The organism is Rhodanobacter sp. A1T4 (assembly GCF_014207185.1).
Lineage (GTDB): Bacteria > Pseudomonadota > Gammaproteobacteria > Xanthomonadales > Rhodanobacteraceae > Rhodanobacter.
In genome coordinates this window covers 57672-115045 of sequence record NZ_JACHCP010000010.1, presented here as the reverse complement: position 1 = coordinate 115045, position 57374 = coordinate 57672, and the positions used below count along the sequence as shown (strand labels likewise).

Genomic DNA, 57374 nt, shown 5'->3' with positions numbered 1-57374 from the left:
CTGCCTCGTCATTGGGAATGGCTGGCTCTTCAGTCACGCAGTGCAAGCGGGACACTGCGCCTGTTGATCGACGACGCGCGTCGCGACCGAGACGGTGCGCACCGTGTGCGGGAATCGAAAGAGAAGTGCTATCAGTTCATGCGCGACATGGCCGGTAATCGACCTCATTTCGAAGAAGCGATTCGAGCCCTGTTTGCAGCCAATGCTGCCCTGTTCCACGAGAAAATTGCCCTATGGCCTGCAGCTATCCGGGAGGAAATCAGCATCCTGTCAGCGCCGGTATGGGCAAGCGTTACTGAAGCGGAGAGTGGGTCGTGACGGACAAGGCCCGAAGAAAAGATCTCAAATTGGCCTACAAACTGGCCTTGCCGCGAATGGGCATCTTCTCCATCAGTAACGCGATCACTGGCAGGATGCTGCTGGATCAAAGCACCAACCTGACAGGTTCGTTGAATCGCCATCGGATGGAGCTTCAATTGGGCGTCCACCGAAATTCGTTATTGATGGCGGATTGGCGTGAATACGGGGAAGCACGATTCGCGTTCGAGGTGGTCGAACAAATCCAGGAACGCCCCGAACCTGATTTCGACTACGGGGCGGAACTCGTGCGACGGATAGCATTCTGGCGAGCGAGGATACCTCTCGGCTCGTCAGGTTCTTACCTTTGAAGCAGCTGGTATCGGTAGTTCCGCTTTTCTGTTGGTACCCATGGTCTGAAAACGGTGCAGAAAGTTATCTAGACGTAGCGATCCGCCAGCCGCTCCGTGGCCTGTACCAACTGATCGACGATCGCCGGCTCCGACGCGGCGTGTCCGGCCAGCACGATATGCAGTTCGGCTTCGGGCCACACTGCCGCAAGATCGCAGGCGTTTTTCACCGGGCAGATGATGTCGTAGCGGCCGTGGATGATGGTGGTGGGGATGTGGCGAATCTTGTCGACGTCGCGCAGCAGCTGATCGGGTTCAAGCCAGCAGTGGTTGCGGAAGTAATGCGCTTCGATGCGCGCCAAACTCACGGCAACTTCGGGCGCGGAAAAACTGGCTTCGGTTTCGGGGCTTTCGGCCAGCGTGATCGCGCCACCTTCCCACGCGCCCCATGCTTTTGCGGCGGCGAGGCGAACGGATTCATCGTCCGAGGTGAGTCGGCGCCAGTAGGCTTCCATCATCTGGCCGCGTTCGTCGGCAGGAATGGCGTCGGCGTAGCGCTGCCATTTTTCCGGCAGGATCCATGACGCGCCGCCTTCCTCGTAGAACCAGCGAATCTCCGCGGGCCGGCACAGGAAGATGCCGCGTAGCACGAGTCCGAGCACGCGCTCGGGATGTGTCTGCGCATACGCCAGCGCCAGTGTGGAACCCCACGAGCCGCCGAACACCCCCCAGCGTTCGATGCCTAGTTGTTCGCGGATGGTTTCGATATCGGCGACCAGATGCCAGGTGGTGTTGTCGGTGAGATCGGCGAACGGCGTCGATTGCCCGGCACCGCGCTGATCGAACAATACGATGCGGTAGCGTGCCGGATCGAAGAAGCGCCGGTGATAGGTGGCCAGACCTGCACCTGGTCCGCCGTGCAGAAACACCACGGGCAGTCCATCGGGATTGCCGCACTCTTCCACGCGCAGCGTATGCAGGGCATCGACGGCGATATGTTGCGTGCGGTACGGCTCGATCTCGGGATACATCTCGCGCATGGTCAACGTTCGGCTTCCGTCAATGGTTGTCAGGTGGTCGGGAAATGCAGCGCGGCTATGAGATCGCCCGGCGCCGGGCCACCGGCCGCAACCATCGCGTCCTCGCGCATTTTCAGTCCTGGCAGTTTCTCAAGTCCGAAGCGTCGCGTGATGAAGCGTGCGATCGAGCCGGTGTCGTAGATGGTGTGATCCACGTGGCCGCGTTTGGCAAACGGTGACACGACGATGGCTGGGATGCGCGTGCCGGGCCCCCAGCGATCGCCCTTGGGCGGTGCGACATGATCCCACCAGCCACCATTCTCGTCGACCGTGATCACCACCAGCATGTTCGGCCACTGCGGACTTTTCTGCAGCGCATCGACCATCCGCGCGAGGTGACGATCGCCGGCTTCGATGTCGGACGAACCGGCGTGCATATTGAGATTGCCTTGCGGTTTGTAGAACGTCACCGGTGGCAATTTGCCGGCGGCGACGTCGACCAGAAAACGATTTCCCGGCGCGGTTTCGCCCAGCCCACCATCGCGCAGGTGCTGGCGTCGCGCCTCGCTGCCCGGTGCAAGGTTGACGTAATAATTGAACGGCTGGTGATGCGGTTGAAAGTTGGGTTCGTCCGGATAGTTGTCGAGCGGGCCATCACCGTGTCCATCGAGCGCTGCCTGCCACGCGCCGCCGTACCAGGCCCAATCCACCGATTTGGCCGACAGCATGTCGCCGAGATGCTTGTGCGTCTGCGGCGGGCAGGTGGCGGGATTGCTGGTATCGGCGAACGCCGGATTATGCGGATCGATCTTGAAACTGGGTGAGTACGGCGGCCCCATGGTGTTCACGGCCCAGAAATCCGGCGTGAGCATATTGGCGGTGACAAACTTGGCTTTGCCATCCATCGCGCTGGCGGGTGAATCATCGGTCAGTTTGAGTCGATGGTCGGTGGCTTCACCACTCTCGGTCACCGCGATCCTCGCCTTGGCCACGCTCTGTTTCGCGTTCGGATAGAACGGCGGCTGCGCGGCGATCAGGTATTGATGATTGAGGAACGAGCCGCCAAACGCACCCATGAAGAAGTTGTCGCACAGGGTGTACTGCTCGGCCAGCCGCCACAGTCGCAGGTTGACCGAGCTGTCACCGTAATGGCCCATCAGCATGGCGCCGCTGTCGCCCCAGGCGACGAAGCAATCGTTTTTTCCACCGTTGATCTGTAGCTGATTCTGATAGAACGCGTGAATCAGATCACGGGTTACCAGGCCGTGTGGCAATGGTTCGCCATCCGGCGTGTGCAACGCGAACGGTGCGTTGGGCAGGCCGGTGATATCGGCTTCGCCAATCTGGTAAGCACGATGATTCACCACCTGCTTGTGCGGCACCAGACCTTGCCAGATCGGCGGCAACGTCTGTAGTAGATCGCCGTTGCGATCGCGCTGCAGATAGTCGTCAGGCTTCAGCGCGCTGAGCGGTTTCTCCAGCCCGGGGAAATCGGCGAACAGGTTATTGAAGCTGCGATTTTCCGCGTAGAGCACCACCACGGTATGGATGTGCTCACGCAGCAGCGCATCCAGCGCGCCATCGGGCAATGGATGCGTTGAGTCAGATGCAGAGACGCTGGCCACATGACCGCCAGCGATTGCCGCACCCGTACCACCGAGCGCTACGCCGACTCCCGCGATGGCCATTCCGCCAAGCAGGCGGCGGCGCTGTGGGTTGGGCAGATGCTCGTCGTTGGCGACGGGTGGTATGTCGGAAGGTTTGTCAGTCATTTGATCAATTACCGCGCTGGTGTGGCGTTTCAGGACTTCGGTACGGTCTCGTCATAGAAGCGCGACAGATCGGCCCTCACCTGCTTCAGTGCATCCACGTCGAAATAAATCATGTGGCCGGAGGGATAAAAACCGAATTCGATGTTCTTGCTGATCGACGGATCCAGGCCGAGGTGGCCGAGATCGAATTGCGTTGCGTAAAAGGGCGTCGCCAGATCGTAATAGCCGTTCGCCGAGAACACTTTCAAATGCGGGTTGCGTCGCATCGCTGCAGCCAGGTCGGAGCCGACATACGGCGCCTGGGTGAAGCCGTGGCCTGCGCTGCGCTTCCAGTCCCAGCCGACGTTGATTACGCCATAGTTATTGGGAAGGTACGGACGCTCTTCGCTGAACTTCAGCTGGTCGCTGGCGTACTGGTTGAACGCGGCGAGGTAGGCGCCGGTGGCCGCATCGCTGGCGGCGTCGCCCTCGGGTGTCTCACCTGCCGCATCGGGATCGATGCCTTCGAAACGGCCGTCCAGACGGCCAACCGTGCGGCGCTTATCGCGTAGCAGCTCCTTGCGGAATCTGCTGGGATCGATGCGCAGATTGGCGTCCTTGATGTAGGTCGGCGACAGGCCAATGTACTGGCTCAGTTGATTGGCGACGCGATCGGTCTCGGCCGGCGTGATGGCGTCGCCCTTGGTCAGGGCCAGGGTGTAGTCGGTATTGGCGAACTGGCGCACGCCGGCGAGGAAGCTCGCGATGTCCGCAGGCTTGTTGGGAACCTTGTCGTGATACCAGGCAATCGCCGCCTCGGTTGGCAGGTTGACGATAAAGGCGTGGTCGTCGCCGGTGTTGGCCCAGACGTTGAAGTCGAGGATCGACGACATCAGCACCACACCATTGAACTCCATGCCCTGTTCCTGCAGTACCTTCACCAGCACGGCCGAGCGCGTGGTGCCGTAGCTTTCGCCGAACAGGAACTTCGGCGAGTTCCAGCGATGGTTGGTGCTGACGTAGCGCGTGATGAATTTCGCGAATGCGTCGGCATCCTGATCGATGCCGTAGAAATTCTTGCCTTCGGCGCCGCCGACCAGTTGCGAGTAGCCGGTGCCCGGCGCGTCGATGAAGACCAGGTCGGTCTTGTCGAGCAGGCTGTCGTCGTTGGCTACGGTCTGGTATGGCGGTGGCGGAATCGGTTGGTCACCCTTGTTGGCCACGCGCACCGGGCCGAACGAACCCATGTGCAACCACATGCTCGAGGAGCCCGGGCCGCCGTTGTACATGAAGGTCACCGGCCGCTTGCCCGGCTTGCCGTCGTCGACCGTGTAAGCAACATAGAAAAAGCTGACGGTCGGTTTGTCCTTGTCGTCCTTGATCAGCAACGTGCCAGCGGTGGCCTTGTAGTTGATGGTGCGGCCGCCGATGCGCACGCTGTGCTTGGTCACCACGCTGCGTTCGGGCGGAATCGGCTGGACATCTTTTTTGCTGTCCTTGTCGCTCTGCGCTTTGGCGTCGGCTGGCTTGTCGTCGTCGGCGTGCACGGCACTGCCGAGCGTCAACAGCAGGGCAAGGGCGAAGGGGGCGAGAATCTGTTTACGCATGGCGATCATTCCGTTTCGATAGGGTGCGGATCAACGCGCGGGTGCGGCGTGATCGTAGAAGCCCGACAAGTCGGTCTTCAGCTGCTTCAGGGCATCGGTGTTGAGATAGATCATGTGACCCGACGGGTAATACAGAAACTGCAGGTTGCCGCGCAGCGTCGGGTCGAGGTTCATGTGCGCCAGATCGTATTCAGTGATGAAGAACGGTGTGGCGAAATCGTAATAACCGTTGACCGACAATACTTTCAGGCCGGGGTTGGTACGCATCGCATGCGCCAGATCACCGGCCACATACGCCGTTGGCAGGGGGCGGTGCTGGTCGGCGACCTTGTGCTTCCAGTCCCAGTCCTTGCTGATGTCGCCAAAGGTGGGGCGGTAATCCAGGTCGCTGTGGTATTTCAGCTGGCCGTCCAGATAATCGTGGAACGCGCTGACGAAGGCGCCGCTGATGCCACTGTCGGAGGCGTCGTAGTCGGGGGTCTCGCCAGCGGCGTCAGGATCGATGCCGGTGAAGCGGCTGTCGTAGCGGCCCAGCGTCAGGCGCTGGTCGCGCAGCAGCTCCTTGCGGAAGCGGCCGAGGTCGATGCGCAGGTTGGCCTCTTCGATGAATTGCACCGATAGCCCAGTATAGGCGGCGAGCTGACGCGCCACGGCGTCGCGCTGGTTGTCCGGCAGGTTCTGTCCCTGCGCCAGCGCGGCGGCGTATGGGCCGCGTGCGAACGTGCGTACCTGCTCGAGGAATGCCTTGAGATCCGCCGGCTTGTTCGAAATCTTGTTGTGGAACCAGGCCGCGGCGGCGTAGCTCGGCAGGTAGCCGATGTAGATCTCGTCATAGCCGGGCAGGCGGATACCGTAGTTGAGGATCGACGACATGATGATCACGCCGTTGAAACTCATGCCCTGGTCCTGCAGCGCATCGACCAGTGCCGCCGATCGCGTGGTGCCGTAGCTTTCGCCATACAGGAATTTTGGCGAGTTCCAGCGCTTGTTGATGCTGACGTAGCGCTGGATTGCGCGGCTGAACGCGGAAATGTCCTGATCGACGCCCCAGAAATCCTTGCCGGTGGCCTTGCCCAGTGGGCGCGAATAGCCGGTGCCGATGGCGTCAATAAACACCAGGTCGGTTTTGTCGAGCAGGCTGTCGCTATTGGGTACCAGATGGTACGGCGCCGCTCCGGTTGCTTCGGGGCTGGCGGTTTCGATACGCACCGGAGCGAACGAGCCCATGTGCAACCACACGCTCGAGGAGCCCGGGCCACCGTTGTAGAGGAACGTTACCGGCCGTTTTTCGGCCTTGGCGCCATCGATCCCGCCGCCATCGACGGTGTAAGCCACGTAGAACACGCTGGCCTGTGGCTGGCCCTTGTCGTCGCGGATGATCAGTGTGCCGGCGGTGGCTGTGTACTTGATCGTGTGGCCGCCGATGCTGACGCTGTGCTGTGTGCGGGTAGCGTTTTCGGTGCTCGGTGCCGTGGCGTCGTCTGTCGCGTGTTTTTTGCTGGCGTCGTTCTTGTCCGGTGCCGGCGTGTCATCGGCGTGGCTGGGGATGATCGGTGCCAGCGCAAGAGCGCCGGCCAGCAGCAAGGAAGTCAGGTAACGCATGGAAGCCCCGTTTCAACAAATCGTCTTCGAAGTATGCGTGGCGTGCCGCGATCGCGACCGTGACAAAAGTACTGGGTGCAAGTGTGTTGCGGCCCCTACCGCGACAACTCGTGCGCCACGTTCCACATCGCGCGGGTCAAGGGGCGATGTTCGTGGGGGGTCTGCAGCACGATCATGGTGATGGTGCTGATGCCCAGCTTCAGCAGCCGGTCGATCACCGCTTCCAGATGGGTCACCGACATCGCCACGACATGTAGCAGGGCGGAATCCTCGCCGGCCAGTCGTCGGCAGTCGAGCACTTCCGGGATGTCTTCCACCATGCTGCCGATGCGGGCGCAGGCGGCGCCATCGCAACGGCCACGCACCATCGCGCTGATCGCAAAGCCCAGCTGGCGTGGATCGATGGTGGCGCGATAGCCGCTGATGACGCCGGCTTCCTCCAGCCGCTTGACGCGTTCGGCGACTGCGGGTGCCGATAGCCGCACTATGCGTCCCAGCTCGGCATAGCCGCTGCGCGCATCACGTTGCAAGGCCTCGATCAGCTGCCAGTCCTTGGTATCCAGGGTGATTTTGGATTCCATCGAAGTACCTCCAAATTTTCGTTAGATAAAAGGTCAAGTCGACCAGCGGCCTTCGATTGATTATTCAGAATGGCTCGTTGCATGGCTAGCATGTTCGACTCGATTCTTGCTGGAAGTCTCGGTCATGGATACCCACGAACGTCTGGATGGCCCCGCGCTGGGGGCGATTGCGGTGACCTTGCTGACCTGGTCGTCCGCCTATGCAGCAATCGCCTATGCGTTGCCGGCGTTCACCCCTGGCCAGGTTGCGTTTGGACGCTTGTTGATTGGCTCGATCTGTTTCGGGCTGTTGCTGGCGGTGAAGCGGGTGCCCATGCCGGCGCGACGCGACTGGCCGCTGGTCGCGTTGCTGGGGGTGATTGGCATGACCGTGTACCACCTCTGCCTGTGTCTCGCCGAGACCCGTATAGCCAGCGGCACCGCCGCCATCCTGATCTCGCTGGTACCGGCCGCCACCACCGCGCTGTCGGCGATCTGGCTGGGCGAGCGCTTCAGCCCGCGCGCCTTGGTCGGCCTGCTGATCGCACTGGCGGGTGTGGTGCTGGTGGTGTTGGCCAGTGGCAAGCAGGTGACGTTCCAGCCGATGGCGGCCCTGGTCTTGGTCTGTGTGGTCTGCTCGGCGATATTTTTCGTGCGGCAGAAGCCGTTGTTCGCCCGCAGCAGCATGCTGGGGGTAACAGCGGCAACCTTTTTTGCGGCGACCCTGGCCGCACTGCCCTTCAGTCTGCCGGGGCTACAGCAGCATGTCATGGCGGCGAGCGCGGAGCGCTGGATGGCGCTGTTGTGGCTGGGCATCGCACCGACCTTTGTCGGCTACATCGCATGGAATACCGCTTTGAAGCGCGCGCCAGCGTCGCAGGTCAGCAGTTTCATCTATCTATCGCCGCCGATCGCCGTGCTGATCGGCTGGTTGTGGCTGGATGAGCGCCCCACGGCGCTGACCCTGCTGGGCGGTGCGATCACCCTGGCCGGCGTCGTGCTGACCAACTGGAAGCGCAAGGTGGTCGCAGTGGCTGTGCCACCGACGCTGGTCAACGGTGCGGTTGAATCGTAGTTGCGGCATCCCGCTGCAAGGTAGTTTCTGCAAGCCCCTATCCATGCGATGACTGCAACGGAGAGAGATGATGAGCGTACTGAGAATCGCCGCGTTTTCGGATGGGGACAATGGCGGCAATCCGGCCGGCGTTCTGATTGACGATGATTTTCCGCATGAATCCGAGATGCAAAGGATTGCTGCCGAGGTCGGATACTCCGAGACCGTTTTTGCAGTTCCGACAGGAACAGGCTGGCGTGTGCGTTATTTCTCGCCGGAATCCGAAGTGCCATTCTGTGGCCATGCGACCATTGCGCTGGGCGTCGCGCTTGCCCGCAAACACGGCGATGGTGTGTTCGCCCTGAGCCTCAATCAAGCCGAGATCACTGTCGAGGGACGGCAGGTCGGTGAAGGCATGACTGCTGCTCTACAGTCTCCGCCCACGCGCAGTGAGTCGGCGCCGGCTCACCTGGTGTCGGAAGCACTCCACTTGTTCGGCTATACACCGGATGAGCTTGATCCCCGCATTCCGCCTGCGCTGGTTCATGGCGGGGCGAATCATCTGGTCCTGGCCTTGAACAATCGTCAGGCGCTCGCTGCCATGAAATACGACCTCGATGTCGGTCGCCGGTTGATGCAGCGCGCTGGCTTGGTGACCATTCTGCTGGCCTACGCCGAGACGCCACAGCGTTTCCACACCCGCAATCCGTTCGCTTCCGGCGGCGTCTACGAGGACCCTGCCACCGGTGCGGCGACCGCCGCGCTGGCCGGTTACCTGCGCGATCTCGGATGGCCTCACGACGGCGCCATCGATATCGTGCAGGGCGAGGACATGGGCATGCGTTCGCGCCTGCGCGCTGAGATCGGTGCCACGCCAGGCAGTTCGATCCGGGTGTCCGGCAGCGCAAGGATCATTCCCATCTGATCATTCCCATCGGATCAGCCCCGATCTGATCAACCTTCATGCCGCTTGGCGGCGATCCACCCTCGGAGCAAGTCGTTGGTCACCTGTTACCTGCGCTACGTCATCGATCCCGTTAGGCTCGCCGAGTTCGAGCACTATGCATCGCTGTGGATTCCATTGGTCGCTCGCTTTGGCGGTACGCATCATGGTTATTTCATGCCATCGGAAGGCGCCAACAACATCGCGCTGGCGCTTTTCAGCTTTCCTTCGCTGGCAGATTACGAGGACTACCGCACTCGTTCCCTCGCGGACCCAGCTTGTCAGGCTGCTTTCCAGTACGCGCGGGACACCGCATGCATCGTGAGTTACGAGCGGAGTTTCTTCCGGCCAATGTTTGGGTAGCGGTATGGCATCGCAGTGCGTGCATCGGTCTGCGATGCATGGTGAGATGATGGCCCGAACCAACAGGACCATTGCATGCGCCGCCAATCTGCCTTCACGAGCCGCCTTCGGCGCCGTGTCTGCCTGAATCTGTTCGGATGCCTGTTCGCTCTATCTGCGTTGTCCGCAGTGTCATCCGTAGCCGCCGCCAGCATCGCAGTAAGCGGCGAACTCGGCCATCCGCTGACACTCGATGCCGCCGTGTTGGCGACGCTGCCGCGGGTAAGCGTGCAGGCCAGCGAGCATGGTGTCAGCGGCACATGGTCGGGCGTGTCGCTCAGTACGATTCTGACCGCCGCTGGCGTGCCGTTAGGTGAGGCGCTGCGTGGCAAGAACATGACGTTGTATGTGCGCATCATCGCCGCCGACGGTTATCGCGTGGTCTATGCGCTGGCCGAACTCGATCCGCAGTTCCGCGATGAGCCGGTCATCCTCGCTGACCAGCACGATGGCAAGCCGCTGGATACCAAGGAAGGCCCGTTCCGCGTGGTGGCACCAACCGATAAGCGGCCGGCGCGCTGGATTCGCCAGGTGGTGCGCATCGACGTGCTACGTGCGCCGGATGGTGGTAGCTGAGAACGAGCTTCCGATCGTAGGGGATTCTGCGTGACCGGGTATCAGGAAGATCGACGCGCCTGCCAGCGGCCCAGCGCCATCAGCAGTGCAGCCACCACGACAAAGGCCAGCATCACAGCCAATGCGTTGACCAGTACGCGCGGGTAACCCAGCGTTGCCACGTCAATGAAGGGATACGGATACCAGCCGTTCGCCTCACCGCGGATCAGCACGTAGACAAAATACGCCGCGGGATAAATCTGCCAGAAACCGATCTGCCACCAATGCAGCGATGCTTTCGGCACTGCCAGCCACCAGTGCACAACAAACAGCAGCGGCATCACATCGTGCAGGGTCACGTCGGCCAGCCATTGCCATCCCTGCGGTTGCCACAGCCCCCGTAGCAGCAGGTTGTAGACCAGGCTGACGATGACGATGCTCATCGCCACCATCGACTGGACGTCTGGACGTCCAAAGAATCGATTGATTGGGCCGAGCGGCCCAATCGCCCACGCGCTCAGGGCCATCGCGACCAGAAGATTGGTGGTGATCGTGAAGTAGCCGATCCAGAGCCACAGCGCGGACGCCACGCTGCCACTTCTGGCAAGCGTTAATTGAATCGTCAGGCTCAGTTGCAGGACCAGTGCGAACCAACCGAGCAGTGCGGCAATTGCGGCTAAAGCTCGGTGGCGGTTAGCCATGTGTGCGGATTCAGAGCTTGTAAGCCCGATGGATCGCCACGATGCCGCCACTGAGGTTGCGTACTTCCACGCGGCCATAGCCGGCGCGCTCCATCATGCCTTTCAGAGTCTGCTGGTCGGGATGTTTGCGGATCGATTCGGCGAGGTACTGGTAGCTGTTGGCATCGCCGGCAAACAGCTGGCCGAGCTTGGGCAATACCTTGAACGAATGGAAGTCATAGAGCTTGCCGAACAGTTCGCTCTGCACCTTGGAAAATTCCAGCACCAACAAGCGACCGCCCGGCTTGAGTACGCGGAAGATATCCGCCAGCGCCTTGTCCTTGTCGGTGACGTTGCGCAAGCCGAAGGCCATGGTCACGGCGTCGAAGGAGTTGTCGGGGAATGGCAGCACTTCGGCGTTGAGCTGGGCCCAGCGCAGGCCGCTGACCAGGCCGCGATCGGTCATGCGGTCGCGGCCGACACCGAGCATGGCGGCGTTGATGTCGCCGACGACGACTTCACCCGTCTCGCCGATCACCGGTTTGAGCAGCGCAGCGATGTCGCCGGTGCCGCCGGCCAGATCGAGCACACGGTCGCCGCGACGCACGCCGCTGATGGCGACGAAGTGGCGTTTCCACAACCGATGGATGCCGAACGACATCAGATCGTTCATCAGGTCGTAGCTACGCGCGACGGAGGTGAACACTTCACCGACCAGTTTCTGCTTGTCGCCGATCGGCACGTCGCGGAAACCGAAATGGGTGGTCGAGTCGTTGCTGGGTTTGGGCTGCTCGTTCATGCCGACAATGCTACAGGAATGGGGCGTGGCGGGACTTGTTGCCGCAAGGTCGCGTCGGAGCGAACGAGTAGATCATGTCCGTGCGATGTCGGTGTTCGCCTGTGGCTGACCGCCAAACTGCCTGTGGCGGCAAGGTATTCCCTATTCATAACTCGACCGGCTTGCCATCCTGCTTGTAGATCACACCATCCTTCATTACAAAGCTGACGTGCTGCATGGTGGTGATGTCATCGAGCGGATTGCCCGGTACGGCGATGATGTCGGCACCGCGGCCGACGGCAATTTGCCCGAGCTGGTCTTGCTTGTGCAGCAGTTCGGCGGCATGGGTGGTGGCGGCCTGCAACACGAACATCGGCGGCATGCCGGCGTCGACCATGTACTTGAACTCCTTCGCGTTCTGGCCATGCGGATAGACCGCGGCATCGGTGCCGAAGGCTATCTTGACACCGGCCTTGTACGCGCGACCGGCGGTGGCCTGGATGATCGGGCCGACCTGCATGGCCTTGGCGGCGACCTGTGGCGGGTAGTAGCCGGGTATGGCGGCCATTTCTTGCACGTATTTGCCGGCGATGATGGTGGGTACGTACCAGGTGCCATGTTCCTTCATCAGCCGCATGTCCTCGGCGTTCATGAACGTGCCGTGCTCGATCGAATCGACGCCGCCCAGCACCGCGCGACGAATGGCCTCGGCACCGTGCGCATGGGCGGCCACGGTGAAGCCGTAGTCGTGCGCAGCAGCGACCACGGCCTTGATTTCTTCCAGCGTCATCTGCGAATTATCGGCGCTGGCGCTTTCGTCGAGTACGCCACCGGAGGGCATGATCTTGATCAGATCCACACCATCCTTGTAGTGCTGGCGCACGGCCTTCAGGGCATCTTCGGGGCTGTTGATGATGCCGTCGCTGGGACCGCCGTCGCGGGCCAGATCCCGCCGGTAGCCGTCGGTGGGATCGGCATGGCCACCTGTGCTGCCGATGGGTACGCCGGCGGTAAACATGCGCGGTCCCGGCACGATGCCGGCGTTGATGGCGTTGCGCAGGGCGATTGAATCGTTCTGGTTGTCGCCCACGTTGCGCACGCTTGTGAAGCCGGCCAGCAACGTGCGTTTGGCGTAGACGGTGGAGCGTATCGCGTAGTCGGCGATGTTCAAACGAAATTGGTCGGTATATGCGGTGGGGCTGGTCTCGTCAGTGAGATGCGTGTGCGCATCGATCAGGCCTGGCAGGCAGGTGGCTTTGACCATGTTGAGATAATGGAAGCTGCCGCCGGCTTTCATGGCGGCCTGCTGATACGGCTGAATATCCACCGTGCCGGCATGTAGCTCCTTGATGCGGCCGCCATCGACGATCACTGTGGTTTCACCGAGCATCTTGCCGGCCCCACTATCCAGCAGGCGCACGCAATGCAGAACGCTGACGTCGTGATTGGCCGGCAGGTCGGTGGCCATGCTGCCGATCGGAAGCGAGAACATAAGTGTGGCGAGTACAAGCGCACAGCGTACTGTCATGGTGAACTTCCAAGAGATGGGTTCGTCATCTTAGACAGACTCGCACGCATCGTCACGGAGTGTTCGACACCTGGGCTCGTCCGGGAACAGTTGCCGCAGCGACTAGTTGTTGTGCGGCGCGCTGTCGTCCGTTGCCGGTGTCGATACGGCGTGCTGATGTTCGTGTTTATGATGTTCGGTAGCGACGTGGCGATCGTGCAGGTCGGCGCCGGAGGCCTTGGTTAATACGGGTTCGGCTGCAGGCACGGCGCTATCATCGTTGGCTCCGGCCAGCAGGCTTGGCGAGACCGGCACGGTGGCTTCTTCCTCGTCATCCAACTGTGTGCCGCTGGCACCCTCTTTCTCATTGCCGCCGGGCGTGATCTTGAGAATCGAATGGCGTACTTCGCGTGACAGGATCACCCGCGCGTCGCGAACCATGCCTTCGAGCGCGACGTCGTAGTCGAGCTTGCCGGCGTCGTCGGTCCACACCACGCGGCGCTCGCGCAGCTTCTGGATGAAGCCGCGGAACAGCGCCTTGTCGAAGAATTCCGGCGAAGACAATTCCTGCAGCAGGCTCAGCCGTTGTGCGGTGAGCGTGCAGGCGCTTTCGAGCTCGGAACTGGTCAGCGTGTGCGGACCATTCTTGGTCAGCGCGGCAATGGTGATGTAGTAGCGCTCGAAGGCCTGGATCAGGCTGCGTGCAATCACCTTCAGCTGAAATGCGCCGTCATCCTGACCGGCGCTGCGCTCCAGCACACGGCCATCGCCGCTCGATTCGAGCAGGCCACGGCGTACGAAGAAATCGATGGTGTCCTGCAACTGCGTGCCAAAGCCATCGTCGTCCCACGGCAGGAACAGCTCGCCCTGGATGAAGGGGTAGATGATCCGCCCCAGTCGCAGTACCGATGCGCGCGACATGCGCCGATTGTTGAGAAAGCAGCAGGCGACCCAGGCGGCAGCGGCGTTGAGGTGCAACACGTTGTTGCGGAAATAGCTGAGCATCGGCGCCTGTTCGGCGCTGACCGTGAGCACGTCACCGAGCGGATGCTGCACGCGTGCTATCCAGCCCATTTGTTCACCGTAGGCAATGATGCCGGCGGGATTCATTGGCGTCAGTGTGACGCGATCGGAATACGGCAACTCTTCCATCAATGCCTTGCTCAGCGCCAGCTGTTCCAGCAGGTCGCTTTCGGCCATGGCGTGTTTGGGCGTGGCCAGCAATGCGAGCGCCAGCAGGTTGATTGGATTGATGTCGGCCGCGCGGTTGACGTTCACCTGGATTTTTTCGGCCAGCCCGTCCACGACTTTGCGTAGCCAGTCCGGCTTCGCATCCGGGTCAAGTGTGGTCTGGCGCCAGTCGGCACTGGCGGCATCGAGCATCGGGTTCAGTTCGATCGGTTCGCCGAAGTTCAATGCCACGTGGCCATAGCGCTGGCGCAGCACCTTGAGTCCGCGGATCAGTCCGATCAGCGATTCCTTTTCTTTTTTCTTTCCGCTGAGTTCGCCGGCGTAGGACTTGCCCTCCATCAGCTTCTCGTAGCCGATATAGACCGGTTGAAACAGCACCGGTCGGCGCGGTGCGCGCAAGAAGGCGCGTACCGTCATCGAGAGCAGGCCAGCGTGCGGTGTCAGCAGGCGTCCGGTGCGCGAGCGGCCGCCTTCGATGAAGTATTCGATCGGCACGCCGCGATCGATCAGCTGCGCCATGTATTCCTTGAACACGACCGAGTAAAGCGGGTTGCCGGTAAAGCTGCGACGCATGAAGAACGCACCGCCGCGGCGCAGGATCGGCCCGACGACCGGCAGGTCCAGGTTCACGCCGGCCGCGATATGCGGCACGACCACGCCGGATACATGCAGCTGATACGACATCAGCAGATAGTCGGCGTGGCTGCGATGGCTGGGTACGTAGATCACTTCGAAGCCTGGCGCGGCGGCACGGGCCTTGTCGAAGTGGTGCATTGAAATGCCGTCGTACAGCTTGTTCCAGAAGTTGGCCAACAAGAATGAGGCGGAGCGCACCACCGGATGCGAATAGTCGGCGGCGACTTCCATCACCATTTTCTGCGCTTTTTGCCACGCCTTGGCATGCGTGGTTTTTTCCTTGGCCGCCGCTGCTGCAATCGCGGCACGGACTGGCTCGGCGTTGAGCACCGAGTCGACCACCGTGCGTCGATGCGAGAGATCCGGCCCGATCACCGCCGCACGGATGCGGTGGAAATGTGTACGCAGCACACGGGCGATTTTGCGGGTCAGGCGCTCCGGCGCGATCTCGCCGGCTTCGTCCATCGCGCTACGCAACGAGACGGGCGCCGAGAAGTGCACCACCGTGTCGCGCCCATTGAGCAGCAGGGCCAGAAGACGGTGAAAACGGCCGACCATGACCCAGTTTTCGGAGAACAGCACGCGGAACCAGCCGGAGTCGCGGGTCGGTGCGCGACCGACGTAGATCGATACTGGAACGATCTGGATATCGCGGTCGGGCACACCTTCGAGCGAGTGCAGCAATTGCCGCAGCGGTTCGTTCGGGCTGCGCTTGTGGCGGCGTCCGAAGATCCAGCCTTCGCGACGTGTCAGCGCAAACACCGAGCGCTTGCGACGTGTACCGGCCAGCGTCTGCATCGGGCTGGGCAGGCCAGCCTCAAGACAGGCGCGCTGCAGGATCAGCGCATCAGACAGGCTGTCGCGCTCGATCACATAACAGACCGGTGCGCCGGTCTGCAGCAGTGCCGCGGGCTCGGCCGGATCACGGCGGATACGCACCCACGGCTGCAGCAGCTGCCCGGCCAGGTTGAACCACCAGGGGGCACGTTGGCGAGCGGGATGATCCGCGCTGGACATAGTTTGCATCCGCCTATTCTAACGGGTGCGCCGTTTAGTCTTTTGTTGGCGCGCTGCTGATGTGGGCTACAACAGGCGCCGGAGCGCTGCTGCCGCTGGTCGCCGGGACTGCTGCCGACGAGCTGGTTGAAGCCGGAATCGGTGCGGCGCTGGCTGGTTCGCTGAGCTGTTTGTGTGCTTCGCGCACATTGTTGACCATGTCCTCGCTGTACCAGCGGTTGTCCACCTGGATGAGTTTCGATTCACTCGACAACGGCTTGCCGAGCAGGGTGTAGTCGATCTTCACGCGCGCGTGGCCGTTGCTGCTGTCGATCGGTGTCACCTTGACCGAGTCCAGTGTGTCATCCACCGACAGCCCATAGTTCACCAACAGCTGCTTCAGGCCGACATATCCGATCGAGTACTTGCTCATCGTGGTGTCGAAATCCATCGCGTGCAGCTGGTCCGCGCTTTTCAGATCCAGTTTGCGTGCGGTGGTGACGGCAATGTTGACCGTCTGCTTCGCCTTGGTCGGGTTGAACCACGGCGCCTGCTGCGCCCACGGCCCCAGCACGTCGAGTGCGGCATTGGCCTGGGTTTTCTGCTCAGGGCTGAGGCTCTTGCTTTGCACCACGGCATTTTTTGCCAGCGCTTCGCCCACACTGATCAGCACGGGTATCTGATCCTTGTACTTTGATTCCATCGCAGCCAGCTTGGGCTGCAGTTCGGCATAGATCTTGTTCTCCGCATCCGGCCCGGTGAGCTGTTGCATGGCGTCATTGAAGCGGGCGCGATCCTGGTCAGTGACTGGCGGCTGGCTCTGCTGGTGCTTGGCCCAATCGCTGCGCAAGGTGGCGTAGTCCGCCGGCGGCAGCGCGTGCTTCCACAAGGCGTTGAAATCGCCGGCCTTGAGCAGTTCGACCGAGCTTTGCACGGCGGCTTCTGGCGTGCTGCCGCCCGGCTGCGACGGGTCATCCTTGTCGTGGCAGGCGCTCAGAACCAGTGCGGCAAGCAGTGGGAGCAGGGCGTAGTGAAGGGAATGAAGACGCATGGTCAAGTTTCTCGCGGGCGTAGTTAGGCGCAGTGGCGGCGCCAAGGCTGATCAGGGTAGAGGTCGCCGTAGTGCGTAGACAAGAGCGGTGCGAAGGATTTTGCGACCCCGCAAAAAGAAAACCCCGCGGACCGAAGCCTCGCAGGGAAATCCGGCAGAGCCGGAAGGAAATGGCCTTGCCTGCAAATCCAGTGAGGTCAGCAGGTGTTGGCGGAAGAATATTAGTCCCTCACCAAAGTTAAGGCAACACTTTTCTTTAGTTGAGTAATATGTTGATTTTGAAAGATAAATTCTATTGATAACGAAGCGCGTCAAGCTTCTGTTTGCGCCTCAGCTCGCGCGCACTGCTGTAGTCGTTGTTGAACAGCGCCGGCTCCCATGATCCGTAGGTAGGGTTCGGCAATACAAACCAACGCGTGCCGATCCACGGGAGATAGGGCTCGACGATTTGCCGCCGCGCAGCCATCGTGTTGGCAGGAATATCGAGAAAATCGCCGAGCTGGTCGCCGAACTGCATCAACACGCGGTAGTGGCGGCTGACCAACTGGCGACGGCAGCCTTTCTCGCTACCTGCCTGTTCGCAGTTTTCGACAATCGTGCCCAGTCCAAGAAACGCCTGCGGCCCGCTGACTGGAAGGCCTGCCTTGCGCAGGTTGAGCAAGGTGACCTGATCCAGGTCCTTGGCGCGGTTGGAAATGTAGATAACGGCGATGCCATGACTGGCCGCGAACCGGGTGAATTCGACGGCACCGGGCAGCGCGCGCGCCTGCGTCTCCTTGCACCATGCTGCCCAGTCAGCTTCATTGAACTCGCCGCCGCTCTTGATGACGCGGGCCTGATATGGCGAGTTGTCCAGCACGGTCTCGTCGATATCCAGGATCACGGCAGGCGGCAAATTCTTGAACGCCTGCACGCGATCGGTCTTGCTCAGCGCATCCCATTTGGCGTCGTGCATCGCCGGCAACAGGCGTGCTTCAGCATCGCGATATGTCTGCAGATAGATCAGGTCGTGCTCGATCGCGGTCTGACTCCAGGCCACGGCGTTGAGGTTGTCATCAGCTGCAATGGCAGGAGTGGCGACGGCGGCAGGCGATGCGGTATTTGGCGCAGCGGCTGCAAATGGCACAGGCTTTTCTGGAGCCTTGGCACAACCGCTCAGCAGGGCGACGGCGAGTGCAGTGGTGATAAGTCGAAATGCCATGGACGGGTCCTTGAAACAGTAGCGATCAGCTAACGCTAAAGTTTACGACAGCATCGTGGCAACGCTGGCAGGCTTGACGGTGTGCTGACAGACTGAAGACCCGCATCATCTTCAGTTGGAATGGCATGGACACTCCGTCGCCCGATTTGCGCGAACCGTCGCCCGCGATGGTTTACGCCAGCTATCTGCTCGCTGCAGCGGCCTTGGGAGTGATTCTCGGGTTGCACATGCTGTCGGCCCTGCTCGCTGGTCTGCTGGTCTACGAACTGGTGAATTCCATGGCGCCGCTATTCGGCCGGCGTATCTCCAGTGCGCGGGCGCGCGTCATCGTGGTGGCGGCGCTTGGCGTGATCGTGGTGGGGCTGCTGATCCTGCTGATCCTTGGTGCGATCAGTCTATTCCGCAACGAAATCGGCAATCCCGAGCTGCTGTGGCAGCAGCAGCTGATGCCGCTGGTCGAGAAAGCACGTCAGCAACTGCCTGCGATGATCGTGGATCACCTGCCCGACAGCGTCGATGACCTGCGCGTGGGCGCGGTCGATCTGGCACGCAAGCATGCAGCGACGCTGCAGGTCGCCGGCAAGGGGGCGGCGCGGGCGTTCGTGCATATCCTTATCGGGCTGGTGCTGGGGGCGATCATTGCGCTCAGCCGCACGCGTCCGGCGCATCAAGTCGGGGCACTGGCCGCGGCGCTGGGTTTACGCTGTCAGCGACTGGCCGAAGCGTTCCACAACATCGTGTTCGCGCAGGTCAAGATCTCGCTGATCAACACCATATGCACGGCGATATTCCTGCTCGGCGTGCTGCCGATCCTGGGTGTCCATGTGCCGCTGGCCAAGACGCTGGTCGTGCTGACCTTTGTGATCGGCTTGCTGCCGGTGATAGGTAATCTTCTGTCCAACACCGCCATCACCATTGCCGCCCTCTCGGTATCACTGGGCGTCGGCATTGTGGCGCTCGCGTTTCTCATCGTTATCCACAAGCTCGAGTACTTCCTCAATGCTCGCATCGTCGGCACGCAAATCCACGCTCGCGCATGGGAGCTGTTGATCGCGATGCTGGTGATGGAAGCAGCGTTTGGTCTGGCCGGCGTCATCGCGGCGCCAATTTATTACGCCTACTTGAAGAGCGAACTGGAGGCAAAGGGGCTGGTCTGAGGAAGTTGTCAGTTCTGTAAATTTTTTATCACGGGACTGCAAAAGTTTTGTAAAAATTTGTTGCGGTACTTTCCTGCGCCATGTTAATAATTAACGCATTGTGAATCGATGGTCGGCAAGGGCAGTGTTGACTTTGCATCTTCGGATGTCGATTACGGGCAATCGTTCGATAGATAAGTAGTCGCTGTTTCAATAAGTTGCTAACTCTGAGGGGAGTTCCAAAATGATTAAGTCAAAGATCGCCGTCGCCATCGTGACGGCGCTCACGATGAGCTATGCCTCTGCGTACGCGCAGACGACCACACCCGATGCACCCCAGCAAAGCACGGATCAGGCACCAGATGCAGCCAAGGCCAAGAAGCTAGAAGCGGTCATGGTCACCGGTTCACTGATTCCGCAGTCACAGATCGAAACAGCCACGCCTACGGTGACCATTACCGCCGAGCAAATGCAAGCGCGCGGATTTACCACGGTGGCGCAAGCGCTTCAGCAATCATCCCTCTCAGTAGGCAGCGTACAAGGAGCCCAGTTTTCAGGTGGCTTTACGCAAGGGGCTCAGACATTGAGCCTGTTTGGCCTGCCACCAGGTTTCGTCAAATACCTGATCGATGGTCGGCCGATGGGTAATTTCCCAGCCTTGTATAACGGCAGCGATGTTTTCAACAACCTGAGCAGCATCCCCATCGAGATGGTCGATCACATCGATATCTTGCCTGGAGGACAGTCCTCGTTGTACGGATCGGATGCTATTGCTGGCGTCATTAACATCGTGCTCAAGAAAAAACTTGATGCGCCAGTGCTTGACGTGCGCTATGGCTGGAACAGCAATGGCGGCGGCGCTGCACGCCGGGTCTATCTGGCAAATAGCTTCAATGCAGGCAAGTTCAACATGATTGCTGGCGTGCAATTCGAGAGCACGCAACCCATCTGGGGCTACGATCGACCTCTGACCGCTCAGGCCAATACTAATGCGGCTGGCGGGCCTATCGCGGAGCGCGATTATCTGGATTCTGATCCCACGCTTGGAACGAACGGTTATGCCTTGGCGGACCCGAACAATTGCGCCAATACGACGGCCGGTTTTGGCGGAACGACAGGGCTGAAGTACCGGCCCAATAGCGGCTATTACTGCGGCTCAAATGTCGGGACGTCGCCGTACACCACGCTGGCCAATGAAAGCAAGACCGCCAACCTGTATACGCATGCCACCTTTGACGTCAACGACAACGTACAGTTGTACAGCGACCTGCTGTACAACTATCAGGAGCAGAAATGGCAGCCGGATGGAAATGACATCTGGTCGACTGCGAATTCGGGCCTGACGTTTTACGATCCCACCAGGGCACAGTATACGGATCTGCAGCATTTGTTCTCGCCGGAAGAAGTTGGCGGGTACCAAAACAGCATGAGCAAGCAGATCGAAAACTCCTACATGTTCAGCCTGGGAGGAAAAGGTACGTTCGGTCAGTCTGACTGGGACTACGATCTGGGCTTCACCCATTCCAACGACCAAACCAACGAGCGTGATTACCACGCTTACACGAACGCCATCAATAGTTTCTATACCAACCGTGTACTGGGTCCGGATTTGACATCCACCCTGGGGCCGGATCCGCAGGGATTAGGAGTACCCGTCTACGAGCCAAACTACGCCGCTTTCTATACGCCGATTACGCCAGCGGATTATCGTAGCTTCAGCGGTTATTTTTCCACGCAGGGCAAGACTTGGGACAACATGGTACGCGGGCAGGTGACCAATGCCTCGCTATTCACCCTGCCAGGCGGTGATGCCGGCCTCGCCGTCGTGCTCGAAGGTGGCAACCAAGGGTGGGCCTATGTGCCGGACCCCGGCTATTTCAATGATCAAATCTACGGCTATACGGCGTCCCAAGGTGCGGGACATCGCTCCCGCTACGCAGGCACGAGCGAGCTGAGCTTTCCTTTGCTGCAGCAGCTGACCCTCGATGTATCCGGACGTCGGGACAGCTACGACGTATCCGGCAACCGGATCAATCACAACACCTACACGATTTCGCTGGAATATCGCCCGTTCGACAGCCTGTTGCTCAGGGGCAAATATGGCACGGCATTCAAGATGCCCACCCTTGCCGACGAGTATTCAGGGTCGAGCGGCTACTACAGCACGGTTACCGATTACTACACCTGCGCCAAGCTTGGGTACACGGGGTCAAATTTGGGCGGCTGTCCGGCCGTTTATTCGCAAGCAGGCTACTTCAATAGCACGCAGGGCAATGTCAATCTGAAGCCGATTACCGCGAAAAACTGGAATTACGGCGTGGTGTGGGCACCGATACCCAAATTTTCGTTGTCCGTCGATTATCTGCATTTCGATATTAAAAACGAAGTGGGGACGTTGCCTGCGGACACGATTTCGCAGGAAAATTCCCTCTGCCTGCAGGGAATTCTCGATCCCACCACGCCGAGTTGCGTGAATGCGATCAATGCGATTACGCGCAATCAATTCGGCGCTATTCAGGATATCTATACGCCGAAGCAGAACATAGCGCGGGAGCAGGTTAATGCCATCACAGCCAATCTGAATTATGGGGTGGATATCGGCCTCTACGGAAGCTTGTCGTTCGCGGGTAGTTACAGCGATGAATTGAAACATGACCAGCAGCCGCTTGCGGGCGATCCGTTCATCAACTACTTGACTAGCCCGCTGTACAGCACGGACTTCAAGAGCAAGGTCAATGCCTCGGTGACCTGGAGCAAGGGCGATTGGGCCACCACGCTCTATGCCAACCGTGATGGCCGTTCCCCCAACTACCTGGCGACCGTTCTCAATAATTACACGGCGCCAGATACGGGTTACGTGTCGGCTTGGATCACATACAATGCCAGCGTGCAATACAGTCCCACGAAGAATTTGACGTTGTCATTTCTGGTGAACAATTTATTCAACAAGATGCCGCCGGTTGATAACAGCTACCCTGGTTATATAGTTGGTCCCTATAACAGTACGAATTATGATGTTTATGGGCGCCAGATGTATCTGGAGGCGACGTACAAGTTCGCCAAACCCGGGTGATTTAGCTGAGTTCACTGAGTTCGGCAAGCATCAGTAGCAAAAAACCCCCGCGAAAGCGGGGGTTTTCTTTAGGCTCGATCAATTCGCTGCCAGCAAGGCCGCAATACGTGCCATGTGCGACTGCGCGGTTTCGCGGGTGACTTCCTTGTCAGCTTCGGGGTCCTTGCCTTGCCAGTGCAGGTCGGCCTGCGGCAGCTCCTGCAGGAAGCGGCTGGGCTGGTTGCTGTGGACGTCGCCGTAGCGTTTGGTCTTGGCCGACCACGACAGGGTGAGCAGCTCCTTGGCGCGGGTGATGCCGACGTACATCAGGCGCCGCTCCTCGTCGATGCGGCCTTCGTCGATGGCGCCTTCGTGCGGCAGGGTTCCGTCTTCGCAGCCGATGATGAAGACGAAGCGGAACTCCAGGCCCTTGGCCGAATGCAGGGTCATCATGCGCACCGCATTGCCGGGCTCGTCGCGATCAGCGTGACTGAGCAGGGCAAGTTGTGCGGCGAGATCGCCCGCACTGTTGCCTTTCTGCATTGCGCGGAACCAGTCGGAAAGCTCCTTCAGGTTGCCAAGCCGGCGCTCGCGCAGGCTGGCGTCGGGTGTGCTGGCGGCGATCTGCGCGGCATAGCCGGTGCGCGCCAGGATCAGCTCGACCAGATCGGCGGCGTTCTGATGCAACGAGGCGCTGCGCAGTTCGTCGAGCAGATTGGCGAACGAGGCCAGCGCGGCCGCGGGGCGGGGCGTGAGCTGGCGCAACACGCTGTCGCTGCGGGTGGCATCCAGTAGGGAGGTCTGGCGACTTTGCGCGAGCTGGCCAAGCTTCTCCAGCGTGGTCGAGCCGATCTCGCGCTTGGGCACGTTGACCACGCGCAGGAATGCCGCGTCATCGCTGGGGTTGGTCAGCAGGCGCAGGTAGCACAGCAGATCCTTCACTTCGGCACGGTCGAGAAAACTCAGCGCGCCGGTGAGGTGATACGGAATGCGTGCCAACCGAAAGGCCTTTTCCAGCGGACGCGCCTGGAAGTTGCCGCGATAGAGAATGGCAATGTCGTGCCAGCGCGCTTTGTGCTTCTCTGCGAGCGTAGTGGCGATCGCAGCGACACGTTCGGCCTCGTGTTCGGCTTCCTTGCATTCGAGCACGCGAATCGGCGGGCCTTCCGGATGCTCGCTCCACAGCTTCTTTTCGTGCAGATGCGGGTTATTGGCGATCAGTTGGTTGGCCGCGCGCAGGATGCGCTTGCCGCAGCGGTAGTTCTGCTCCAGTTTGATCACGCGCAGGTTCGGCCAGTCGCGGCCGAGTTGGTCGATGTTCTCGGGATTGGCGCCACGCCAGGCATAGATGGACTGGTCGTCGTCGCCCACACAGGTGATACCGCCGCGCTCGCCGGTGAGCGCTTTCAGCAGGCGGTACTGCGCGTCGTTGGTGTCCTGGTATTCGTCCACCAGCAGATAACGTAGGCGTTCGCGCCATACGTCGCGGCATTCGGCATCGGCTTCGAGAATGCGCAACGGCAGCCGGATCAAATCGTCGAAATCCACCGCATTGAAGGCAGCCAGGCGCTGCTGGTACATGTCGTAAATAGTCGCAGCCTCCAGCTCGCGCGGGCTGCGGGCTGCGGCTAGCGCTTCCTCGGGCGATAGGCCGCCGTTCTTGGCGCGCCCCAGCAGATTGCGGATGCCGAAAAGCACATCGTTTTTGGCACCCTTGGGCGCCAGCTCCTTGACGATGGCGCCACTGTCGTCCGCGTCGAGCACCGAAAAGCCGCGGCGCAGGCCGGCGCGCGCGTGCTCAATCTGCAGAAACTTCAAACCCAGCGCATGGAAAGTGCAGACGGTGAGCGCCTGCGCATCCTCGGTGCTGACCAGCTGGCCGACGCGCTCGCGCATCTCGCGGGCAGCCTTGTTGGTGAAGGTGATTGCGGCGATTTTCGAGGCACTGAGCTTCTTGCGCGCAATCAGCCAGGCAATCTTCTGGGTGATCACCGAAGTCTTGCCGGAACCGGCGCCGGCCAGCACCAGCAGAGGGCTGTCGCAGTGTTCAACGGCAGCCAGTTGTTGCGGATTGAGCATGGAATGACACACGGGTTTACTGGCATTTAATGGTAACAGAGCCGCCCGCGTCCGCCGGTGGCACGTCGTGCACTCTTCCCAGCAAATCGCCCCCGGCTTGATGACCGGCTACCATGGCCGATCCGCCGCGGGATCGATCATGGCCAAGCTCTATTTCTACTATTCGGCAATGAATGCCGGCAAGACCACCACGTTGCTGCAGAGCGCGTACAACTATCACGAGCGCGGCATGCGCACGCTGATTCTCACGCCCGCATTGGACAACCGTTATGGCGAGGGCGTGGTCGCCTCGCGCATCGGCCTGAAGGCGCAGGCGCGTCGTTTCGGCGGCGAAGAAAACCTGTTCGCGCTGGTCGAGGCGGATGTCGCCGCCAACGGCGCGTTGCACTGTGTGTTCGTCGATGAGGCGCAGTTCCTCACCCGCACACAGGTGTGGCAGATCAGCGACGTGGTGGACCGGCTGAATATTCCGGTACTGGCGTTTGGCCTGCGTACCGACTTCCGCGGCGAACTGTTCGAGGGCAGCCAGTACCTGCTGGCCTGGGCGGACAATCTCGAAGAGATCAAGACGATCTGCCATACCGGCCGGAAGGCGACCATGGTGGTGCGCGTGGACGACCACGGTCGCGCAGTGAAAGACGGCCCACAGGTTGAGATCGGCGGCAACGAACGCTATGTCTCGGTCAGCCGCGCCGAATTCAAGAAAATCAGCGAGGGCAACGGTCGTATCGAATTGCAGCAAACGGTGCTGCCGTTGAACAAATAGTGTGATCACGACACGTGAAGTCGTATTCCGAAACATGACCAGGAAACCCGCATGAGCCAACCGATCATCATCCCCGCCTGGCAGCGCCCGCACTGGCAAGCCAGCGACGAGGAGATCCTTCTGCAGTTCTACGTGTTCGGCAAGTTCGAGGCGGTGCGTGTGCCCTCGGCAGATTACGGCAGCTCCGGTCTGCCGCCCGGCATCGAGGCGGTGAACCACAACCATGCCAGCCTGCGTCAGTGGGAGGGCTATCCGCTGAAAGGCGGTATGGGCCGCATGTTCAAGGACGACGCGCCCGAAGCCTACAAGATCGCGGTGGACGCGCCTGAGGTCATCGTCGTGCGCGGCACGCTCAAGGACAGCGAGGCAACCGGCTACCTGCGCGACACGCTTGGTGTGCTGGCCGGCATGCTCGACATCGGTGGTGTGGCGATTCTCGATCCGCAAACCCTGAGCCTGCTTGACGCCGATGCATGGCGGCACCGCTTCCTGGTCCGCGACGGTGCGCCTATCCGCAACCATATTTTGATCATGCGCGATAGCGAGCAGGAACCGGATCATTCATGGATCCACACCCGCGGCATGCGCAAGTTCGGCCGCCCCGATATCAGCATCCGCGGCGTGCCCGATGCACTCAGCGATCGCGCCGGCATCCTGTGCGAAAGGCTGGTGGAACTCGAAGCACTGGGCGCACATTTCGTCGACGGCCAGCCGGTGGAAATCGACGGCCTGGGGGCCGGCATCGTTGCGCATCTAGGCGGTGGGCTGGACGATGAGGACTTCAACAATACGTTTGTCGAGTTTCATTGGCCTGCGTAGTGGCAGCGTAGAGCTATTGATCCAGCAATCCGCACCCACCGCGCCGTAGGTTGGCGGTGAGCGTATGCGAACCCCAACTGGGTGTGCGACGGCTGCTGGGTTCGCTTGCGCTCACCGCCAACCTACGCAGCTCGCACTTGGCCGTCGTCACTTCTGACAGTTCGGGCACCAGAACGTCGACCGTTGCCCCAGCACCACCTGTTTGATCGGGGTGCTGCAGACTTTGCAAGGTTCACCCGCACGCCCGTAAACATTGAGCTCGCGAAAAAAATAACCCGGCGCACCATCGGGGTTGAGGAAGTCGCGCAAGGTGGTACCGCCGCGTTCGATCGCCCAGGCCAGAATGCGTTTTACTTCCGCGGCGAGCTTCGCGTAGCGCACACGCGACACGCTGCCAGCAGCGCGTCGCGGATCGATGCCAGCGGCGAAGAGTGCCTCGCTGGCGTAGATGTTGCCTACGCCGACGACGTTCGCGTTATCCATCAGGAATAATTTCACCGCGGCACTGCGCCGGCGCGATGCGTGCCAGAGCGTGTCCCCGGCGAAGGCATCGGTTAGTGGCTCGGGGCCGAGCGCAGCCAACAATGGATGCACTTCGCCGAACGGTTGCCACAGCAAACTGCCGAAGCGGCGCGGGTCAGTGAAGCGCAACACGCGGCCGCGTTGCCCGTTGGTGTTTTCGAGAACGATGTCGACGTGGTCATGCTTGCCGATCAACGCGTCGGGAGGCAGCACGCGCAGCATGCCCGACATGCCCAGATGCAGCATCGCGCTGCCGACCCCAGTGTGGATCAATAGATATTTGGCGCGACGCTCGACGCTATCGATCACCTGCCCCGGAAGCAGCTCGCTGACTTCCCGGGGAATTGGCCAGCGCAGGTCGGCCCTGCGCAAGATCACTGTCGCGATGCGTCGACCGGCCAGATGCGGCTCGATACCGCGTCGGGTGGTTTCGACTTCGGGCAGTTCAGGCATGTGTCGTCAGTTCCAGTTGGCGTGGAAGCTGCCCAGCTTGTCGATGCGTTCGAAAGTATGCGCACCAAACAGATCACGTTGCGCCTGGATCAGGTTGGCCGGCAGACGTTCGGAACGGTAGCCATCGTAATAGGCGATCGCGGAGCTGAAACCGGGTACCGGCACGCCGAGGCGCACCGCCGTGGCCACCACCTCGCGCAGCGCCTCCTGGTACTTCTGCGCGACCTTGCCAAAGGTCGGTGCCAGCAGCAGGTTGGCCAGCTTGTCGTCGTGCTTGTAGGCATCGGTGATGTCCTGCAGAAAACGTGCGCGAATGATGCAGCCGCCGCGCCAGATCTTGGCGATGGTGCCGTAGTCCAGCTTCCACTGGTACTCCTCGGCAGCAGCGCGCAGCTGCGCGAAGCCCTGCGCGTACGAGACGATCTTGCTCAGGTACAAAGCGCGGCGCACCGATTCGATGAACGCCTTGCGATCGCCCTTGAACGCCTTGATCTTCGGTCCGTGCAGATAGTGGCTGGCGGCGACACGCTCGTCTTTCAGCGAGGACAGCACACGCGCGAAAACTGCCTCAGTGATGAGGGGTAGCGGCACACCGAGATCGAGCGCACTCTGACTGGTCCATTTGCCTGTGCCCTTCTGCGCGGCGCGGTCGAGAATCACGTCGACCAGATCCTTGCCGGTTTCCTCGTCCTTTTTCTGGAAAATGGTGGTGGTGATCTCGATCAGGTAGCTGTCGAGTTCGCCTTCGTTCCATTTGCGGTAGACCTTGGTCAGTTCCTTGTTGGTGAGGCCAAGAACATGCTTGAGTACCGAGTAGCTTTCGGCGATCAGCTGCATGTCGCCGTATTCGATACCGTTGTGCACCATCTTGACGTAGTGACCGGCACCGTCATCACCCATATAGGCCACGCAAGGTTCGCCGTCAGGCGCCTTCGCGGCGATCTCCGTAAGGATCGGTTCGACCAGGTCATACGCATCGCGCGGGCCACCGGGCATGATCGACGGACCATGCAGGGCACCTTCCTCGCCACCGGATACGCCGGTGCCGATGAAGTGCAGGCCAGCCTTGGCCAGCTCCTGGTTGCGCCGGATGGTGTCCTTGAAATTGGTGTTGCCGCCATCGATCAGCACATCGCCCTTGCTCAGCAGCGGCTTGAGTTCCGCGATCACTGCATCGGTACCGGCGCCCGCTTGCACCATCAGCAGGATACGTCGCGGCTTTTCCAGCGAGGCGACAAACTTTTCGATGGTATAGCTGGGTACGAACTTGGCGGTGGGGTTGTCCTTAATGACCTCATCGGTCTTCTCACGGCTGCGGTTGAAGATCGACACCACATGGCCACGGCTTTCGATGTTCAGCGCCAGGTTGCGGCCCATCACGGCCATGCCGACTACACCAATCACGCCCTTGCCGTTCGTCGCCGCGCTTTTCTTGGTGGCGCTTTTCCTGGCGATGACTTTCTTGGCTGGTCTTTTTGGAGCGACGACTTTCTTTGCCGGTTTGGTAGTGACTTTTTTGCTCGCTGCCGGCTTGCGTTTGACTTGCGTGGCCATGGGTCGGACTCCTGCTGTCGATGCATGAAAGATGGGGCGGAGACTGCGCTGCGCAAGGTGAAGCTAAGGTAGCTTGGTTGCCTCTGCGCGCGGAGCTCTTGGCGTATAGCGGATCGATACTAGTGCCACCCGCCCGTCAACGCGCACATAGCACTGCGGGCCAGTGACCGAAATTTCGCCGAAGTCGAGCACGTGGCCGTCGAGGGTCAGCGTGGCGGTGGGCGGCGTCAGGCCGATGCGGGCTGGATCGAAATCGCTGGCCGCACGCCAGCGCAGCACCGGGGCTGCGGCCGTTTCCGTAAGTTCGTCCAGGCGCCCGTCATCGGTGCGAACCGTGACGCCATCGATGCGATACCAGTGACCGTCGCGTTTGGCGTAGTGCTCGATCGGTGCTTTACCGATGCGCAACTCGACATGCGAGATGGTAGAAGGCTCCAGCGACAGCAGTGAACCGGGGGCTTCCCGGTTTTCCTGCCGCCATTGCCACGCGGCAAACGCCAGAACGGTGGCAGCGACAAGTAACGGCAGGACGCGCTGGCGAACGGAACGGCGCATGTCTCAGCGCCGCCGCCGGCGCCAGACGATCAGTCCGCCGATCAGCAGCAGCAGCAGCGGCAGGACAATAAGAAAGCCGACGCTCACCGCACTCAACTCACCCTGCGAGATCTGCATGATACGGTCGGGTGCCCCGCGTGGCGGCAGGTCAACCAGTTTGTCGTCACCGAGCAACCAGTCGAAAATGCGCTCGCCCAGTGCACGGTTGCCGCCATTGCCGAGAAAGCTGTTGGAGAGAAAATCGCCGTCGCCAATCACCACCACGCGCTGCTCGCTCTTGTCCGGGCTGGGTGAAAGACGGCTCAGCGCAAAGCCGAAATCGAGCGGGCCTTTGAGCTCGCCCGCGGCGGCGTCGAAACGGATATCGGAGGGTTTGCTGTTGTCGATCGGTTTGAATTCGGTCCAGCTCTGGATGCTCGAACGCAGAAATGCGTGCACGGCCCAATCGCCCTGTGCGACTTGCGCCAGCGCCGAGACCTGCGGAAACAGCGTCGTCAGGGTAAAGCCGCGGGTGATCGCGTTGGGCACGTAGTCGCCCAGCGCGATCATGCGAGGGTCTTTCAGACCCAGCGCGGCGCCTGAGCCATCAACCAGTACACCGGGCAAAACGCGCACGCTGAGCGTGGCGGCTAGTGGCTTGAGGCCGAGATCATCATTGCCCGGTTCGGTCAGCCACAGCAGGTTGCCGCCGTTCTGCACATAGGTGACCAGCGCCTGCACAGCGCCCGGCGGCAGCGCCAGCGTGGGACTGGCCAGCACCACGAGATCGGTATGTTCCGGTACCGCAGCGACCTGGGAGAAATTCAGCGGTACCGCGCGCATGCCGCGTCCTTCCAGTTGCGCCATAAAGGTGCCGAGGTCCGCGTTGGCCTTGCCATCCGCGCGCCGCTCGTCATCACCGGTGACGAAGGCCACGATGCGATCGTTGCCGCGGACGAGGCGTTCCAGTGCGTTGGTGAGGCTGCGTTCGGATAATTCGTCCAGCCGCTGCTCACGGTCGCGATAGTGGATGATCAGCGCGCCATCGACAGTGATGCCCAGCTCGCGCATCTTGGCCGGGTCCAGCTGCGGGTCGACAAAGCGCAGCGTTAGATCGGGTTTCACCTGCTGATAGCGCTGCAGGTAGCCGGCCACGGTCTGACGCAGATCGCCCTGCGGATTGGCATAGCTGACGATTTCCACCGGACCATCGAGTGTGGCCAGCACGGCGCGGCTTTCGGCGGACAAACTGCTACGGCCGTTGGCGGTCCAGTCCGCCTCATGAAAATAACGGGTGCTCAGATAGCCGATGGCCCCGACCACAAGCAGCAGCACCAGCGCAAACAGCCAGCCGTCCAGACGTCTGAAAAAAGTGCGCATCAGCCGCGCTCCTTTTCGGACGACAGTCGCCGCGTTGCCAGGCTAAGCGACAGAGCAATCAGCAGCACGAACCACACCACGTCGGTCGTCGAAACCAGTCCGCGCAGCAGCGGTTGCAGGTGCGTACTCATCGCCAGCCAATTGATCGCACCACCGTTGACGCCGGCCATCTGCGCGCCAAGGTTCACACTCCACAGTGCCAACGTAATGACCAAGGCCACGGCGGCCGCGATCGCGGGATGCGAGGCGAAGGTCGAGCATGCAACGCCAAGCGCAGCCAGGGCGGAGAGCATCAATGCAAGGCCCAGCGTGGCGGCGGCCAGCTTGCCCCAGTCAAGACGGATGAGCGGTGTGAGTACCAGCGGCATCGCCAGGGTAAGCAGCAGCCACAGCAGTAGCCAGCCCAGTATCGCCAGGTATTTTCCCAGCACAATGCGCGAGGCCGGCACACCTGCCGCGAACAGTAATGGCAGCGTGCCGTTGCGACGCTCGCCAGCGATCACCGACATGGTCAGCAGTGGTACTACCAGAAACGCCAGCTGGGCTAGCTGTCCAAGTACTGGTACACCAACTAAATCCGTAAAGCCGGGGCCATCCGGCAGCGCCGCGCGTTGAATCTGCGAGGCGAGGAAGGCGCCCATCAGCAGGGTGAAGTTCCACGCCAGCCATGCCAGCGTCATGGCTGCCAGCGCCCAGGCCAGTGGGCGTACGATCAGGCGACGCCATTCCAGCCGCGCCACGGCAAAAGTGTTCATCACGGTTTGGCTCATGCGGCACGTGCCGTGCTGGCGTTGCCGTGCATCGCAATGTCGAAGAAGGTTCGTTCCAGGGCGGCGTGATCGTCGCCATACACCAAGCCATCGTGGCGCAGCGTACCCTCATGCAGGATGACCACGCGATCGCAAACGGCGGTGACTTCCGTCAGAAGATGCGTCGAGAGGATCACCGCCGTACCGCTGGCTGCCTGTTCGCGGATCACTGCTCGCAATGCGGCCACCTGCACGGGGTCGAGTGCGTTGGCCGGTTCGTCCAGAACCAGCAGCGCCGGCCGGTGCAGCAGGGCGCAGGCCAGGCCCAGACGCTGGCGCTGGCCTTGGGACAGCACGCCAGCCAGACGTTGGGCCAGCGGCTGCAGCTCCAGTCGTTCGATGATCGTGCTGCGTGCCTCGCGTAGCCCGGCGCCCTTCAATCCACGCAGGCGGCCGTGGGCATCCAGGTGTTCGCTGACGGTAAGTTCGGCCCATAGCGGAGCACGCTCCGGCAGCCAGCCAATCAGCCGGCGTGCCAGTTCGGGGTATTCCAGAAAATCCTCGCCGTTCAGCTGAATGCCGCCGCTATCCGGGCGCATCGCACCGGCAATCATCGACAACGTGGTCGATTTACCGGCGCCGTTGACGCCGAGCAGGCCCAGCACCTGGCCACGTTGCAGGCCAAGGCTCAGGCCCTCGATGGCGCGGCGACCGGCGCGTCGGCGGGTGATGTTTTCCAGTTTCAGAACGGTAGCTGAGGGCGCGGTATGGGCTGTCATTGCCTGATTGTCATCGCGACACCATTGTTAAACAACTCCGGGAATACAGGTGCGCGGGGGACTTGCCAATTTCACATGCTCCCGCTTGACCAGCTGCTACTATTATGGTCGTGACCATGCTGGCGGGTACGGAAGTCGCCAACTAGACTCAACTGACTCACTACCTTCGGTGTCTCTTTATGCTCGACGCGGTGCTCAATTTCCTCAACAACGGTGTCACCAGCGCAAGCTGGGGCTCGATGCTGATTTATCTGCTGGTCGCGACCCAGATCACCATTTTCACGGTGACGCTGTATCTGCACCGCAGCCAGACGCACCGTGGCGTGGATTTTCACCCGGCGTTGGCGCATTTCTTCCGATTCTGGGGCTGGATCAGCACCGGCATGGTGACCCGCGAGTGGGTGGCTGTGCATCGCAAGCACCACGCCAAGGTTGAGACGGTTGACGATCCGCACAGCCCGATGATCTACGGTATCAAGAAGGTGTTCTGGGATGGCGTGTCGTTGTACCGCGACGCCTGCGAGTCCAAGGCCGACATGGAGCAGTATGGCCGTGGCACGCCGGACGACTGGGTCGAGAACCATGTTTATGGCGCCCATCCGTATTGGGGCCCGACCCTGATGCTGCTGATCAATCTGGCGTTGTTTGGTGTCATTGGTGCGGCCATCTGGGCCGTTCAGATGATCTGGATCCCGTTCTGGGCCGCCGGTTTCGTCAACGGCATCGGCCACTGGTGGGGTTACCGCAACTTCGAGAGTGCTGACACGGCTCGCAACCTGATCCCGTGGGCGTTCTGGATCGGCGGCGAAGAGCTGCACAATAACCACCATGCGTTCCCCAGCTCGGCCAAGTTTGCCCTGCGCAAGTGGGAGTTCGACATCGGCTGGGCGGCCATCTGCGGATTGCGTGCGATCGGCCTGGCCAAGGTGCTGCGCGTGGCACCGTCGTTGGACGTGCGTCCCAACGTGCCGCTGCCCGATGCCGATACGCTGAAAGCCGTGCTGACCCACCGTTTCCAGGCGATGACCGACTTTTACCGCGGTGTGATCGTCCCGACCATCGGCGAAGAAGCGCAACATGCCGGTGAAACCCTCAAGGCCGTGCCGCGCCGCCTGCGCCGCGCACTGGCGGATGGCGGGCGCTGGCTCGACAACGAAGGCCGCGATCATCTGCAGGCGGCGCTGGCCAAGCGCCCGACGCTGAGCACCGTCTATGACTTCCGCAATCGCCTCGCGGCATTGATGGAGCAGCGTGGCGCCGAACAGGCCTTGCACGGGCTGCAGCAGTGGATTCACGAAGCCGAAGAAAGCGGCATACAGACATTGCAGAGCTTCGCGCAGCGCCTGAAGGGATACGCGGTCGCCGCACACTGATCGCATCCTGTGATTTCGTGCCAAAAACACCCGCCTATCGGCGGGTGTTTTTTATTGTGAGGATGAGGGCAAGCCTGACGGCAGGAAATAGGAAATCATCGGTGCTGACACGGTCTTTTCGATGGGGGAAACATGACTTTGCGAGTTGTGCTGATGGCTGCGGACTGGATGCGCTGGCCCTGAGTTAGTCGAGGAAGCGTCCCGCGTAGATGGGATCCGGCAGGCGGCACTGCGAACGCCTGCCAAATAGCCGGTATCGATGACGCGCAATCCATCGATACGCGGGGTCGCGCAGAAGACGCGGTACGGCTCGCAGCAGCCACGCGACGAAGCGCCAGCCGCGGCCAAATCCCGTGAGCACCCGAATGATCGCGTCAGTGTCGGTGTGGCCGAGTCCATCCTGCACCAGCAGAAATGACGATGGATCGTCTGCCGAAAGTCCATGCGCCTGTAGCAGGGCACGGCCGTATTCACCCTGCATCGCAGCGAGCCGGTAACGCCCGGCGTGATCGTGGCGCAGCACGAAGTTCACCCAGCGGCTGCACAGCAGGCAGACGCCGTCGAACACGATGACCGGCGAACCCTCAGCGACCATCAACAATCTCCAACCAGCCGCGATACGCCACCAACCGACCGACCAGGGGCAGGCGGGTGTCGACATGAAATACATAGCGGCCATCCTGCACGCCGCAGTAAGCCAGCACGCCGCCGAAAAATACGCGCGGCAGCGGTACGCCGAAGATGCTTGCGCTGCGCGGCTGCCAGGCGATTACGTCACCCTGGCGCTGCAGCGCGAAATAGAGCGTCAACACGCCGAATCGTTCGCCGAACAGTGCGGTATTCGCTACTCGGTCGAGTACCGTACGCATCTGGCCGGAGGCAAATCGGCGGGTCCAGATCTCGCGGCCGGCGTGGCGCTCGATGTTCACTTCGAGTGGCTGCTGCAGGCCCGGTTCGGGCAGGCCGAGCTTTCGGCGCAGGCAGCGTGCGACCAAGTGCGTCGAACCTTCCACATCGGCGACTCCTCGCGCCAGCACGTGGCCGGTGTCGCCATGCATGCGTTGCAGGGGCGGAGCCAGTTGTGGCCAATCATCACCCAGCAGATCGGGGAACAGGGCGGATGGCTAGGTCATTGCACCATGATGCAAGCACGGGTCATGCGCCAGCAAGCACTCAAAAAAGAAAACCCGCCACGAGGGCGGGTTTTCTGTCGCGAGTTTGAGTCGCTGCTACCGGGAGGCTAGCGCTTGCGCGCGATCAATTACTTGATCTTGCCTTCCTTGTAGATCACGTGCTTGCGCACAACGGGATCGTATTTCTTGAACTCGAACTTTTCCGGTGTGTTCTTCTTGTTCTTCTGCGTGGTGTAGAAGTGGCCGGTGCCGGCCGAAGAGATCATGCGGATCTTGTCTTGTGTCTTGTTAGCCATGGCTCAATCCTCAGACCTTGTCGCCGCGGGCGCGCATGTCGGCAATCACGGCTTCGATGCCGTTCTTGTCGATGGTGCGCAGGGCATTGTTGGAAACGCGCAGCTTGATCCAGCGATTCTCGCTGGCAACCCAGAAGCGGCGTTCGTGCAGGTTGGGCAACCAGCGACGGCGGGTACGGTTGTTCGCATGCGAGACATTGTTGCCGGTCTGCACACCTTTACCGGTGACTTGACATACACGGGCCATGACGACCTCCTAAGATTGGGTTTCAAAGCCGAGGCGTGTTGCCAAGGTTCGATAAAACCACTGGTTTACCACCCGTTAGCCAGGGCGATATCGGCCCAGCGGCGCTGAGCGCCACGCGATGCTGGAGAGTGTTTCCAACGCAATGATCGTGAGGTCCGCACCGCGTGGCGGACTCCCCGATGTTCCGGGTCGACATAGGCTAGCCGCGTATTCTTGCAGAAAAACAGGGGTGTGCGCAATGTGCGGAGCTTTGCAGCCGGTATTCCAGCGTGCGCGGCGAAGGGATGTATGGAACAATCGACCTCTTTTTTGATCAAATCTTGATTGAATCAGGCCTGATTCAATCAAGCCTTACCTAGTCAAGCGACACCATACCGAACCGAGGGAATTCCGATGGCAGCAATTATCACCAACGGCCAGGCCAATGGCCAGGCCGACCAGCCGCAGCTGGTGGTGCAGAAGATCTATGTGAAGGATGTTTCCTTCGAAGTGCCGAACGCACCGCAGATCTTTCAGGACGTCAATGAAAACGACCAGCCACAGGTGCAGCTCAACCTCGGTCAGAAAGTCACCGATATGGGTAACGACCAGTACGAAGTGGTGCTCAGCCTCACGCTGACCTGCACCGTGGGCCAGCGCACGGCGTATCTGGCCGAAGTGGAGCAGGCTGGCTTGTTCGGCATTGCCGGCTTCAACGAGATGGACCAGGCGGGCATCATCGGCAGCTACTGCCCGAACCTGCTGTTTCCGTATGCCCGCCAGACGATCTCCTCGCTGGTGCTGGAGGGAGGTTTCCCGCCGTTCCTGCTGCAACCGATCAATTTCGATGCGTTGTTCGCCGAACAACAGCGTCGCATGATGGGCGGTGACGAGGTTCCGGCCACACTCAACAGCTGAGTGCTCGACATGGTTGAACGTTCGACTCTGGCGGTGCTGGGTGCCGGTTCCTGGGGTACGGCGCTCGCCGCGCTGACGGCACGCAACGGTGTGCCGACAACGCTATGGGGGCGCGATCCGCAGGCGCTGGCGGCAATGGCTGAAAGCCGATGCAACCAGCGCTATCTGCCGGATATCGAACTACCCGCGCAGCTTCATTACGAAAGCGATCTGGCGACCGCTGTGCGCGGCGCCAGCATTGTGCTGATCGTGGTGCCCAGCCATGCATTTGCATCGATGCTGGTCGAGCTGGCACCGCTGCTCGACCCCAAGACAGCGATTGCCTGGGCGACCAAGGGCTTTGAACCGGGTACCGGGCGATTCCTGCATGAACTCGTAGCGCAACAGTTGCCGGGCCGGCCAGCGGCCGTGGTTACGGGCCCCTCGTTCGCGCGCGAAGTGGCGGCAGGATTGCCCAGCGCCGTCACCGTACATTCGGAAAACGCGGCATTCGCTCAAACCGTGGCCAATCTGCTGCATGCGCCCAACCTGCGTGCGTATTCCGGCGGCGACCTGCTGGGCGCCGAGTTGGGTGGTGCGATGAAAAACGTGCTGGCTGTTGCCACCGGTATTGCCGACGGCATGGAGTTGGGCTTGAACGCACGTGCCGGGCTGATCACCCGCGGCATGAATGAGATGCTGCGCCTCGGGGTTGCACTGGGTGCGCGGCCGGAAACGCTGATCGGGCTGTCAGGTCTCGGCGATCTTGTGCTCACCTGCACAGGTGATCTCTCGCGCAACCGCCGGCTCGGTCTGGCGCTGGGACGTGGCATTGCCATCGATGAAGCGGTGCGGCAGATCGGTCAGGTGGTGGAAAGTGTGTTGACCGCCGACGAAGTCGCCCGGCTGGCCGATAAGCATGGCCTGGATCTGCCGATCAGTGCCGGTGTGCGTGCCGTATTGCACGGTGAAGTCACGCCGGTCAACGGGCTTCGGTCGCTGATGGCGCGCGAACAGAAGCCGGAATACCCGCGAGGCTTGTTCGGCACAGACTGAGTAGCCGGACTGACGCTTTGCAACGTCAGTTTACGAAGACCTCTACAAGACGACGGTTGCAAGTGTCCCGGCGCTGCTAAGCTCAGTGTTTTGGTTATCGCCGCGGACCGCATGCGCATGCAGCAACCGGACGAGAAAGAGCAGGCCGCCGCACTTGCTGTTGGCGATGAGGAAACGCTGCCGCTGGCATGGCGGCGGCTATTGGCCGCGCCGAAGTCGGCAGCGACCGAGGATCACGGTGTACTCGGTTTTTTTCTGGAGGTGATGCCCGAGGAGGGGGCCATCTATGCGCGCATCGACGTAGCGCCGGTACTTCTCTCGCAGGTCGAGCACGGCCGCTATGCGCGGCCGGTGCCGTTGGACAGCAAGCATCTTTCGCAATTGCCGCTGCAGCCGCACGAGCAGCGGCTTGCCACTACCGTGCTCGGCTTGCCGCAGAGCCTGCGCAAGAGTCGCAGCTATGCGCGGCTCAGCGGCCACGTTGGCGATACGCTGCTAGCCGAAGTACTCGACACGGCGCCCTGTTTCCTCGGCGGTCTGGCCGGGCTGCGTCTGTCGCGCGGCAAGTCGCATCCGCTCAACTGGCACTGGCTGATGGAGGCCGACGGCAGCCAGCGATTGCTGCCGCAATTGTCGAATAGCCAGCGCCTGCTGCGCATCGACAGCCTGTGGTATCTGGATGCCGAGCGCGCCACGCTGGGCCTGCTCGATGCGGCCGCGGAAGAAACCCATTGGCTGGAACTGCCGCCGCTCAAGCATGAACACGGCAAGCACTTGCGCAGTCGTCTACCGAACAGCCGGCTGGCTACGCGCGTGCCGCTGCCGCAGGTGTTTGGCGAACTGCGCCGCTCGCAGCTGGCACCCAAGCCGGTGCTGACCCTGCATGCACTGACACGCCACGCGCGGCTGGCCGCTGGCACGCCGCCGTTGGGTTATGCGCGACTGGCGTTCGACTACGCTGGCGAGCGGCTGCCTGGTCGCGGCGGCGAGCCGCTGGTGCGGCGCGTGCGTAACGGTCAGCTGGTCGAGATCACCCGCCGACGCGCCGACGAACTGTCCGCGATGGAGCAGCTTGAACATGCCGGACTCACCCCCGGCGTGGACACCGAAGGCCTGCCGTGGGACGTGGCCGATACCTTGCCCGACGACGCATGGCTGTTCCCCGGCACCGGTTACGCTGGCGCGCTGGAGGTCAACACGCCGGCACGTTGGCTGGCTTTGCGACCCAAGCTCGAGCAGGAAAACTTCCAGGTCGAATACGCGCCGAGTTTTCCGTTCGAGGTGCTGGAAGGTCCGGTGCGCTGGTATGGCCACGCGGTGGAAGACACCGACGATCACGCCTTCGATCTGGAAATCGGCATCGAGCTGGATGGCCAGCGGCACAACCTGTTGCCTGCCGTGGCGCAGGCGTTGACCGAAAACCAGCTGAGCTTGCGCCCTGCGCCTAACGAGCCGGACGATGCAGTGTGGTACGCGCCGGTCGACGCACGCCGGCGCGTTCCGGTGCGCCTGAAGGAGTTGCGCGGCCTGCTGGCACCGCTCGCCGAATACCTCGAAAAGCCGCGCAAGAAACTCCACTTGCCGCGTGTGCAGGCGGGGCGGCTGGAAGAGCTTGTCGAAGCCATGCCCGGCGGCAGTGCACTGGAGGCCTCCGAGTCGCTGCGCGGGTTCGCTGCGCGCCTGCGTCACGCCGCCGACCGTGCCAGCGACGTGGTCCCCGATGGCCTCTCGGTCGAGCTGCGGCCGTATCAGCGCGAAGGTCTGCGCTGGTTGAACGCGCTGGCTGAGGCCGGCGTCGGCGGTGTGCTGGCTGACGACATGGGGCTGGGCAAGACGCTGCAGTTGATCACGCATCTGCTGTCGCTGAAGCAGGGCGGTGCATTGAGTCAGCCAGCGCTGATCGTGGTGCCGACGAGCCTGATCCCGAACTGGCAATCGGAGATCGCCCGTTTCGCACCGATGTTGAAAGTGCTGACACTGCACGGGCCCCAGCGTGCCGAGGAATTCGCCCAGCTCGGCTCGCAGGACATTGTGTTGACCAGCTATGCGCTGCTGCCGCGCGATGTGATTCCCCTGCGCAAACAGCCATTCGCACTGATTGTGCTGGACGAGGCGCAGCAGGTAAAAAATCCGCGCACACAGGCGCGCCGTGCGCTGCTCAGTCTGCGCACGTCCCGCTATGTTTGCCTCACCGGCACACCGTTGGAGAATCATCTCGGCGAGTTGTGGTCGCAGGTCGATCTGGCCGTGCCCGGCCTGCTCGGTGACGAGAGCGCGTTCCGCCGTTTCTACCGCGTGCCGATCGAAAAGCAGCACGACGAGGAATGCCAGCAGCGGCTGAACCTGCGACTCGCGCCTTTCATTCTTCGCCGCACCAAGGCGCAGGTGGCCCAGGAGCTGCCGCCGAAAACCGAGATCACCCGCCGGGTGGTGCTGGAAGGCCGCCAGCGGGATCTCTACGAAGGCCTGCGGCTGTCGCTGGCCGAAGAGCTGCGCGAGGTCATCGCCCAGCGCGGCATCGCGCACTCGGGCATCGTGGTGCTGGATGCGCTGCTCAAGCTGCGTCAGGTCTGCTGCGATCCGCGCCTGGTGAAACTCGAGGTGGCGCGTGGCGTGCACGAGTCGGCCAAGTTCGAGATGCTGATGGAGATGCTGCCAGCGCTGCTCGACGAAGGCCGCAAGGTGCTGCTGTTCTCGCAGTTCACCGGCATGCTGAAACTGATCGCGGCTGAGCTCGATCGCCGACGCATTCGCTACGTCACCCTTACCGGCGAAACGCGCGATCGTGCCGAGCCGGTGCAGCGTTTCCAGAACGGCGAGGTGCCGTTGTTCCTGCTGTCGCTGAAGGCCGGTGGCGTTGGCCTCAACCTCACTGCCGCCGATACCGTGATCCACTACGACCCGTGGTGGAACCCGGCGGCCGAAGCGCAGGCCAGTGACCGCGCGCATCGCATCGGCCAGGACAAACCGGTCTTCGTGTTCCGCCTGATCACTTCGGGCACGGTGGAAGAGCGCATCGAGGAACTGAAGGCGCGCAAAGCTGAACTCGCCGCCGCGGTGCTGGAAGGTGGCGGCAGCCGCGAGAAACTCAGCTTCGATCAGGGCGATCTGGATGCGCTGCTGGCACCGGGTTAGCTGCTGATTTTCTGAGCGCAGCCGTTTGATCAATTGATCAAACGGAATCAATCCCGCGAAGCGATCTCGTCGATATTGCGCAGCATGTCGGCGGGGTCTTCGTAGACGCGGAACGCGCCGGCCTGTTGCAGTTCGGCGACGCCGTAGCCGCCGGAGAGCAGGCCGACGCCCAGTGCGCGGGCACGCTGCGCCGCGAGCATGTCCCAGACACTGTCGCCGATCACCAGCGCGTTGCGGATGTCCACGCCCAGCCGATCGGCCGCGGCGATGAACAAGTCGGGGTCGGGTTTCGCGTGACGCACCTGATCGCGCGTGACCACCGGAATCTTCGATGGATCGACGCCGAGCGCGGTCAGATTGTGGCGTGCGGTTTCCATGCGTCCGCTGGTGGCAATTGCCCAAGGAAATTTATTTGCCGTAAGAAAATCCAGCAGTTCGCGTGCACCAGGCAGCGGCCGCACCGCATCAGCGGCGGCGAGACGTCCGTAGGCGGCGGCGTGGTTGTGACGCAGGCGTAACAGCGTCTCTTCGCTCATGGCGATGCCGGTCTCGCGCAGCAGCATGTTGAGAAACAGGCCGCCGCTCATGCCGATGCGGCGGTGTATGCGCCACACCGAAATCGGCACGCCTTCGGCATCCAGCGACTCCTTCCACGCCAGCACATGCTGATAGACGCTATCGACGAGGGTACCGTCGAGATCGAACAGGAAGGCGGTTTTATCGAGCGGCATGGCTACTCCGGCGACGCTGAAAATCACTCGTTGATTATGTCAGGCCGGATGTGACGAGCGTGCCGAGGATCGCGACGGCTACGCGCCGCGAGCACGGAGAAATCCTAATCGTGACGATTCAGCAGCGAGCCGCCCGACTCCACGATGGCCAATGCCGCCGCGCCGACCAGGCCCGGCTCGGGATTCATGATCGCCTGTGTCGGCACCTGTTCCATCGTGTCGCGGAAACGGCCCTTGGCCTCGAAGCGCTCACGGAAGCGACCACGCTCCATCCACGGCAGCAGGATCGGCACCAGGCCGCCGGTGAGGTATACGCCGTCCCAAGCACCTAGCGTCAGCACCAGATCGCCGGCGACGCTGCCGAAGATGCCGGCAAACGTTTCCACCACCTGCACGCACAGCGGATCGCTGTTGTCGTTGGCGCGTGCGCTGATGTCTTCGGGCTTCAGCGGCTCGGGTATCTTGCCGGCGATTTCGCACAGTACGTCGTAAAGATTGACCAGGCCGTTGCCGCAGATCAGCCGTTCATTGGAGACGCGGCCATAGCGCTGGTTCAGGCGCTTGAGAATCTCGATGTCCTCGGGGCTGTGCGCGGCAAAACCGGCGTGGCCGCCTTCGGTCTGCAATACGCTGCACTTGCCCTGGCGAATCAGCAGTCCGCCGACGCCAAGTCCGGTGCCGGGGCCAACGATCACGAACGTCTGCTCGTCTTGCGTGCCCGGTTTGGGCAGCGGTAGTGCGCCCACCGGCACGAGGTCCTTCGGTTGCAGCAGCATCACTGCCATGCTTTGTGCGGCAAAATCGTTGACCAGATGCACCGACTCCATCGCCAGCTCGGCCTGCAGTTTTGGCGCTGAGATGGCCCACGGATTATTGGTGATCTGCACCGTCTCGCCGTCGCTGATTCGACCTGCTGCGGCGATCAGCGCGCGTTTGGCCTGCAGTCCGGTGTCGGTGAAATATTGCCGAATCGCGTCGGCCAGCGAAGCGAAGTGGTTGACGTGGTAACGCCGTACTGAATCCATCTGCAGCGGCGTAACCGCGTTCGGGTCGGATAGCGCAAATCGCACATTGGTGCCGCCAAGGTCGGCGAGCAGGGTCGGGGCAGAAACACGCATCAGAACTCCGTTCGGTACAGCGGGAAACGCCAAGCCTGCCGGGAATGCTCGCCATCGTCCAGCATTGCGGTAATTCGCGCCGTGTGCGAGGTGGCGTTTAACGGTTACGCCGCCCTGCAGAGTCTCCTATTTATGCCCACCCGCGGCGCTCGTCGCCTTGTGCTTGCCGTGGTGCGGTGGCGTCGATGCGGTGCCACCCGCGGCGCTGCGCAGGGCCGCCAGCAGGGCCTCGCCGTTCGGGCTGCCTAGCCCGGTGCAGGCGTCCCAGCCGACGCCCGCCTGGAAGTCGCCATTATTGCCCTCCGTGATATCGCGGAAAGCGGCGCTGCCGATCTGATACAGCACGGCATGGCCGTCGCCCAGCGTTCTGCCGAGCGACTGGTTGATCCGTGCCACCAGCGCAGCCCACAGCGGTGCGACGGCGCTGGTACCGCCATAGACGTCATCCTTGCCGTCCACACGTACCTGGTAGCCGGTCAGCGGATCGGCATCGCCCGAGACATCCGGTACGCCGCGTCCCTTGAAGCTGGCTGCGCCCACAGGCACCTTGGCCGACGCCTGCCATGCGGGCAGGGCATACACCGCGCTGACCCCACCACCGGTCGCGCCGTTGCCGGTCGCTGTCTCGTTCCACACGACTTCACTGCTGATCGTGCTGCTGCTTGCGGTGAGTTTGGTGCCACCGCAGGCCAGTACGCTGGGACTGGATGAAGGGAAGTCCACATGAGGCTTGCCGTCGCTCTCACCATCGGTGAAGCCGGCGTCGCCAGCGGCCACGGTGACGGTAATGCCGAGCGCAACGGCGTCCTGCAGTGCCGACTCCAGTGCATCGCGACCTTGCGGCGCCCAGCTGTCCTCCGGGCCGCCCCAGCTGATCGACATCACCGTGGGTTTGTTGGTGGTGTCATGCGCGGCCTGCGCAATGGCGTTGTAAAAACCCTGATCGGTGTTGGTGGTGAAGTACACGACCAGCTTCGCGCCAGGCGCCAATGCGCCAGCGATTTCGATATCCAGCATGACTTCGCCATCGGCATCGCCACCCGGCGTATTGCTGCCACCGTCGACCGACACACTGGTCACCGTTGGCCCCTTGATGCCCAGTCCGGCGAAATACGTATCGAGGTCCGCCTGTTGGTAGCCGCCGCCCAGCTCGATAATCGCGATGGTCTGTCCCGTGCCATCCGTACCCGCGGGAAACTGGTACAGCTCGCCCAGCTGCAACGGGGTGAAGCTGTTGATGGGCTGGGTGAGCGGTTTGCGAAAATGCGCGGTAGCGACCGGACGCTTGTCCAGGCCGAGTACCGCGATGATCGCGGGGTCCGGCAGCTTGGGTTCCTGCGCACAGCCGATGAAGTGGGCACCGCCGGCGCCCATCGCGTACTGCCCCAACTCCACGCCAAAGGCATCCTTCATGCTCTGTACCGAACCGCTCAGGTGCAGCGTCCGGCGGTCCATGTGGCAATCCAGTTCGCGCATGCCGTGTTTTCGACTGAAAGCGCGCACCCGCTCGACATCCGCCGGATCGGCGCCGTGATGCTCGGCATAGTCCTTACGCGCCATCGTGGCCTGTGGCCACGCTACCGTCGGCGGCGCGTTGCGATGCCGGAACACCAGCGTGACGTCGACAGTGGCGTTCGAATCGTGCGGCCCGATGTAGCGGACGCTGGCTGGCAGGCTGGTGCGGGTGGAAGCATTCATGGACTTACCTCGTAGCACTACTGGTCAATGGATGGACGCGTCGAGCATGCGCAAGACTGCGCTCATGCGGCGAGATGCACGACACGTTCGTGATCCGACGTTCAGCGCGGGGTGAGGTCTGTGCACGGCGCGTGTGCAGCGGCTTGCCATGCGGCCAGCGGTCGCGGAGGCCTCACGCGACGATCTGGCATAAAATGACTCTCGTATTCAAAAGTCAGGATCTGCGATGAGCTTTCCCGCCATCCGCATGCGCCGCATGCGTCACGACGCGTTCTCCCGTGCGCTGATGCGCGAACACACCTTGCATACCAGTGACCTGATCATGGTCGCCTTCGTGATCGAGGGCGAAAATCGCCGCGTGGCCGTGCCGTCGATGCCGGGCGTCGAGCGATTGTCGATCGACCTGCTGCTGGAGCTGGCTGGCGAGTGCGTGCGGCTCGGCATTCCCGCGCTGGCGCTGTTCCCCATCACCGACGCGCCGAAAACTGAAGACGCCGCCGAAGCGTGGAACCCGGATGGCCTGATGCAGCGCGCCACCCGCGCGCTGAAGGCGAAATATCCCGAGCTCGGTCTGATCGGCGATGTGGCGCTCGATCCGTACACCTCGCACGGGCAGGACGGCCTGATCGACGAAAGCGGTTACGTGGTGAACGAGGCCACCGTCGAAGCACTGATCAAGATGTCACTGGCGCAGGCCGAAGCCGGCATGGATTTCGTCGCGCCATCGGACATGATGGACGGCCGCATCGGTGCCATCCGCGATGCGCTGGAAGAGGCCGGCCATATCCACACGCGCATCCTTGCCTACTCCGCGAAATACGCCTCGGCCTTCTACGGCCCGTTCCGCGACGCCGTCGGCTCATCGGCCAATTTAGGCAAGGGCAACAAGCACACTTACCAGATGGACATTGCCAACAGCGACGAGGCCTTGCGCGAAGTCGAACTGGATATCCAGGAAGGTGCCGACGCGGTGATGGTCAAGCCCGGCTTGCCGTATCTCGACATCGTGCGCCGCGTAAAAGACAGCTTCGGCGTGCCGACGTTTGTTTACCAGGTCAGCGGCGAATACGCGATGCTGAAAGCCGCCGCGCAAAACGGCTGGCTCGATGAAAAAGCCGTCGTGCTGGAGTCGCTTACCGCGATGAAGCGGGCGGGGGCGGATGCGATTCTTACGTACTTTGCGATGGATGTCGCTAGGTGGATTCGGGGAGAGTAGGAGAGGTTATTTGGGGAGCCTTATGAATCGCTTTTTGGAGCTGGCTAAGGCGGTTCGGTTACGCTACCCGAACGATCAATTTTTCGATCAGTTGGATCATCGCTTAGTATCGACGCCAGGTGTGGCGAAGCAGTATGCGGAGTATGAAGACACCTTCGAAATAATTGATGATGAATCGTGGAAAATTTTGATGGTGAAGGCCGTTAATCATTTTCTAGACCATCGAAAAGGACAGATGAAACAAGGCTTCTTCAATCAGCTGAATGACGCCTTCGCATATAGGTATCTTGTGTCGAGCGGTTGCCAAGATGTTGCGATTCTTGCGGAAGATGGTTTGCCCTGTCCCGACATTTCCTATAGAGACAATGCTGGTAACCGACGCTTTTGTGAAGTGAAGACGATTAATATTTCGGAGAACGAGATTGCGCGACGTTCTTCGAAGCAAATTTTCAGTAGCACAAGTCTCTACGGAACACTGGGTCCGACGTGTATCAAGAAATTGAGTGAGGCGATGGACATGGCGGCCAAGCAAATGGACGCTCGCGGCGGCATTGGTCTCACTTACATCCTGATGCATTTTGACGACTGCACGCTCGACTTCCTTGAGAGCTACGCGCAACAGATCAGCGATTGCTTGGCTTCCCACTCGGCGCTTGCGGTAGTAGTTCAAGTCGGCGTCCCAGGAAGCTACACAATTTCAAAACCCTAGGGATATTTGGGGTCCGGTTCAGTTCCTGTAGGAAGCCGCCGCGTGTCTCAGAGGCAATAGCTTTCGCGCGCCTTTGGCGCCCGAGTTACTTTCTCTTTGCGTGGCCAAAGAGAAAGCTAACCAAAGAGAAAGGCCACCCCGCTTGGCGCTTGCCGCCCATCCTTGGGCGGCAAGTTCGTGAGCTGGAGCCGGGCTTTTCGACAGGGCTCCTGCCCTGACGAAAAGGAATCGACGTCCTGTCGATTCCCCTGCGGGCCTATCGACTCCAGCTCACCGCCGCACAGGGGACCCCGGGTAGAGCAGCGGGCCATCGTGGCCCACACTCGGTGGAAAGCCAAAGGCAAAGGCAACATCAAAGCATCGATCTGCCGTTGCTTTGATGTTGATCTGGCTCTTCTGAAAAGTGCGCGCTTGAAGCGCGCTGCTCTACCCGGGCCCCTCTGAAGCGGCGGCCGGGTGGAGGAAAAGCCCGAAGGGTGGCCGGTATGGATACCGGCCAGTTTGCCGTCAGGGCAGGATGCCCTGTCGGCAAACCCCGCAACCCGGCCGCGGACCTTGCGGGCATGGATGCCCGCAAGGCGCGTAAGCGGGGTGTCCTTTCCTCTTGGTTACTTCTCGTTTGGACAAGCAAACGAGAAGTAACCCGCCCTCCGCAGGAGGGTGAAAGCTCTGCTCTGCGTTGACGCCCCGATCGTTCTGACGCGATACCATGTCGCATTATTCATATGCATCATTCATATGCATCGCGTGGAACCATGTCCATGGTTCACCCTCGCATAGCATTTCACGCAGTCATCCATATCGCGCATTGCAAAATCGAGCCTCCAACCCATGACACCCACGCGTCTTGAAATCACCCGCCCCGATGACTGGCATCTGCATCTTCGTGATGGCGATGCGCTGGCCTCGGTCATCGGCCATACCGCACAGCGGTTTGCGCGCGCCATCGTGATGCCCAACCTGAAGCCGCCGGTGACGACGGTCGCTCTGGCCGACGACTATCGTCGACGGATTTTGGCAAGCCTGCCTGCGGGCATGCCCTTCGAGCCGCTGATGACGCTGTACCTCACTGAGAGTACGCCGGTAGAAGAGATCAGCCGGGCCAAGGACAGCGATAGCGTCTTTGCGGTCAAGTATTACCCGGCGGGTGCCACCACCAATTCGCAGTCCGGTGTGCGCGAGCTGTCGCGCGTGTATCCCGTGCTCGAAGCGATGGAGCGGCACGAGCTGCCTTTGCTGCTGCATGGCGAGGTCACCGATCCAGACATCGACATCTTCGATCGCGAACGGGTTTTTATCGAGCGCCATCTGCTGCCGCTGCAGGCCAGGTTTCCGGCGCTGCGCATGGTGCTCGAACACATCACGACCCGCGACGCGGTCGATTTCGTCCGAGGGGCCCCGGCGAATGTGGCGGCCACGATCACCGCGCATCATCTGCTGCTGAATCGGAACGCACTGTTCGAAGGCGGCATCCGCCCACACAACTACTGCGCGCCGATCCTCAAGCGGGAGACGCATCGCGCAGCCCTGCTGCAGGCGGCGACCAGCGGTGACACGCATTTTTTTCTCGGCACCGACAGCGCGCCGCATCCGCGTGAAGCGAAAGAGTCGGACTGCGGGTGCGCTGGACTCTATACGGCCCATGCAGCCCTGGAGCTCTATGCCGAAGCGTTCGAGCAGGCCGGGCAGCTGGATCGGCTCGAAGCCTTTGCCAGCTTCCATGGCCCGGACTTCTACCGTTTACCGCGCAACCAGGATTGCATCGCGCTCGAACGCAAGTCGTGGATCGTGCCGGACGAATATCCCCTGGCTGGATCCACCTGCAAGCCCATGCGCGCTGGCGAGTCTGTGGCGTGGTCGCTGGTGGAGTCGCTGCCTTCCTGATCGGACTGATGCGGAGTCCTTCCGCGCATGGATGGGAAGGTGCACATTCCTTTTAGATCATTGCTGCAGCGCTTAGGTTGGAAACCCAGCCTACCTTTCTAGCAGATGAGTCCGGTGCTCAGCGCGTAAACGGCGTCCTGCAAGCCGAGATCGCATGCTTCGCGAACCGTTGTCTTTGCGGTGCAGTCCCAAGTGGAAACGGGTACCCGTTGGCTGGGTTGCCAGTAGGTTCGCCCAGCGAAGAGAAATAACCTGGGAAGTTGTGGATAGTGACGGGTAAGCAGCACCAGCGTTTTCGACTTTTCATCCACGGATTGCTGTGGAATCGGTGCGTTATCGGTGTAACCGCCATCGATGGCACGACTTTTTCCGATGGTGCGCGATGACATGATGGGTGGCGCGGATGCCGCGGCAATCAGCAGGCTCTGGGCTTCTTCAACGCCTGCGCACTCGTTCAACACGACGAAGTCCTGGCGAAGCCCAAACATCTTCGGCAGGCGTGGATGAATGCTGTTCCACAAATATTTGTCGACGAGGTAGGCCAGCGTACCCGCGGCGATCGATCCACCCATGCCCAGTAATTTCGCAGGGCGGGTCAGGGCTACGGTCAGTCGCGACGATGAGTCGCGTAGGGCATCGAATGTTGCTGTGTTGATGAAAGCCTCCAGCCATGCAGGGTAGACATGCTGGTGAGCGAACTTCAGCTTGAGCGATGACAATCCGGACCAGCTGAAGATTCGCGCATTCTCTGCGTAAAGTCGCAGACAGGTGGCCAGTGCGGCATCGGAAGAGCCGGTCAGGAATGAGGCGGCGACGGCAGCACCGGCACTGGTTCCGATCAACTGTGTCGGCATACGCATGCCACGCTCCATCAAATGGCGCAGCGCGCCCGCTTGCCACCAGCAGCGGTTGCCGCCGCCGGCGAAAACCAGCGTTTGAACATCAGCAAAGGCGTAGCGCTGGACCTCTTCAACCTTGGGCATATTTGTTCCTTGAGGGCATCAACAAGTGCGGATGCATTGACGCGTGCAGATAATGACGACGTTGGTGTTTAGGTTTTTGACAACAGCGATTTCCAATCGCCGTCGTACTTGGGTCGGCGCGTAGTCAACCCCGGCGTACTGTTGGGCATCGCTTCGCTCAGCCCAACCTACGTTGATTTGTGCCGCTGCTTTGGCTCAGTAAGCAAATTCGCGGAACACCGGATCGACGCTGCCGTTCCACGGACCGTGGAAGAGCTCCAGCTTGCGTTCGGCGGGGGTCTGGTTGGACTGCACGATTTCGATCATCGGTTCGAGGAAGATGCTTTCGTCGGCACCGTGCTGATTGAGCTTGGCACGGCGCTTGAGGCCGTGACTGGCGATCTTCAGGGCTTCTTCGGACAGGTCGCGCACGGTGCCGTTGCGGAACGGTAGTTTCAGTCCGTGCTTGGGCACGCCATCGCGTAACGCATGGCGTTCTTCCCGAGTGAAGTCCTTGACCAGATCCCACGCGGCATCCAGCGCCTCATCGTCATACAGCAGCCCGACCCACAGCGCGGGCAGGGCGCACAGCCGGTTCCATGGGCCGCCGTCGGCGCCGCGCATTTCCAGGTACTGCTTGAGGCGCACTTCGGGGAACGCGGTGGTGAGGTGGTCGGCGAAGTCCTTCATGCTGGCCTTGGTGCCGGGCAGCTGTGTCAGTTCACCCGCCATGAATTTTTTGAAATCCTGCCCGGCCAGGTCGATGTACTTGCCATCCTGAAAGCTGAAATACATCGGCACGTCGAGGATGTAGTCGACGTAGCGCTCGTAGCCGAAGCTGTCGTCGAAGACGAAATCGAGCATGCCGGTCCGATCCTTGTCGGTATCGGTCCAGATGTGCGAGCGATACGAAAGATAGCCGTTTGGACGTCCTTCCGTAAACGGCGAATCGGCAAACAGCGCGGTGGCGATCGGCTGCAATGCAAGGCTCACGCGGAACTTCTTGATCATGTCCGCCTGGCTGGAGAAATCCAGATTCACCTGCACGGTGCAGGTGCGCGTCATCATGTCGAGGCCGAGCGAACCGACCTTGGGCATGTATTCGCGCATGATCTTGTAGCGGCCCTTGGGCATCCACGGCATTTCGTCGCGCTTCCACTTCGGCTGAAAGCCCATGCCGAGAAAGCCCAGACCCATGCCATCGGCAATCGAACGCACTTCTTCGAGATGCGTGTTCACCTCGGTGCAGGTCTGGTGGATGGTTTCCAGCGGCGCGCCGGACAGCTCCAGCTGGCCGGCTGGCTCCAGCGTGATCGAGGCCGCATCCCTTGAAAGAGCGACCGGGTTCTCACCCTCACGCGTTACATCCCAGCCGTAGCGGGTGGCGATGGTTTCCAGCAGATGCTTGATGCCGCGCTCGCCCTCGAAGGTCGGTGCGCGCAGGTCGTCGGTGCGGAAGCCGAACTTCTCGTGCTCCGTGCCGATGCGCCATGCCTCACGCGGCTTTTCGCCGGCGGCAAGGTAATCGGTCAGTTGCTGGCGGTCCCGGATCGGGGTGCTCTTGACGGCACTGGGTATGGACACGGGCAAAGCCTCACTGGATGTGCGGGGAACTATGGGGGTGTCGCATGACAACGAAAAGGGGGCGCGGACAAATAATTGCACGGGACGGTACAGATGGCGCCGCCGTTTGATCTGCAACGCGCTAATCAGCCTGCTTAGCGGAAGTCATCAATGGCTTTTCAGTGGACTGAGTCGAATGCCGTGCAAGTCAATCGGGCAATCACATTGTCGGAAAGCTTTCCTCGGCGTCCCCTGTCAGCGATTGTGGAAGAGTGGTTCATTTTTTGCTCCAGCTGGCGCCGGTGGATCAGGCGGTCCTCCGAACAGGCATCGGCGCCGTGATCGAGCAGTCGCTGCACGCTGGCTGTATTCCCCAGAGATACAGCCACTTCCAGCGCGTTCATTCCGTTTGCGAACGGATTCGCGCCAACATCGGCATGGTGTTGTAGCAGCACATCGAGCGTCGCCACGTCATTGCATCTGGCCGCGATAATCAGCGCTGTGCCGTCGGAGCCGGCTTTGACTGGGAACCACAGCACGGCCGCTTCCTCAAAATCCGTGATGGGTTTCGGATTCGTCTGCCAATTCGGATCCTTCTTGATATCGTCGATAGCTTGATCGTGGAAGCTTTGTTTGAGGTTGGGCATCCATCCGCTGCCATCCACTGCAGCGCCGTCGTCTAGCAGGGCACCCACGATCGTGGGATTGTTGGCATAGGCCGCGATGATGAGGGCTGATTGCCGCCAGCGCACAGCATCAGCCGCTGGCATTGCGCTCAGCTGTTGACGCACCTGCGGCAGCTTGCCGTCGATCACATTCACCATCAGCGTGTTGACCGCGGGTGGTACGTCGAAGGCGCCTTGCGGTGCAAGTTTGCGCATCAGGACGGTTTGATTTTGGCAAACCAGTGGTGGCTGGAAGGGATGACTATCATCGGCGATGGCTTGCCTGGCAAGCGACAACCCCAATGCAAGGAATGCGATACGCGAAAGCATTAGATCTTTCCTCCCTGAAGCGCTTGTCGATTCCAGCCGAAGCAGGGTGGTTCCGCAAGTGCGTACAAACAGAAAGGCCGGCATGTGCCGGCCTTTCTTGATGACGCATGAAGCCGGTCAGCGCTTCATCGAATTGAAGAACTCGTCGTTGGACTTGGTGTTCTTCATCTTGTCGAGCATGAACTCGATGGCGCTGAGTTCGTCCATGGGGTGCAGCAGCTTGCGCAGGATCCAGATCTTCGCGAGCAGGTCCGGATCGATCAGCAGGTCCTCGCGGCGGGTGCCGGAGCGGTTGATGTCGATGGCCGGGTAGACGCGCTTCTCGGAAATGCGGCGGCTCAGGTGCACTTCCATGTTGCCGGTGCCCTTGAACTCCTCGTAGATCACCTCGTCCATCTTGCTGCCGGTTTCGGTCAGCGCGGTGGCGATGATGGTGAGGCTGCCGCCTTCCTCGACGTTACGGGCGGCGCCGAAGAACCGCTTCGGGCGCTGCAGCGCGTTGGCGTCGACACCACCGGTGAGCACCTTGCCGGAGCTGGGGATCACGGTGTTGTAGGCGCGCGCCAGGCGGGTGATCGAGTCGAGCAGGATGATCACGTCCTTCTTGTGCTCGACCAGGCGCTTGGCCCGCTCGATCACCATCTCGGCGACCTGTACGTGGCGCACGGCCGGTTCGTCGAAGGTCGAGCTGATGACTTCGGCGCGCACCGTACGGGCGATCTCGGTGACTTCTTCCGGACGCTCGTCGATCAACAACATGATCAGATGCGCTTCGGGATGGTTGTACTGGATGGCCTGCGCGATGTTCTGCAGCATCATCGTTTTACCGGACTTCGGCTGCGACACGATCAGGCCGCGCTGGCCCTTGCCGATCGGCGCGATCAGATCGAGCACGCGGCCGGTGATGTCTTCGCTGGAGCCGTTGCCGCGCTCGAGCTTGAACGCCTTGCGCGGAAACAGCGGCGTCAGGTTCTCGAACAACATCTTGTTCTTCGACGCTTCCGGCGGATCGCCGTTGATGTCGTCGACGCGCAGCATGGCGAAGTAGCGCTCGCCTTCCTTCGGATGGCGCACGCGGCCGGTGATGTAGTCGCCGGTACGCAGGTTGAAGCGGCGGATCTGGCTCGGCGACACGTAGATGTCGTCCGGGCCGGCCAGGTAGGACTCATCGGCCGAGCGCAGGAAGCCGAAGCCGTCCTGCAGGATTTCCAGCACGCCTTCGGCCCAGATGCCGCCGCCGGAGCGGGCATGCGCCTTGAGCACGTTGAAGATCACGTCCTGCTTGCGGGCGCGGGCCACACCTTCGTAGACGCCCAGCGACTCGGCGAATTCCAGCAGCTGGATCGCGTTCTTGCGCTTCAGCTCGGTGAGGTTGATGACGCGGTCATTGCTGCCCGGATCGGCGTTGTCGTCATCCACTGGCAGCCCGTTCGGGTTCGGCCGCGGATGGTTGCCCTGTGGACGCTGCGAACCCTGCTGCGGATTGCGCTCGTTGCGGCGACGGCGGCCGCGGGTGTCGCGATCGCGCGGGTTGTTGGGGTTGTTCGGATTATTGCCCTGGTTCGGGTTGTGCCCCGAATTCTGGCCTCCGTTCGAGCCCGTATTCGGGTTTTGCCCCTGACCGCCATTCGGCTGGCCTTGGTTCGATGGTGGCGGGTTCGACGAAGGCTGGCTGGACGACGGCTGATTCGAAGAGGGCTGCTGTGGCGAACCCTGATTCGACGAACCCTGGTTGGCGTTGTACGGCTGCGCCTGATTGCCGTCCCGAGGAGTGGCGTTCTGGCTTGGAGCCTGCGCTGTATTCCCCGGCTGGGCGGAATCGTGGCCGTTGCCGTTTTGGGCGCTCGAAGGCTCGCGTGGTTCATGCGATACGCGAGGCGGTGGAGCCTGGTTGTAAGACGCTGTCGCAGGCGCCGTGCTTGCCGGAGCGGAGGTTGCCGCAGGTGGCGCGGAACGTTCTGCCGCCGGTTGTGGGGCTGGTGCAGCGTGCGGTGCAGCTGATTTTTCAGCGGCGGCGGCGGCTTTCTTGGCGTTGGCCGCGGCCATTTCGGCCGCCGTGCGGCGCGGTGCGCGCTGCCGTGGCTCGGGCTTGCCTTCGGCTGCAGGCTTGGTATCGGCGCTTTTGGCGTCGTTGGAGTTTTTATTTTCGTTATCAGACACGGGCTATCCTCGCGGGGCGCCGTTGAACTACAGGAGGGGTGTTTGTGCGTCGCGCAGAAGGCGCTCGGGGACAGGACTGTCCCGACGGACTGACTGAATCTAGCACCCGTCAGGTGCCGGCGTAAAGCCTCATGCGCCTGCCTGACCCAGTCAGACAGGCGCGGTAAAGCAGATTTGCAGCGGCTAGATCAGATCGCCTTGTCGATCATCTGGGTCAGCTGCCCCTTGCTGACGGCACCGATCTGGGTGGCTTCGACCTTGCCGTTCTTGAACACCATCAGGGTCGGGATGCCGCGCACGCCATAGGTTCGCGGGGTCTGCTGGTTCTGGTCGATATTGACCTTGACTACCCGCAGCTTGCCTTCGTACTGCTTGGCCAGCTCGTCCAGCATCGGCGCGATGGCCTTGCATGGGCCGCACCATTCCGCCCAGAAATCGAGCAATACGGGCGTATCGGATTTGAGCACCTGCTGTTCGAAGGCGTCGTCAGTTACATGGGTAATCAGGTCGCTCACGGGAATCTCCGAGGCTGGGGCGCGAAAAATCGCAAGAGGAATTAAATGGGGTGGCGGGCGGATAAATGCAAGGAGTGACGGCTGCAGGCTTTCATCAGCTACACTCACGTGCCCATGAAGCTAGAGTTGGGGCTGAAACAGAAGCATCGCCGAACGGGCAGGGCTTCATTCCAGCGCAACTCCGGGCACGATTCAAGGGCGGCCTTGCAAGCCGTCCGTCGGACCGCCGTCAAACCCGGCGTCGCCAGCCGCGGCGCGACCTTGCCGACTATCCGACAGTGAACCACCGCTTCGCTGCGCCTCGCGCACCCGTCCTGCACCGCCATCCGCCGATATCCGGCGATTGAAGCGGGTGCAGCGCATCACGTCGCCAAAACGGCAAGCTGCCGTTACGGCCAAGGCCCTTATTCCTCTTATGTCACAGACCGTACTCACCGATACTTTTTTCACCAACTTCGATCTTCATCCGCTGCTGCAGCAGGGTCTCGATGACAGCGGCTTCACCCGCTGCACGCCGATCCAGGAAATGACCCTGCCGCTGGCCCTGTCCGGGCGCGACGTCGCTGGCCAGGCGCAGACCGGCACCGGCAAGACCTGTGCCTTCCTGGTCGCGCTGATGAATCGCCTGTTGACCACCCCGGCCGTGGCCGAGCGCAAGGACAGCGACCCGCGCGCGCTGGTGATCGCGCCGACCCGCGAGCTGGCCATCCAGATCGACAAGGACGCCAAGGCGATCGGCCGCCATACCGGCCTGCGCACCGCGCTGATCTACGGCGGCGTCGATTACGACAAGCAGCGCCAGCAGCTGAAGGATGGCTGCGACATCATCATCGCCACACCCGGCCGCCTGCTGGATTATCACAAGCAAAGCGTGTTCGGCCTCAACGGCGTCGAAGTGATGGTGATCGACGAAGCCGACCGCATGTTCGATCTGGGCTTCATTGCCGACGTGCGCTTCATCTTCCGCCGTCTGCCGGCGCGCGAGCAGCGTCAGGTGCTGCTGTTTTCCGCCACGCTCAGTCATCGCGTGCTGGAGCTGGCCTACGAGCACATGCACAACGCCGAAAAGCTGGTGGTGGAAAGCGACAACGTCACCGCCGACAAGGTGCGTCAGCTGGTCTACTTCCCGGCCAAGGAAGAAAAGATGCCGCTGCTGCTGAACCTGCTCGAGCGTACCGCCGCCGAGCGCAGCATCATTTTCGTCAACACCAAGGCCGCCGCCGAACGCATCACCGACCGCGTGAAGCGGCAGGGTTACCGCGCCGGCGCGATCTCCGGCGACGTGCCGCAGCTGAAGCGGCAGAAACTGCTGCAGCGTTTCCAGGACGGTCAGCTGGATATCCTGGTGGCCACCGACGTCGCCGCGCGCGGCCTGCACATCCCCGCCGTCAGCCACGTTTTCAACTACGACCTGCCGCACGATGCCGAAGATTACGTGCACCGTATCGGTCGCACCGCGCGCCTGGGTGCCGAGGGCGATGCGATCAGCTTCGCCTGCGACCTCTACGCGATGTCGCTGCCGGATATCGAAACCTATATCGGCCAGAGCATCCCGGTCGCCAGCATGGATGCCGACCTGCTGATCATGCCCAAGCCCAAGGCGATGGATGCGGAGTTCGCCGCCAATGCCGCGGCCGACAGCGCCGAGTTCGGCGACGTGGTGCCACCGCGTCCGGGCGAGGCGCCGCGTCGTTCGCGGTCATCTGGCGGCGGTAGTCGTGATGGTGGCCGCAGCGGCGGCGGTTCGCGCTCGTCCTCTTCGTCGTCGCGTCCGCCACGCGAACGCAAGCCTGAAGTTGCTGTGGCGCCGATTGAAGTTGCCGTCCACGCCACTGAAGGCGTGGTCGTGCCGGCCTCAACAGCATCGGCCAATCCGGCGGCTGCCGGCAGCGAGACCCGCAAGCCGCGTCGTCGCCGTGGCGGCCGTAACCGTCGCCGGGAGGGTGGTGCGGAGACTGTCGAGACGAATGGCCAAAGCAACGGCCAGGCGCCCGCCGTCGCGAAGGAAGGCAACCGCGCACCGCGCGGTGAACGTCGCCCACCACGCGAGCGCAACGGCACGGAAGGTTCTGCCAGCAGCAACCGTCCGTCGCGTCAGGTCGCGGTGACTTCGGGCAAGTCGAGCAGCGATATGGCAAGCCCGAAAAAGCCCGGTCTGTTCAGTCGGCTGACCCGGTTGTTTACCGGCCGCTGAGTCTCGGAGCGTGGACCGGCTCGGCGTTGCCGCGGCTGAAGCCGCGGCGACTGCGGTATATCCGAGCCAGCTATTGGATGCCCGCTTCCCTTATCCTTGCCGTCGATAACACGACTTGCAGGTTCGGGGACACTCGGTGATCCATTTTGATCAAGTCAGCAAACGCTACGAGGGCGGCCACGAGGCGCTGTCGCAGCTTTCCTTTGAAGTGCCCGCCGGCGAAATGGCTTTTGTCACGGGCCACTCCGGTGCGGGCAAGAGCACCCTGCTCAATCTGCTGGGGCTGATCGAACGTCCTTCGCATGGAGTGATCATGCTGGATGGCCAGAACCTCGCGAAGGTCCGCGGCGGCGGCATTCCCAAGTTGCGCCGGCGTATCGGCATGGTGTTCCAGGATCACCGTCTGCTGATGGAGCGCACGGTGTTCGCCAACGTCGAGCTGCCGCTGACCATTGGTGGCATCGCCCGTCCCGAGCGTAATCGCCGCGTGCGTGCCGCGCTGGAGAAAGTCGGCTTGCTTGCCTATGAGCGCCAGCTGCCGGCCACTTTGTCTGCGGGTGAGCGCCAGCGCGTCGGCATCGCCCGCGCCATCGTCGCGCGACCGACGCTGCTGATTGCCGATGAGCCGACCGGCAATCTCGACCCACAGCTGGCGCTCGAAATCATGGGTCTGTTCGGTGAGTTCCAGCAGGTCGGCACGACGGTACTGATTGCCAGCCATGATCTGCCGCTGATCAAACGCATGAAGAAACGCGTGATCGTGCTCGACCACGGCCGCTTGGTGGCCGATCTGGCCGCACAGGAGGTGCTGTGACCATGTCGCCGGAAAACAGCTTCAACTCCGACCCGCAGGGACCCATGCGCGAAACATCCCCGCGCACGGAAAAAAGCCAGGGACGCCGATTTGCCAGTTGGCAGGAGCATCATGGCTGGAGCGCTGCAGCCAGTTTGCGCCGGCTCGCGTCGCGACCGCTTGGCAGCCTCTTGACCATCGCCGTGATGGGTTTGGCGCTGGCGCTGCCGCTGGCGTTCTATCTGCTGCTCGGCAATGTGCAGAGGCTCGGCGAGACGCTGGGCCAGAGTCAGGCGATCAGTGTGTTCATGCAGCCCGATCAGAATGCGCAGCAGGCGCAGTTGCTGGCTAGACAGCTCGGCGAACGCCCCGAAGTTGCCAACGTCATCGTGAAAACCCCGCAGCAAGGCATGGATGAACTGGCCAAGATGCAGGGCTTCACTGGCGCGCTGAAAACGCTGGACAGCAACCCATTGCCTTACGTGTTACAGCTGCAACCGCACGAGGAGTTGGGTGCCGCGGCGATCGGCCAGCTGGTCGCTGATATCCGTACGATGCATAGCGTCGACATGGTGCAGGACAGCGGCACCTGGCGACAACGGCTCGATGCATTGCTCGCCGTGGGCAATCGTGCGGTGCTGGTTTTGGCGTCGCTGTTGATCCTGGCAGCGCTGTTGGTGGTAGGCAACACGGTACGGGTGGATATCGCCAGCCGTC

General features: G+C 61.6%; 51 protein-coding genes (2 of these 51 cut by a window edge). 20 read left to right on the top strand and 31 right to left on the bottom strand.

Features of this window, described 5'->3' with window-relative positions; translation table 11 throughout:
- Positions 1-318: the 3' portion of a DUF2239 family protein gene (locus HDE80_RS18870; protein ID WP_184673446.1), read on the top strand. 90 nt of this gene lie to the left of the window's left edge; 318 of the gene's 408 nt are visible here — the last part of the coding sequence; its start codon lies beyond the left edge, outside the window; its stop codon occupies positions 316-318.
- Complete coding sequence (locus tag HDE80_RS18865) at positions 315-668, top strand: GIY-YIG nuclease family protein (RefSeq protein ID WP_184673444.1); 354 nt, start codon at positions 315-317, stop codon at positions 666-668. The genes HDE80_RS18870 and HDE80_RS18865 overlap by 4 nt, the downstream gene beginning before the upstream one ends.
- A 68-nt stretch (positions 669-736) precedes the next feature.
- Here the strand turns inward: HDE80_RS18865 and pip are convergent, their stop codons facing one another.
- The 5 genes from pip to HDE80_RS18840 form a co-directional block, all read right to left on the bottom strand.
- On the bottom strand, positions 737-1687 hold the full coding sequence (pip, locus tag HDE80_RS18860; RefSeq protein WP_184673442.1) for a prolyl aminopeptidase: 951 nt from the start codon (positions 1685-1687) through the stop codon (positions 737-739).
- Positions 1688-1716: 29 nt separating this feature from the next.
- Entirely contained in the window at positions 1717-3438 is a 1722-nt protein-coding gene (acpA, locus tag HDE80_RS18855; protein WP_184673441.1) for an acid phosphatase, read from the bottom strand.
- 29 nt (positions 3439-3467) lie between these two features.
- Positions 3468-5024: a peptidase S10 gene (locus HDE80_RS18850; protein WP_184673439.1), complete on the bottom strand. Its 1557-nt coding sequence runs from the start codon at positions 5022-5024 to the stop codon at positions 3468-3470.
- A 30-nt stretch (positions 5025-5054) separates the two neighbouring features.
- Positions 5055-6626: a peptidase S10 gene (locus HDE80_RS18845; protein ID WP_184673437.1), complete on the bottom strand. Its 1572-nt coding sequence runs from the start codon at positions 6624-6626 to the stop codon at positions 5055-5057.
- Positions 6627-6721: 95 nt separating this feature from the next.
- Positions 6722-7207: an Lrp/AsnC family transcriptional regulator gene (locus HDE80_RS18840; RefSeq protein WP_184673435.1), complete on the bottom strand. Its 486-nt coding sequence runs from the start codon at positions 7205-7207 to the stop codon at positions 6722-6724.
- Between the two features lie 124 nt (positions 7208-7331).
- On the opposite strand from HDE80_RS18840, the gene HDE80_RS18835 reads away from it, so the two are divergent.
- From HDE80_RS18835 to HDE80_RS18820, 4 genes are all read left to right on the top strand, one after another.
- Positions 7332-8261, top strand: coding sequence for a DMT family transporter (locus HDE80_RS18835; protein ID WP_184600325.1), 930 nt, complete (start codon positions 7332-7334; stop codon positions 8259-8261).
- A 70-nt stretch (positions 8262-8331) separates the two neighbouring features.
- Positions 8332-9165: a PhzF family phenazine biosynthesis protein gene (locus tag HDE80_RS18830; RefSeq protein WP_184600326.1), complete on the top strand. Its 834-nt coding sequence runs from the start codon at positions 8332-8334 to the stop codon at positions 9163-9165.
- A 75-nt stretch (positions 9166-9240) separates the two neighbouring features.
- Complete coding sequence (locus HDE80_RS18825; RefSeq protein ID WP_184600327.1) at positions 9241-9546, top strand: NIPSNAP family protein; 306 nt, start codon at positions 9241-9243, stop codon at positions 9544-9546.
- Positions 9547-9621: 75 nt separating this feature from the next.
- Positions 9622-10161 (top strand): molybdopterin-dependent oxidoreductase, encoded by a 540-nt coding sequence (locus HDE80_RS18820; RefSeq protein WP_184673433.1) that lies wholly within the window; start codon positions 9622-9624, stop codon positions 10159-10161.
- Positions 10162-10202: 41 nt separating this feature from the next.
- Here HDE80_RS18820 and HDE80_RS18815 read toward each other — a convergent pair whose 3' ends face one another.
- The 6 genes from HDE80_RS18815 to HDE80_RS18790 form a co-directional block, all read right to left on the bottom strand.
- A complete protein-coding gene (locus HDE80_RS18815; protein ID WP_184673431.1) occupies positions 10203-10841 on the bottom strand; it encodes a Pr6Pr family membrane protein in 639 nt (212 codons plus the stop codon).
- 10 nt (positions 10842-10851) lie between these two features.
- Positions 10852-11619: a bifunctional demethylmenaquinone methyltransferase/2-methoxy-6-polyprenyl-1,4-benzoquinol methylase UbiE gene (ubiE, locus tag HDE80_RS18810; protein WP_184673429.1), complete on the bottom strand. Its 768-nt coding sequence runs from the start codon at positions 11617-11619 to the stop codon at positions 10852-10854.
- Positions 11620-11764: 145 nt separating this feature from the next.
- Entirely contained in the window at positions 11765-13126 is a 1362-nt protein-coding gene (locus HDE80_RS18805; protein ID WP_184673427.1) for an amidohydrolase family protein, read from the bottom strand.
- A 102-nt stretch (positions 13127-13228) separates the two neighbouring features.
- Positions 13229-15958 carry a glycerol-3-phosphate 1-O-acyltransferase PlsB gene (gene plsB / locus HDE80_RS18800; protein WP_184673425.1) on the bottom strand — a complete coding sequence of 910 codons (2730 nt, stop codon included), beginning with the start codon at positions 15956-15958 and terminating at the stop codon, positions 13229-13231.
- A 25-nt stretch (positions 15959-15983) separates the two neighbouring features.
- The gene (locus tag HDE80_RS18795) at positions 15984-16979 is read right to left on the bottom strand and encodes a hypothetical protein (RefSeq protein WP_184673423.1); all 996 of its coding nucleotides are present in this window, start codon (positions 16977-16979) and stop codon (positions 15984-15986) included.
- Positions 16980-17271: 292 nt separating this feature from the next.
- Positions 17272-18180, bottom strand: a complete 909-nt coding sequence (locus HDE80_RS18790) for an HAD family acid phosphatase (protein ID WP_184673421.1) — start codon at positions 18178-18180, stop codon at positions 17272-17274.
- A gap of 125 nt (positions 18181-18305) precedes the next feature.
- Here HDE80_RS18790 and HDE80_RS18785 point away from each other — a divergent pair, with 125 nt between their 5' ends.
- Both HDE80_RS18785 and HDE80_RS18780 read left to right on the top strand, forming a co-directional pair.
- The gene (locus HDE80_RS18785; protein ID WP_184673419.1) at positions 18306-19337 is read left to right on the top strand and encodes an AI-2E family transporter; all 1032 of its coding nucleotides are present in this window, start codon (positions 18306-18308) and stop codon (positions 19335-19337) included.
- 253 nt (positions 19338-19590) lie between these two features.
- On the top strand, positions 19591-22389 hold the full coding sequence (locus HDE80_RS18780; protein WP_345776479.1) for a TonB-dependent receptor: 2799 nt from the start codon (positions 19591-19593) through the stop codon (positions 22387-22389).
- A 78-nt stretch (positions 22390-22467) separates the two neighbouring features.
- On the opposite strand, the gene HDE80_RS18775 is transcribed toward HDE80_RS18780, so the two are convergent.
- Positions 22468-24447 (bottom strand): UvrD-helicase domain-containing protein, encoded by a 1980-nt coding sequence (locus HDE80_RS18775; RefSeq protein WP_184673416.1) that lies wholly within the window; start codon positions 24445-24447, stop codon positions 22468-22470.
- Positions 24448-24586: 139 nt separating this feature from the next.
- Between HDE80_RS18775 and HDE80_RS18770 the strand changes: the two genes are divergently transcribed.
- Positions 24587-25213, top strand: a complete 627-nt coding sequence (locus HDE80_RS18770) for a thymidine kinase (RefSeq protein ID WP_184673414.1) — start codon at positions 24587-24589, stop codon at positions 25211-25213.
- A 51-nt stretch (positions 25214-25264) separates the two neighbouring features.
- Positions 25265-26032 carry a hypothetical protein gene (locus HDE80_RS18765; RefSeq protein WP_184673412.1) on the top strand — a complete coding sequence of 256 codons (768 nt, stop codon included), beginning with the start codon at positions 25265-25267 and terminating at the stop codon, positions 26030-26032.
- 147 nt (positions 26033-26179) lie between these two features.
- On the opposite strand, the gene mutM is transcribed toward HDE80_RS18765, so the two are convergent.
- The 6 genes from mutM to HDE80_RS18735 form a co-directional block, all read right to left on the bottom strand.
- Positions 26180-27007, bottom strand: coding sequence for a bifunctional DNA-formamidopyrimidine glycosylase/DNA-(apurinic or apyrimidinic site) lyase (mutM, locus tag HDE80_RS18760; RefSeq protein WP_184673410.1), 828 nt, complete (start codon positions 27005-27007; stop codon positions 26180-26182).
- Between the two features lie 6 nt (positions 27008-27013).
- Positions 27014-28561, bottom strand: a complete 1548-nt coding sequence (gndA, locus tag HDE80_RS18755) for an NADP-dependent phosphogluconate dehydrogenase (protein ID WP_184673408.1) — start codon at positions 28559-28561, stop codon at positions 27014-27016.
- Positions 28562-28624: 63 nt separating this feature from the next.
- Entirely contained in the window at positions 28625-29116 is a 492-nt protein-coding gene (locus HDE80_RS18750) for a hypothetical protein (RefSeq protein WP_184673406.1), read from the bottom strand.
- A gap of 3 nt (positions 29117-29119) precedes the next feature.
- Complete coding sequence (locus HDE80_RS18745) at positions 29120-30475, bottom strand: GldG family protein (RefSeq protein WP_184673404.1); 1356 nt, start codon at positions 30473-30475, stop codon at positions 29120-29122.
- The gene (locus HDE80_RS18740; RefSeq protein ID WP_255483953.1) at positions 30475-31245 is read right to left on the bottom strand and encodes an ABC transporter permease; all 771 of its coding nucleotides are present in this window, start codon (positions 31243-31245) and stop codon (positions 30475-30477) included. Before HDE80_RS18740 ends, HDE80_RS18745 begins: the two co-directional genes overlap by 1 nt.
- Entirely contained in the window at positions 31242-32003 is a 762-nt protein-coding gene (locus HDE80_RS18735) for an ABC transporter ATP-binding protein (RefSeq protein ID WP_184673402.1), read from the bottom strand. Before HDE80_RS18735 ends, HDE80_RS18740 begins: the two co-directional genes overlap by 4 nt.
- Positions 32004-32182: 179 nt before the next feature.
- Here HDE80_RS18735 and HDE80_RS18730 point away from each other — a divergent pair, with 179 nt between their 5' ends.
- Complete coding sequence (locus HDE80_RS18730; RefSeq protein ID WP_184600345.1) at positions 32183-33376, top strand: fatty acid desaturase; 1194 nt, start codon at positions 32183-32185, stop codon at positions 33374-33376.
- A 184-nt stretch (positions 33377-33560) separates the two neighbouring features.
- On the opposite strand, the gene HDE80_RS18725 is transcribed toward HDE80_RS18730, so the two are convergent.
- From HDE80_RS18725 to rpmB, 4 genes are all read right to left on the bottom strand, one after another.
- Positions 33561-33971, bottom strand: a complete 411-nt coding sequence (locus HDE80_RS18725; RefSeq protein WP_184673400.1) for a thiol-disulfide oxidoreductase DCC family protein — start codon at positions 33969-33971, stop codon at positions 33561-33563.
- Complete coding sequence (locus HDE80_RS18720) at positions 33961-34455, bottom strand: DUF4166 domain-containing protein (RefSeq protein ID WP_255483975.1); 495 nt, start codon at positions 34453-34455, stop codon at positions 33961-33963. Before HDE80_RS18720 ends, HDE80_RS18725 begins: the two co-directional genes overlap by 11 nt.
- Positions 34456-34637: 182 nt before the next feature.
- Positions 34638-34805 carry a 50S ribosomal protein L33 gene (gene rpmG, locus HDE80_RS18715; RefSeq protein WP_072759007.1) on the bottom strand — a complete coding sequence of 56 codons (168 nt, stop codon included), beginning with the start codon at positions 34803-34805 and terminating at the stop codon, positions 34638-34640.
- Between the two features lie 10 nt (positions 34806-34815).
- Complete coding sequence (rpmB, locus tag HDE80_RS18710; RefSeq protein WP_184600348.1) at positions 34816-35052, bottom strand: 50S ribosomal protein L28; 237 nt, start codon at positions 35050-35052, stop codon at positions 34816-34818.
- A 393-nt stretch (positions 35053-35445) separates the two neighbouring features.
- On the opposite strand from rpmB, the gene secB reads away from it, so the two are divergent.
- From secB to HDE80_RS18695, 3 genes are all read left to right on the top strand, one after another.
- Positions 35446-35949: a protein-export chaperone SecB gene (gene secB / locus HDE80_RS18705; RefSeq protein ID WP_184600349.1), complete on the top strand. Its 504-nt coding sequence runs from the start codon at positions 35446-35448 to the stop codon at positions 35947-35949.
- A 9-nt stretch (positions 35950-35958) separates the two neighbouring features.
- Positions 35959-36984: an NAD(P)H-dependent glycerol-3-phosphate dehydrogenase gene (locus tag HDE80_RS18700; RefSeq protein WP_184673398.1), complete on the top strand. Its 1026-nt coding sequence runs from the start codon at positions 35959-35961 to the stop codon at positions 36982-36984.
- A 117-nt stretch (positions 36985-37101) separates the two neighbouring features.
- The gene (locus HDE80_RS18695; RefSeq protein ID WP_184673397.1) at positions 37102-40119 is read left to right on the top strand and encodes a DEAD/DEAH box helicase; all 3018 of its coding nucleotides are present in this window, start codon (positions 37102-37104) and stop codon (positions 40117-40119) included.
- A 47-nt stretch (positions 40120-40166) separates the two neighbouring features.
- Here HDE80_RS18695 and HDE80_RS18690 read toward each other — a convergent pair whose 3' ends face one another.
- The 3 genes from HDE80_RS18690 to HDE80_RS18680 form a co-directional block, all read right to left on the bottom strand.
- On the bottom strand, positions 40167-40850 hold the full coding sequence (locus tag HDE80_RS18690; RefSeq protein ID WP_184673395.1) for an HAD family hydrolase: 684 nt from the start codon (positions 40848-40850) through the stop codon (positions 40167-40169).
- Positions 40851-40954: 104 nt separating this feature from the next.
- A complete protein-coding gene (gene glk, locus HDE80_RS18685) occupies positions 40955-41968 on the bottom strand; it encodes a glucokinase (RefSeq protein ID WP_184600353.1) in 1014 nt (337 codons plus the stop codon).
- A gap of 126 nt (positions 41969-42094) precedes the next feature.
- The gene (locus tag HDE80_RS18680; RefSeq protein WP_184673393.1) at positions 42095-43666 is read right to left on the bottom strand and encodes a S53 family peptidase; all 1572 of its coding nucleotides are present in this window, start codon (positions 43664-43666) and stop codon (positions 42095-42097) included.
- A 226-nt stretch (positions 43667-43892) separates the two neighbouring features.
- Between HDE80_RS18680 and hemB the strand changes: the two genes are divergently transcribed.
- The 3 genes from hemB to pyrC all read left to right on the top strand — a co-directional run bounded on the left by hemB (position 43893) and on the right by pyrC (position 47475).
- A complete protein-coding gene (gene hemB / locus HDE80_RS18675; protein ID WP_184673391.1) occupies positions 43893-44882 on the top strand; it encodes a porphobilinogen synthase in 990 nt (329 codons plus the stop codon).
- A 22-nt stretch (positions 44883-44904) separates the two neighbouring features.
- Complete coding sequence (locus HDE80_RS18670; RefSeq protein ID WP_184673389.1) at positions 44905-45591, top strand: hypothetical protein; 687 nt, start codon at positions 44905-44907, stop codon at positions 45589-45591.
- 831 nt (positions 45592-46422) lie between these two features.
- On the top strand, positions 46423-47475 hold the full coding sequence (pyrC, locus tag HDE80_RS18665; protein ID WP_184673387.1) for a dihydroorotase: 1053 nt from the start codon (positions 46423-46425) through the stop codon (positions 47473-47475).
- Between the two features lie 98 nt (positions 47476-47573).
- Here the strand turns inward: pyrC and HDE80_RS18660 are convergent, their stop codons facing one another.
- From HDE80_RS18660 to HDE80_RS18635, 6 genes are all read right to left on the bottom strand, one after another.
- Positions 47574-48458: a patatin-like phospholipase family protein gene (locus HDE80_RS18660; protein WP_184673385.1), complete on the bottom strand. Its 885-nt coding sequence runs from the start codon at positions 48456-48458 to the stop codon at positions 47574-47576.
- 195 nt (positions 48459-48653) lie between these two features.
- Complete coding sequence (locus HDE80_RS18655) at positions 48654-50021, bottom strand: glutamate--cysteine ligase (protein WP_184673383.1); 1368 nt, start codon at positions 50019-50021, stop codon at positions 48654-48656.
- Positions 50022-50179: 158 nt separating this feature from the next.
- Positions 50180-50824, bottom strand: a complete 645-nt coding sequence (locus HDE80_RS18650; protein WP_184673381.1) for an ankyrin repeat domain-containing protein — start codon at positions 50822-50824, stop codon at positions 50180-50182.
- 288 nt (positions 50825-51112) lie between these two features.
- Positions 51113-53041 carry a transcription termination factor Rho gene (gene rho / locus HDE80_RS18645; protein ID WP_221437724.1) on the bottom strand — a complete coding sequence of 643 codons (1929 nt, stop codon included), beginning with the start codon at positions 53039-53041 and terminating at the stop codon, positions 51113-51115.
- A 302-nt stretch (positions 53042-53343) separates the two neighbouring features.
- Entirely contained in the window at positions 53344-53670 is a 327-nt protein-coding gene (trxA, locus tag HDE80_RS18640; RefSeq protein ID WP_179478156.1) for a thioredoxin TrxA, read from the bottom strand.
- 192 nt (positions 53671-53862) lie between these two features.
- Positions 53863-54069: a hypothetical protein gene (locus tag HDE80_RS18635; RefSeq protein WP_184600361.1), complete on the bottom strand. Its 207-nt coding sequence runs from the start codon at positions 54067-54069 to the stop codon at positions 53863-53865.
- A 16-nt stretch (positions 54070-54085) separates the two neighbouring features.
- Between HDE80_RS18635 and HDE80_RS18630 the strand changes: the two genes are divergently transcribed.
- The 3 genes from HDE80_RS18630 to ftsX form a co-directional block, all read left to right on the top strand.
- Positions 54086-55864, top strand: coding sequence for a DEAD/DEAH box helicase (locus HDE80_RS18630; RefSeq protein WP_184673377.1), 1779 nt, complete (start codon positions 54086-54088; stop codon positions 55862-55864).
- Between the two features lie 136 nt (positions 55865-56000).
- Positions 56001-56678, top strand: coding sequence for a cell division ATP-binding protein FtsE (gene ftsE, locus HDE80_RS18625; RefSeq protein ID WP_184600363.1), 678 nt, complete (start codon positions 56001-56003; stop codon positions 56676-56678).
- Positions 56679-56722: 44 nt separating this feature from the next.
- Positions 56723-57374: the 5' portion of a permease-like cell division protein FtsX gene (gene ftsX / locus HDE80_RS18620; RefSeq protein WP_184601074.1), read on the top strand. The gene runs 299 nt beyond the window's last position; only the first 652 of its 951 coding nucleotides appear in the window; its start codon is at positions 56723-56725; its stop codon lies off the right edge, out of view.

Excerpts from the sequence above, each read along its gene's own strand:
- HDE80_RS18770 (WP_184673414.1), top strand. The coding sequence starts at position 24,587 with ATGGCCAAGCTCTATTTCTACTATTCGGCAATGAATGCCGGCAAGACC.
- HDE80_RS18845 (WP_184673437.1), bottom strand. The coding sequence starts at position 6,626 with ATGCGTTACCTGACTTCCTTGCTGCTGGCCGGCGCTCTTGCGCTGGCA.
- HDE80_RS18775 (WP_184673416.1), bottom strand. The coding sequence starts at position 24,447 with ATGCTCAATCCGCAACAACTGGCTGCCGTTGAACACTGCGACAGCCCT.
- HDE80_RS18730 (WP_184600345.1), top strand. The coding sequence starts at position 32,183 with ATGCTCGACGCGGTGCTCAATTTCCTCAACAACGGTGTCACCAGCGCA.
- HDE80_RS18850 (WP_184673439.1), bottom strand. The coding sequence starts at position 5,024 with ATGCGTAAACAGATTCTCGCCCCCTTCGCCCTTGCCCTGCTGTTGACG.
- HDE80_RS18700 (WP_184673398.1), top strand. The coding sequence starts at position 35,959 with ATGGTTGAACGTTCGACTCTGGCGGTGCTGGGTGCCGGTTCCTGGGGT.
- HDE80_RS18785 (WP_184673419.1), top strand. The coding sequence starts at position 18,306 with ATGGACACTCCGTCGCCCGATTTGCGCGAACCGTCGCCCGCGATGGTT.
- HDE80_RS18735 (WP_184673402.1), bottom strand. The coding sequence starts at position 32,003 with ATGACAGCCCATACCGCGCCCTCAGCTACCGTTCTGAAACTGGAAAAC.
- HDE80_RS18690 (WP_184673395.1), bottom strand. The coding sequence starts at position 40,850 with ATGCCGCTCGATAAAACCGCCTTCCTGTTCGATCTCGACGGTACCCTC.
- HDE80_RS18750 (WP_184673406.1), bottom strand. The coding sequence starts at position 29,116 with ATGCGCCGTTCCGTTCGCCAGCGCGTCCTGCCGTTACTTGTCGCTGCC.
- hemB (WP_184673391.1), top strand. The coding sequence starts at position 43,893 with ATGAGCTTTCCCGCCATCCGCATGCGCCGCATGCGTCACGACGCGTTC.
- gndA (WP_184673408.1), bottom strand. The coding sequence starts at position 28,561 with ATGGCCACGCAAGTCAAACGCAAGCCGGCAGCGAGCAAAAAAGTCACT.
- HDE80_RS18790 (WP_184673421.1), bottom strand. The coding sequence starts at position 18,180 with ATGGCATTTCGACTTATCACCACTGCACTCGCCGTCGCCCTGCTGAGC.
- HDE80_RS18835 (WP_184600325.1), top strand. The coding sequence starts at position 7,332 with ATGGATACCCACGAACGTCTGGATGGCCCCGCGCTGGGGGCGATTGCG.
- rho (WP_221437724.1), bottom strand. The coding sequence starts at position 53,041 with ATGGCCGCGGCCAACGCCAAGAAAGCCGCCGCCGCCGCTGAAAAATCA.
- HDE80_RS18740 (WP_255483953.1), bottom strand. The coding sequence starts at position 31,245 with ATGAGCCAAACCGTGATGAACACTTTTGCCGTGGCGCGGCTGGAATGG.
- plsB (WP_184673425.1), bottom strand. The coding sequence starts at position 15,958 with ATGCAAACTATGTCCAGCGCGGATCATCCCGCTCGCCAACGTGCCCCC.
- HDE80_RS18830 (WP_184600326.1), top strand. The coding sequence starts at position 8,332 with ATGAGCGTACTGAGAATCGCCGCGTTTTCGGATGGGGACAATGGCGGC.
- HDE80_RS18695 (WP_184673397.1), top strand. The coding sequence starts at position 37,102 with ATGCAGCAACCGGACGAGAAAGAGCAGGCCGCCGCACTTGCTGTTGGC.
- HDE80_RS18670 (WP_184673389.1), top strand. The coding sequence starts at position 44,905 with ATGAATCGCTTTTTGGAGCTGGCTAAGGCGGTTCGGTTACGCTACCCG.
- HDE80_RS18840 (WP_184673435.1), bottom strand. The coding sequence starts at position 7,207 with ATGGAATCCAAAATCACCCTGGATACCAAGGACTGGCAGCTGATCGAG.
- ubiE (WP_184673429.1), bottom strand. The coding sequence starts at position 11,619 with ATGAACGAGCAGCCCAAACCCAGCAACGACTCGACCACCCATTTCGGT.
- rpmB (WP_184600348.1), bottom strand. The coding sequence starts at position 35,052 with ATGGCCCGTGTATGTCAAGTCACCGGTAAAGGTGTGCAGACCGGCAAC.
- rpmG (WP_072759007.1), bottom strand. The coding sequence starts at position 34,805 with ATGGCTAACAAGACACAAGACAAGATCCGCATGATCTCTTCGGCCGGC.
- HDE80_RS18805 (WP_184673427.1), bottom strand. The coding sequence starts at position 13,126 with ATGACAGTACGCTGTGCGCTTGTACTCGCCACACTTATGTTCTCGCTT.
- HDE80_RS18765 (WP_184673412.1), top strand. The coding sequence starts at position 25,265 with ATGAGCCAACCGATCATCATCCCCGCCTGGCAGCGCCCGCACTGGCAA.
- HDE80_RS18660 (WP_184673385.1), bottom strand. The coding sequence starts at position 48,458 with ATGCCCAAGGTTGAAGAGGTCCAGCGCTACGCCTTTGCTGATGTTCAA.
- HDE80_RS18725 (WP_184673400.1), bottom strand. The coding sequence starts at position 33,971 with ATGGTCGCTGAGGGTTCGCCGGTCATCGTGTTCGACGGCGTCTGCCTG.
- HDE80_RS18680 (WP_184673393.1), bottom strand. The coding sequence starts at position 43,666 with ATGAATGCTTCCACCCGCACCAGCCTGCCAGCCAGCGTCCGCTACATC.
- HDE80_RS18650 (WP_184673381.1), bottom strand. The coding sequence starts at position 50,824 with ATGGTGAATGTGATCGACGGCAAGCTGCCGCAGGTGCGTCAACAGCTG.
- pip (WP_184673442.1), bottom strand. The coding sequence starts at position 1,687 with ATGCGCGAGATGTATCCCGAGATCGAGCCGTACCGCACGCAACATATC.
- HDE80_RS18820 (WP_184673433.1), top strand. The coding sequence starts at position 9,622 with ATGCGCCGCCAATCTGCCTTCACGAGCCGCCTTCGGCGCCGTGTCTGC.
- acpA (WP_184673441.1), bottom strand. The coding sequence starts at position 3,438 with ATGACTGACAAACCTTCCGACATACCACCCGTCGCCAACGACGAGCAT.
- HDE80_RS18795 (WP_184673423.1), bottom strand. The coding sequence starts at position 16,979 with ATGCGTCTTCATTCCCTTCACTACGCCCTGCTCCCACTGCTTGCCGCA.
- secB (WP_184600349.1), top strand. The coding sequence starts at position 35,446 with ATGGCAGCAATTATCACCAACGGCCAGGCCAATGGCCAGGCCGACCAG.
- pyrC (WP_184673387.1), top strand. The coding sequence starts at position 46,423 with ATGACACCCACGCGTCTTGAAATCACCCGCCCCGATGACTGGCATCTG.
- HDE80_RS18745 (WP_184673404.1), bottom strand. The coding sequence starts at position 30,475 with ATGCGCACTTTTTTCAGACGTCTGGACGGCTGGCTGTTTGCGCTGGTG.
- mutM (WP_184673410.1), bottom strand. The coding sequence starts at position 27,007 with ATGCCTGAACTGCCCGAAGTCGAAACCACCCGACGCGGTATCGAGCCG.
- HDE80_RS18815 (WP_184673431.1), bottom strand. The coding sequence starts at position 10,841 with ATGGCTAACCGCCACCGAGCTTTAGCCGCAATTGCCGCACTGCTCGGT.
- glk (WP_184600353.1), bottom strand. The coding sequence starts at position 41,968 with ATGCGTGTTTCTGCCCCGACCCTGCTCGCCGACCTTGGCGGCACCAAT.
- HDE80_RS18630 (WP_184673377.1), top strand. The coding sequence starts at position 54,086 with ATGTCACAGACCGTACTCACCGATACTTTTTTCACCAACTTCGATCTT.